Raw genomic sequence first — 57,671 nt, 5'->3', positions numbered from 1 at the left:
AAAACTAACAAACCAAATATATTCATACCAATAAGCGTGGATTTGCTGGACTGGGCTAAGTTCTGGGTGTAGTGAGTTTAAATACAATAACAGTAAAACTATCATCAGTGCCCCAAACCCAACAAAAGTTAACCCGATGCGAATTCTGACAGGTTGTAATTCCCAATCACTAATTTCCTCTAAATTAATTTGTGCTAACTCTGCTAAAGATGCTTCTGCTAGAGATGAGGTAACTTGCAGCTGATTACTAATTTTGGGTGGTAGAATCGGTGCAAGAGTGGCGACAGTGGGACGACGCAATAATGCCTCTGTGTCCCTTAGTAACACCAGAGGCTTACGCGGTTGAGAGAGTTGAGTTTTGATCTGTTCTGTGGTGTGAGGTTCTTGAAAGTCCATACCCAGTCAACCTGAAGACTTAACCTTAGACTAGCGAACTAATTTATTCAGTGCAAATGCCTCACGATGGGGAACATCTGACGAATGGAAGTAGGTCTTGGAGGATGACTTCGTGATAATGTTCCTGGGGATAATGTCCAACGTTGTTGAGTTTGATTAGTTCGCTATTGGGGACAGATTTAGTAAAAGTTTCGGCAATATCAATCGATAACCAAGGGTCTATCATGCCCCACTGAATGAGAATTGGTTTTTGCCATTGGGTAAACCCAGTGGTAATTTCTTGCATAGACTGGGATAGCTTGAGGTTGCGAATGGTGTTGAGTAGACTGCGACCCGATGCAGAGGTTTTTAAGAAGGGTTTGCGGTAAATGTCTAAAGCTTGGTCATCAATGCGGTAACGACTACCACCTTCTAGGGTTCTATCTACTAATAAGGGGTCTTGAGTCATGACTTCCCCTGCTAATGGTAAACCCATTTGTTGGATTTTCCAAGGCAGTTGAGCGGCAGTAGAAATGGGTGTATTTAAAATAGCGATGTTGGCAATTTGTTCAGGATAACGTAAGGCATATTGTAACCCAACGGAACCTAAAAAGCCTTGAACAACTAAGGAAAAACGTTCTATTTTTAAAGCTTGAATAAATGCGGCTAAAGCTTGGATATATGTGTCTGGAGTGTAAGCAAAGTCCCGTTTTTCTGGTTTAGCGGAGTAACCATAGCCAAGCCAATCTGGGGCGATCGCTCTTGTACCTTGGGCTGCTAAACTCGGTAGAATATTGCGCCAGCTATAACTTTGGGATACTATGCCATGGAGGAATACAACAGGCAGCAAGTCACTGTTACCCACTGGTGTTGCTTCACGATAAAACCATTCTAGTCCATCGATGGTGATTGTTTGTTCTGTAATTGACACGCTTTTTTCCTATCTGGGAGAATGCAACAGTAACGCATATATGGGTTGATCACTGGATGGGAGACTAAAAAAATTTCGTCTTCTTCATCCTTGAGGAAGCGATCGCTTCCTCTATATTCCCACGGTTAGCCACATCAGTACATTGCCATCACCAAAACCGTATTTTCCATGAATTCGATTTTTGCTAGGTAGGGAAACCACGTAAATTGGCTTAATTTTTGTGGTTTTGAGTGACTTTGATATAATTACGATTGTTTAAATATTGATCAATTTTTAATACTTTCAGGCAAGAATCAGAAAGCAGTGAAAACACCTTTTCATGGTGCATTTTTTTCAACTAGACTTCACTATTTTTGAGAAACAATTAGCCTCAAAGAGTTGCTGCATCAGGTGACAGGTGACAGGTGACAGGTGACAGGTGACAGAAAGAGAGGAGTAGAGGAGGAGGAAAAAGAAGATGTTCCCCCATTTCCCCCTTGCCTACGGCTACATTTGGAAGTTATCTCATGGGTGTGTTTTATCTAAGTCCCCATCATCAGGATTTTCTGCACAATCTATTCCTGTAAATAAAAAATTTTACTATTTATATAAGTAGATATATTTATGCTTCATCCCGATCCTATCCCTCGTCACCAGTCTGCCGGCTTACCCTTAACTAGAAGCTTGAGTGCATTGGAAACTTGGGGTTTTGGGCTGACAGGTCATATCCTCTGGATAGCCATGATTCCGGCAATTCATGCGGCGTTAGGTGCTCAGGCTATGTTTGTTTGGATACCTGCCGTCATCTTTGGGATGTTGCTCAACTATCAGATGGCAAATTTGGGTAAATATTTTGTTCATGTGGCTGGAGGTACACCCAATTACGCCAGTAAATTACTTAAACCCTACCCCAGTTTAGCCACCTATGCAGCCTTGGGATACTATTTCAGTTGGGTTTCCGTCCTGCCAGTCAATGCGATCGTACTCACAGACCTGATAAAAGTCAACTTAGAAACATTACATATTGCTTGTCCACATATCGCCCTAGAAATTGCCTTCACATTATTACCCTTTGTTTTAGCTTTTAGTGGTACTCGTGCCCTGAGTATCCTACATCTGTTTTTCGTCATTCCCGCATGTGGGCTACTATTAGCCTTTTCTGGACAGGGTTTGAGTTGGTTAGCCTTCTCTAATAGTAGTCCGGGATTTTTCCCTGATCATTGGTCGTCATTAAGTTTTCAAGACTGGGCCAAGTGGTTTCTGTTTGTCACCTATGGGACTTATGCTTGTGAAACAGCGTCTTCCTTCGTCGCTGATAGTCACCGTCCCCAAAAGACCCTCTTGGGGCTAAAAATCGCCGCTTGGTTAATGATTCCCATTTATTTAGGCGGTTCCTGGGTAGTGATGCGTTTAGCTACCAACCCGGAATTCAAAGACAGTGCCTACCTCAACTTGCTAGGTGCTTCTACATCTTTTTGGGGAAAATCAGCCCCTTTGATGATTACCTTTTTGCTAGCTGCTTCTTGCTTACTTGCTTGTGCCACAGTAGTTTCCAATTGTCCCCGCATTCTCTATCAAATGGCCCAGGACAAGTATCTATCCCCTGTGTTTGCAGTAGTTTCTCATCGGGGTGTCTTTGGCCCAGCCTTAACTTTAACCCTATTATTGAGTTTGACCTGCCTGATTTGGGGAAATGTAGCACAGATTGTCGTCATTGGAAACGTTGGCTGGTTTATCTCCATTATGGTTGTGCATTTAGCACTGTGGTTGAGGAGGAATAAACCAGGGGTATGGTTTCCCCGTATTTCTCTGGGTATCTTACTACTGGAGATAGTGGTATTACTGGTGGGTGGACTGGCTTGGGGTAAGCAAGAATTTATTCTCGGCTTATTACTGCCCATCGGTATTATGGGAATTGACAGATTGATGGTTCATCTTAGCTTCCCTGTCTTTCGTCCCCATTGGTGGATTAGTATATATAAATCCAAACCTGTAGTAGTTATCAAAGATTCCGTCATGGTACAGGTAACTACTTTGATTTTTCTGCTGTGTAGTGCAGTTACAGCGGGTTGGATATTTGGGCAACATATTCATAAACCAGGGGCTATGGAAGATGAAAACTTGGCCATAGTCTTACTAATGACAGTAGCATTTGTAGGAGTAGCGATCGCCTGTTGGACAAGTTTACCCCAAGTAGTAGAAATTGCAGAAGCCAGAGAAGCCGCTGAACACCTATTTACCGTTGCATTGGATGGAATTTTAGTAGTTGATGAACAAGGCATCATCCTTCAAGCTAACCCAGCTACCGAATCTTTATTTGCCGTTAACCCATCTATATTACTAGGAAGCCACCTCAAACAATGGCTACCACAATTAGACCCATATCCAGAAAAATGGACAGGACGTAGTGAACACACCCTAATTGATAAACATCATTCCATCACTCTGGAAGTGTCTATTTCTAACCGCATCCATCAAAGCTTTCGAGAATATGTGATTATTCTCCACGACATTACCAAACGCAAACAAGCCGAACAAATATTACGCAATTCTGAAGCCAAGTTACGAGAAGAAGCAGCACTTTTAGCCACTCAATTAGTACAAAGTGAAAAGATGTCTAGCTTAGGGCAATTGGTCGCCGGCGTAGCGCACGAAATTAATAACCCAGTTACCTTTATTTATGGCAACCTCATTCATGCCGAGCAGTATATTGAAGATTTAGTAGAACTAATAAAACTTTATCAACAACACAGTTCTTACACTGTACCAGAAATTCAAGAAAAATCAGAAGCAATTGATACAGATTTTTTACTGACAGACCTGCCTAAATTGTTGAATTCCATTAAAATTGGTGCCGAAAGAATCAGAGAAATTGTCCTATCTCTGCGTAACTTCTCGCGCTTGGATGAATCCGAAATGAAAGCAGTGAATATTCATGACGGTATTAATAGTACACTCATGATTTTAGAACATCGCTTGAAGGCAACATCTGAACGTCCTGCCATCAAATTAATCAAAGAATACGGTAAATTGCCATTAGTAGAATGCTATCCTGGGCAACTTAACCAAGTATTTATGAATATTTTAGCTAATGCCATTGATGCCTTAGAGGAAGCATTTACGAATAATGAAAAAATGACTCATCTGCAAATTTTGATTAAAACTGAAGTTACAGATGCTCAACAAGTCATAATTAGAATTGCGGATAATGGTATGGGTGTACCAGAAAAACTACAAAAGCTCTTATTTGACCCATTTTTTACAACCAAACCTGTAGGCAAGGGTACAGGTTTAGGGCTATCAATTAGCTATAAAATCATCACAGAAAAACATCAAGGCAAGCTGCGGTGTATTTCCTCACCAGGTCAAGGGACAGAATTTGCGATCGCTATTCCTTTACATCAACCATAAACAATAGCCATCACAGTGAAATATTTCAGAGACTTTACTTATTTTTAGCAACGCCATCTCTTTATGCTCATTAAGATTTCACACTATCTACTTCTCGTCTTTAAATAATTTAATCAAATTATTTATAGCAATGGACAGAGCGGTTAGGACATTAACTAAGAATAAAACTTAGACAGCAAAAGGCTTTTAGCACTGTCACCTGTCACCTGTTAACTGTCACCTGCTATATTATTCCACTGCAAAACCTGTAAATTGACGTTTATAAGGAGCATGAAATCCTAAAACAATATCTTCTTTAGGTACACCAGCAGCGATTAATTCATTAGCAATACCTATTTCTGTACCATCTCTTTGTATCCAGATTTTATCATCTTTAATATCAACATGAATAATCACGCCATAGGTTCTAATTTGTTGTTTCCAACCAATGTTTAATACTTGGTAATGATGACGTTGCGTATCAAAAAGTAATTTAATTTCTGTACCATTGGCTATATCATTAATAGAATGATTACTTAAAATATTTTGAATAATTTGCGAGTAATTTATTTTTTCCATAAAACAATCTCCTGGTTTAAGGAATCAAAAATTAAAACCTATTTATCTCTTTTACCTAGATAGTTTCTTGATATTTTTTAATATCAGCTAGTATTTCATCCATTGTTACCTCATCTAACCATTGATGACGTTCTTCTGTATAGTCTCCATTACCATTATCAAATTGACGAATAAATCTGATAGCGTCAACATATCCTAAAGCATCTACGAGAGCTTGAAATCCTTTTCTGTATAGTTCAATTGGGGTCATTTTCTCCTCCTTGTCCAATATTATCAGTAGCTTCTGCTAACCAGAACATTGGGTTAGCAACTATTATATTTATATTATCCTTATAGGTTAATGATTTTGACAATAGACGGCTATCAGTGGTTAGGAAAATATCAGCGTTATTTTCAGCACAAGCCAAATGAAAAGCATCAAATTTTTTAATATTAAAAGTTGTTAATTCTATTGCTCTTCGAGTAATCTCTTCTGTGACTAAAATCTTATCATGAGCCATTGTTAAGACTTTTTGTACTTGCTCTCTCCTGTTTACATCTGGAGTTCGGGCAATTTCTAATTCTAAAGCTGTACTACTGACTAATTGCCATTTCCCAGATAGACAATGATTTATAATTTCTAAAATTGCTTCAGTTTCTAGCCTAATTCGCCATTGGGTTTGATCGTCAAAAGGACGATTAAGGCAACAAACATCTAAATATATTCTATATTGTTTATTCATATTTTTAGAACATTGTGTTACAAATGTTATTAATCATTGTTGTTATTAGATTTCTTTAAGTCAACCCAACCTACAATTTTTTTGCATCATTTTAGCAATTTAATTTCTGTACCATTATCTATATCATTAATAAAATGATTACTGAAAATATCTTGAATAATTTGCGAGTAATTTATTCTTTCCATAGAACAATCTCCTGGTTTAAGGAATCAAAAATTAAAACCTTAATTTGAAATCATGATAACAACACATGGGTAGGGGTTTAGCAATGCTAAACCCCTACAAATTCTACTTCCCTGCGATAGCTACGCTTGCCGAAGGCATCGCAATGACGAAAATGCGTTAATCTTGCGTAATTTCTCTATAAATAGCATAAACCAATAAAGATAACATATATACACCTATCATTAACAGTATATTTGCTAATCTTGCATATTTTTTTACATAATTGCCCATTTAGGTAAAGTAAGTGTTTTTTATATAACATCAAGTTTTAACTTGTTTAACTAAATGATAATTTATGCAAGAAGCATTGAATAAAAAATATATGAGCCTATTACTCAACTCCGCGCTGACGCTAACATATAACAAACTGACTGCATTTTCTAGTGCTAATAATTTTTGGCAGGTTTTAAATACTGCTTTTGGTCAACAATACAACCGCAGCGTCGCGGAAATTCTGCGTTTACAGTGGCAAGGTGGTGATTTTAGTCAACTTCCGCAGATTGAGGTTATTGATAGTAGCATTCTTGGCAGTGCTAACGGTGCTTATGCCAGTAGTACGAATAAGATTTATCTGTCAAATAGCTTTGTTGCAACTGCCACATCAGCAGCTATTAGTGCGGTTTTGTTAGAGGAAATTGGGCATTTTGTTGATGCTCATATCAACTTGACGGATAGTGCAGGGGATGAAGGGGCGATTTTTGCGGAGTTGGTACAGGGTAATAGTCTGGATGCTGCAACCTTAGAGGCTTTGCAAAGAGAGAATGACCACGCCACAATTACTGTAAATGGGGAAATTGTTCAAATAGAACAGCAAGATTTTACTGGAACCGCAGGTAATGAAACTATTACGGGAACTTCTGAGAATGATAACATTTATGGTTTAGAAGGCAATGATACCCTGAATGGCGGTGATGGACAAGATCGCATAGAAGGAGGAGATGGAAACGATCTCTTGTCTGGAGGTGGTGGGGATGATGGCTATTATTTTGATTATTTCGGTCTCTATGGTGGTGATGGTAATGACACCTTAAATGGTGAAGCTGGCAATGACGAACTTTATGGTGGTAATGGTAATGACATCTTAAATGGTGGTTCTGAAGATGATTACCTTGACGGTGGTGCAGGTAGCGATATCATTGACGGTGGTTCAGGCAGTGATACCCTCTATTTAGATTACTCCGCTCAAATCACCCCTATTACTATCGCCTATACCGACACTCAGGTAGTTACATCTGGGGTAGGGGATACCTTCAAAGCGATTGAAGGAGTTAATCTGCTCAGTGGTAGTGGTGCTGACAATCTTAATTTTATTGCCACCAGTGTGAATAGTACCATTCAAGGAGGTATTGGCAATGATTTTATTGCTCTCGGAAGTGGTAATGATTCGCTCTATGGACAAGATGGTAATGATACGCTCAATAGCGGTGGTGGACAAGATCGTATAGAAGGAGGAGATGGAAACGACCTCTTGTCTGGAGGTGGTGGGGATGATGGCTATTATTTTGATTATTTCGGTCTCTATGGTGGTGATGGTAATGACACCTTAAATGGTGAAGCTGGCAATGACGAACTTTATGGTGGTAATGGTAATGACATCTTAAATGGTGGTTCTGAAGATGATTACCTTGACGGTGGTGCAGGTAGCGATATCATTGACGGTGGTTCAGGCAGTGATACCCTCTATTTAGATTACTCCGCTCAAATCACCCCTATTACTATCGCCTATACCGACACTCAGGTAGTTACATCTGGGGTAGGGGATACCTTCAAAGCGATTGAAGGAGTTAATCTGCTCAGTGGTAGTGGTGCTGACAATCTTAATTTTATTGCCACCAGTGTGAATAGTACCATTCAAGGAGGTATTGGCAATGATTTTATTGCTCTCGGAAGTGGTAATGATTCGCTCTATGGACAAGATGGTAATGATACGCTCAATAGCGGTGGTGGACAAGATCGCATAGAAGGAGGAGATGGAAACGACCTCTTGTCTGGAGGTGGTGGGGATGATGGCTATTATTTTGATTATTTCGGTCTCTATGGTGGTGATGGTAATGACACCTTAAATGGTGAAGCTGGTAATGATGAACTTTATGGTGGTAATGGTAATGACCTACTACAAGGAACAAATGGTGGTGTAGGGGAACTAGAATATTTAGAAGGAGGTTTAGGTAGCGATCGCTTTATACTTGGTGATACCACTTGGATTGGTTACGATGACGGAGATAGTACAACCAATGGTGACAGCGACTATGCCGAAATAGCTGACTTTAACCCCACTGAAGGGGATGTAATTCAGCTACAAGGAGGTCTGAGTTATCTATTAAACGTTGTCGATGCAGACACTCAACTATTACTGAATAAACCTGGAACAGAACCCGATGAACTCATTGCCATCATCAGAAATCAAACAGGGTTAAGTTTGACAGGTAGTTACTTTGCCTATAAATCCTTACCCACTAACATCACTTTAACTGTATCTCCCAGCAGCGTCCTAGAAGACGGAACAACCAACCTAATTTACACCTTCACCAGAACAGGCAATATAGCTAATGCCTTAACTGTAAATTACAACATTGGTGGTACTGCTACTTTCAACACAGACTATACCCAAACCAGTGCTACTAGCTTTACAGGCACTACAGGAAGTATTACCTTTGCTGCTGGCAGTAGTACAAAAACTCTCACCATTGACCCCACCGCAGACACCACTCTAGAAAGTAATGAAACTGTTGCTTTAACTTTAGCTGCTGGCAGTGGTTACACTATTGGCACAACCACAGCAGTTACAGGAACTATTACTAATGATGACACTAGAGTAACACTAGCAGTCGCCCCCAGTAGCGTGAATGAAGATGGTACAACTAACCTAGTCTATACCTTCACTCGTACCGGAAGTACAACCAATGCTTTAACAGTCAACTATAGCATTGCTGGCACAGCAGATAGTAGTGACTATACTGGTGCTACACCCGGAACCGGAAAAACCATTACCTTCGCTGCGGGTGCAAGTACAGCTACTTTAACCATTGACCCCACAGCAGACAATACCTTTGAAAGTAATGAAACCGTTGCTTTAACTTTAGCAACCGGTACAGGTTACACCGTTGGTACAACCACAGCAGTCACAGGAACTATTACCAATGATGACCCCCTACCCATTATTAACCTGAGTAGTAATCAAACCATTGTCGAAGGTTTGACCAGTCCCCAAAATGTCAGCTATACAGTAACTCTCTCCAACCCCAGTAGCCAAACTATCACCGTTAATTATGCCACTGCCAACGGTACAGCTACAGCAGGGTCAGACTACACCAGCACTAGCGGCATTCTCACATTTAACCCTGGTGTTACCAGTCAAGTCATTAATATCCCCATTCTCAATGATTCTATTAATGAAGCCAATGAAAGCATCACCCTGACGCTGACTAATCCAACTAATGCCTCCTTGGGTAGTGGGACAACAGCGACTACAACCATTACCGATACCTTAACCACTTCAGTTACCACCACCCTACCCACAAATGTAGAAAATTTGACTCTCACGGGAACATCTGCCATCAACGGTACAGGTAATGCAGGTAATAACGTGATTCGGGGCAACAGCGGCAATAATACCCTGTCAGGTGGTAATGGGAATGATACTTATCTTTTCGTGGCTACAACTCCTTTAGGCACTGATACAATTGTCGAAACTACCACAGGGGGAATCGATACTATCAGTTTTAGTGGTACTACGGTAGCGACAAATATTAATTTGGGAGTTACCACATCACAAACTGTTAATAGTAATCTCAAACTGATCCTGTCTGCCAATAATGTGATTGAAAATGCTACAGGTGGCACAAGTAATGACCGTCTCACAGGTAATGTTCTCAATAACACCCTCAATGGTGGCGATGGCAATGACCAATTACAGGGCTTAGGGGGAAATGATACCCTCAACGGAGGTAATGGTAATGACGTTCTCACAGGTGGCAGCGGTAATGACCTGCTGTGGGGAGGACGTGGTGATGACATTCTCGTTGGAGATACAGGCAATGATCAATATCAGTTTAAAGATACTGGAGTCTTTAGTAGTGTTTTAGGTGTGGACTATATCAGTCAGTTTGAAGTAGGACTAGATAAAATATTGCTGAGTAAAACTACTTTCAGCGCCATTAGTAACAGTGTGGGAACAACTTTAACTGATTTTGCCTTTGTCACTGATGATGCTTTAGTAGATGCCAGCAATGCCCGTGTCGTCTTTAGCCAAAGCACTGGCAGCCTGTTCTATAACCAAAATGGTAATGTTTTAGGTGCAGCCGCAGTATTTGAATTTGCCCGGTTAGGTAATCCTGACATTACTCTTGGTAGTAGCGACTTTACTCTAGTTGCCTAATAACTACATTCTTCTAGGGTAGGCATCTTGCCTGCCCTGAAATCAGACGCATGGTGAGTTATACCGTTTCGCTTTAATAATGATAAAAATGCGTGGGTAAAGGTTTAGCAATGCTAAACCCCTACGCTTAATTTATAAGGATTAGGATTTGTGTGAATTAGTATTAGCTGCTTAATTGATTAGCATTTACAGGATTATAATTTATATCATGTCCATTAAATTACTAACATTATGAATGCCTCACAACTACGTCAAGAAATTAACTATAACTTGGAAAGATTATCTCCAGATAATTTAAAAATAGTTGCCGAATTTTTAGCTTATCTCGCAGATAGAGAAAGCGAATTAGCTACCCAAGAAATACTGGATATTCCTGATTTTATTGCATCTTTTGAAAGAGGTAAACAAGATGTAGCTGAAGGTCGAGTTAAAACTTGGAGAAACATTCGGTCTGATGTATAGTCTTGTCTTATCTGATGAAGCTGAGAAAATTTATGTTTCAGCAACACAAATTTTAGCAAAAAAACTAGCAAGGTGCTTTGAACAGCTAGAACAAAATCCCCGTCTCCATCCTAATATTAAACCCCTGAAAGGTGATTTATCAGGATATTACCGTTATCGTATTGGTGAATATAGGGTAGTTTACGAAGTCGATGATACAAATCATCAGGTTATAGTAATTACTATTGCCCATCGTTCCAAGGTTTATGAATAAACTCTCAATAAATTGCGTGTAAAACCTTTCACCAATTTTTCTGAAGATGCACATAATATCACCCCCCTGTTCCCCTTGCTAAGGGGGGACTACGAAGACGGGGGGTAAATATATACAGAATCACAAAGAAACGATATTAATCATTTAGAAACAATCATTTCCCGAATTGCCGAAGCGGTGGCTGGTGCAAGTAAAACACCATTACGATAATGTCCAGTTGCCAAAAGAACATTGCTATAACCAGATAACTTGCCAATAACAGGTGCTGGTCTGCCTTCTGGACGGGGACGTAAACCTGACCAAGTGCGGAGAATTTTAGCTGAGGCTAAATCAGGGGCAAATGCGATCGCTTGTTGTCTGACTGCTTCCAACAAATCAGGATTGGCAGGAATATGATCTGTATCATCGGGGAATTCCACTGTTGCACCTACCCAGTAATCACCGCTACCTACAGGAACAATATGTACATCATTGCCTGTAATCACTGGTTGAAAATCAGCATTTCCTAATAACCTTCCCAAACTTAAGAATAAAGCCTGTCCCAATACCGGACGGATATTCACCATTTGATGAAACTGTTTCGTGATTTGTTTAGAACCCAAACCAGCAGAAACTATAAACCAGTCAGCAGAAACTTTACCCGCAGAAGTGTTGATACTAGTGCATTGTTGGTCTGTACCCAATCCTTTAGGGGCGTGAGGGTTTTCCATTCCCTCAACAGTCACATCAAATTGAAATTTCACACCATTGCGTTGGGCTGCGTCAACCAAAGCTAAGGTCAAAGCTGTGGGATTAAGTTGACGGTCTTGAGGAGAATAAACAGCACCAATAATTTTAGGGTGATTAATTTGTGGGCAGAATTTTTGTAGTTGTTCCACTTCCCAAACTTCTAAATTCCACCCTTGAGATTGACGAATTTCTCTGAGTTGTTCCCACTCGGAAAGAGGTTCTACGCCACTTTCTAAAGGATGTTCTGAGTCTTCCGATAGCAACATAACAATTCCCTGACGGTTGCAAGGAATTTTTCGCCCTGTTGCTGCTTCCAGTTCAGGAATCAAAGTTTCATAACGACGAATACTATTTTGGCGAATTTGCCAGGCATTGCCCTTGACCTTTTGGCTAATAACACCCATTAAAACGCCGAGTGCTGCCCCTGTAGAAGCTTGTGCTGGTGCTTTTTGGTCAAAAACAGTGATATTCAAGCCCTTAACCAGACTCAACTCATAAGCGATCGCTGCCCCAACCACACCACAACCGATAATCACAATATTCATAGCTGTTTTTGTAGAGTGAGATGTGAAGAGTGAAGAGTTATCCCCATTCCACCCTAGCACTCTCTCACCCTGACATTTTGTGACTCAGGAGGCAGGAGGTAGAAGGTAGGAGGCAGTAGGGGCGGGTTTACAGATATCATCAACTATGAACGAGAATTTTGGTAAACCCGCCCGTACAGAAGTATGCCTACGGCACGCTACGCGAACAGAAATTTAAAAATGCAATAATTCAGCAGTAATTGCATGAATTATTCTGTAACTTCTGAACTCCTGAACTCCTGAACTTCTGAACTTCTGAACTCCTGAACTTCTGAACTTCTGAACTTCTCTCCCCTATTCAGGAATTAACTCTAGGAACTTATCAACATCTGCGAAAGCACTTTTATAGTTACTTAAAGCTAAGTTACTGTTAGCTGTGCTAGCACCTTGGTCAACTTTCACTAAATGAGTTAATAAATCTTTTGTGATTTGACGTGCTTTAGATTGGTCTGGGGGTAGTAGGTTAGGGATGATGTAGGTCATGTTTAACCTAGCTTCAGCCATGGGCCCATGAATGAAGTTACCTACTTTAATCCATTCACCTTCTTGAATGAGATTTTTTAATTCATCTGAGCGATCGCGCACTACTTGAATTTCCGGCACGTATGCTTTAATTTTCGAGACTTGCGCGGTTGTATAAGTTGGCGGTGCAGTTGCAACACTGGGGCTGCCGCAACTAAATAGAAATGTTGCCAATACTACCAGAATCAATGAAAAAATAGAGCGTTGACGCACCATAAACTGAAATAAAATTGCTGTTTGTTTACCTAATCACAGTGTCACTCTAGCATTTTGCTGGATGTTTTCACCTGTTACTAGGGTGCGAAGTTTTAGAAGTGCAGGAGTTCAGGAGTATGCCTACGGCACGCTTCGCGAACAGGAGTTACAGGAGTTACAGAAGAAGACAGGATAATTCATGCGATTACTGCCCAAATTATTGCATTTTTAAACTTCTGCCTCCTGCCTACTGCCTTATGTTCGCGCAGCGTGCCGTAGGCATACTTCTGTACGGGCGGGTTTACCACAATTCTCGTTCATAGTTGATGATATCTGTAAACCCGCCCCTACTGAACTTCTGTTCGCGTTATCTGAGAGATTCGTTAACAAAAAATTTCCACAACTTTGCCGGTGATTTCTTGCCCAAACCAAGGAGTATTACTAGAAAGGCTATGCAGAGATTGACGATTGACTTGCCAATGCTTGTCAGGGTCAAACAGTGTTAACTCGGCCTTATTTCCTGTACTCATCCCCTGGAGATGTTGTTGCAAACATGCTGCGGGATTTTGACTCAATGCCCGCCACAATTCCAATGCCGTCAATTCACCAGTGGCTACCAAATTTGACCATAATAAAGGTAGTGCTAATTCTAAACCGATCGCTCCTGGTGGAGATTCTGCAAAAGCTTGGACTTTTTCTTCGTAGGTGTATGGGGCATGGTCAATGGCGATCGCATCAATCACCCCAGTTCGCACAGCATGACGCAATGCTAACATATCACTATTATTTCCCAAGGGCGGCTCTAGGTGCAAGGCTGTGTGATAACTCTTGATAGATGTGGTATCTAATAAAACGTGCATCCAGGTAGTGCTGGCGGTGACAGGCAATCCTTGGGCTTTGGCTTGGGCAATTAATTCCACACTCCGCGCAGTAGAAACCCGCATAATATGTACGGGTGTGCCAATATTGGCTACTAATTCCAATATAGCTGCCAAGGCCGCGGTTTCTGCACTTACAGGCACAGGTACTAAACCGACTCGCAAAGCTTCTGCACCTTCCCGCATCACCCCATTGGACGCAAGAAAGCGATCGCAAGGCCACAACGCCACAGGTTTACCAAAGGGCTGCAAATATTCCAACACCCGCCGAACTAAACCTAAATTCTCCAAAGGGCGACCATCACTAAAACCTACTACCCCAGAACTCGCTAAATCAGCCACTTCGGCTAATTGTTTACCCGCTAGTTCCAAGCTAATCGCCCCCCATAGATAGAGATGGGGTAATAAATTATCCCGATCTCTTTTTTGCTGCAACTGTGCTACAAGTGCTGGGTTATCAATGGGTGGAGACGTATCTGGTAAAATGCTCACTCTGGTAAAACCACCAGCCGCAGCAGCCTGTAAACAAGAAGTCAAAGTTTCTCTTTCTTCAAATCCAGGTTCACCGCAATGACTATACAAATCCACTAACCCAGGCCCAAGAACTAAACCCCGGCAATCACGAACGACAGTATTTCCATCTAAATCGGAAATCTGCGGTGCTAATCCTTGAATATAACCATCTTGAATCAGCACATCAGAGATTTGGTCTGTTCCCAGAACAGGATCTATTACCCTTACTTGTTGCAGTAGTTCAATTGTCATGAGAATTCGCTATTATTTCTCAGCCTTGTTTTTACTAACAGCTGAACAATGATTCCTTACAATGCCCCAGCAGCAGTTTTATCCAGTACACCACCACTTAAATGGCTAGTGATATTCATCGCCTCCAGCACTGGTAAACCATTTAATCCAGCTGGGTAATCAATTACACTCACAGCCCCATTACCTTGACGGAAATTCCAGAAATTATCAGGGGTTAAACCGAGAAGATAACACAGCAAAGTTTTATTAGTAGCATCATGGGCCACTATTAAACCAGTATGGAATTGATTGGCTAATGCTGTCTCAATAATTGACTGCCAAGCAGCAACACTACGTTCCCAAACATCTTGTAAATTTTCACCTTCTGGCATTTGTACCTCTCCCGGTACTGTCCGCCAACGTTGCAATTCACCAGGAAACTCTTGATCAATTTCTGACTCAAATTTGCCTTCCCACAAACCGTGGCTAATTTCCCGTAACCCAGCGTCTACTTCTAACTTGACATCAGGATGGGGTTTGAGAATAATCTCGGCTGTTTCCTTGGGACGTGCCATTGTGCTACTAACTGCAAAATCAATTGCTACATCCTTGAGAAATTCTCCAGCTTTTGCCGCTTGGCTTCTACCATTGTCATTGAGGGGAACGTCGATTTGTCCTTGAAATCTCCCTTGACGGTTCCATTCTGTTTCCCCATGACGTACTAATAACAGTCTGACTCCTTTGTGACCAGGACGCAGGGAAGGTAAAGTTTCCCCCAGATGTTGGGTCTGATTCATGGACTCTAACTGTACTGGTTCACCCAAACCACCAGCAAAATTTAAGACACTAATGGCACAGTTAGATTGCTGTAGGCAATGGTAGCGACTGGGAACAATACCCAATGCTGTACTAATCAAGGCACGATTAATGCCATTGTGTCCCACAATCAGGATGGTTTCACCTTGGTGGGTAGATAAAATTTCTTGCCAAAACTCTTTAGCTTGGGCATATAAAGATAAAACTGGAAAATGCTCTTTTGTTGTCCCATTTTCGTTGATGGTCATCTTCAACTCGTGGGGACTTTCTTTCCATAAACGGTAATCTTCAGGAAACTTCTCTTTTACTTCACTCGTTAGCATTCCTGCCCATAAAGGCAAGTCAATTTCCCGTAGAGATTCAGCAGGTTGAATTAATGCCGTCGTGTTTGTTAATTGACTCAGGATTAGTTCGGCTGTTGATTTAGCTCTTTGCAGGGGACTGCTATAGATTGCATGAAAAGAAATACTACTGAGGGCTTGACCTACTTTAATAGCGTCCTGCTGACCTTTTTCTGTTAAAGTTGACGCATCAGTGCGCCCTTGAATACGCCGTTCTATATTATAACTACTCTGACCATGACGCACAATGATGACACGGGTCATCTTTTTTGCCCTCCTCTATCTAAAGGACTCATTGTACTGCAAAAGTAGTCAGAATAATTTTCGTAGCCATATTTGGTGTTGGGGTCGAACAACTTACCGTTATGGGTATGTGATTTGAGCAGGAGTGAGTCACTTTTAGGAGATAAAAGGGCAGTTTTGGAGTAAATATGTTGACGTTTCCAGAGGTGGAAATTGAACAAAAATACCATCTAACGCCAAAATCTCAAATTTCCCCAGTCGAGACTACTGATTACTAGTTAAATCTAACTGTACCTGTAAACCATCATTGCCATTGAGATTTTGATTGGCAGGTTGAATGAAAATCGGTGTACTAGATAGAGAGAGGGAATCTTGGAGAGTAGAGGATTGAGAACTGCCAGAATTGGCTGCTGTGTTAGGTCTATTTCCTGGATTTTGTCCCTCAAAAAATGTGGGAAAATCATCTTGAGCAGTGCGATCGCTAATATTGACCAAAGAAGCACCGCTTAAAGTCACGTTTTCTCCTTGTGCTTTCGGTGCTTGTGACTCAGCCGCAACTCTAGTATCTAAGCCGCTAATTATTGCTAAAACTGCTAATGTAGTCCCAATAAATTGAATTTTCATGGTTTGAATCAAAAATAGTTGTTCCTAATGGTTATCGTATATTTTTACTATGTATATAATATATAGCAAACAATTTTTTCTAGAATTATTTTAAAATATTGATTTTGTCAAGATTTCTTGTTATATTGAATATTTAATAAATAACATTAAGAATAATTGAAATTTTAAAAAATATTCATAAAAAAAGAATAACTGGATATGGTAAAGCTGTTGGAATATTACATAAACTCATGGTAAGTCAGAAACATCTTCTTTAACACACCTTTGAATAATGGGATTGATAGATAATTATTAGACACCTGGTGAAATTAATATGCGTTTCCCATAAAACAAGTAGAGACGTTACATGTAACGTCTCTACTTGTCCATCGGATGCCTATTTAATTACTCAGCCTTGACTAGTGACTCGGCTTCTTTGTCCTTACTTTCTGCTGGTGCTTCTTCTTTCTTTTCTTGCTGTGGTTCTGTAGATTGCTGTACTTGTTGTAAGTGAATAGTATTTACCTGATTCACGAACACTTCAATAGCTTGACTAATCTTTTGTTGCTGTTGAATGGGATCAGAAATATCGTAACAACGATAAAAGGGAGTAATACCTAAAATAAACTTTTCCTGTTCAGCTTCTAATAATTCAACTGCTGTGTTAGCAGCAAGCCAATTTTTCTGAAAAGGAAAAGAGGTGACAATACTGGCAACAATAGAGGCAACAGCCGGACAAATGACCGGTAACCATTTTAACCAAGGTTGCCCTGATTCTAATTTATCAACTAGTACCAAAATTGGTGTAATACCAGATAATACGACGGTAGATATTTGTAAAATATAGTAAAGATTTCTTGATAGATTACGAACATTTTTATAGTCGTCTACTAAATCTTGACAATATTGTAAAGCTTTGCTTCTAGCAATAGCTACTGTGTTGTTGTCTGGCGAACTGCTATTGTTTAATAGGGCAGTATAAAGTTCTGCTTTTTTAGAAATTTCCTGTTTTTGTTCATCTTTTCTAGCATTGTTGACTGACTGTCGATTAAGCAGAAATAAGGCGATGGAAACAGTTAAAGCAGCAGCAGCAGCAATAACATATTGCTGGTTACTAGAGTCCAGATAAATTATCACTACAGCACTAGCAGCAATGGCAGCCAATAAATAATCAATGAGTCTAAACAAAAGCAACATGGTATTACCTGGTAAGTACAATTAATCGGTGACCATAAAATTGATAGCAATTAACCCAGATATTACACCACAGTAATATTAATGACAAGCAAGTTTAAACAAGTTAAACATTTCTTCAACTCACTGTTAAGCATTTTGTAAGTATTACACATCCGGTAAAAACTTTGTAGAAACGTTCCATCGGAAGTCTCTACAAGGTTTTCAAGCCACACACATTTAATTACCACCAGATATCTATTGATGATCCCTTTGCTTATCAGCTACCTGGACTGTGAGATGCTACGGAAGATGATAGTGGAAAAATCACCACGAGTCAGGACTTGTGGATGTGTTGGTAGCTATTGGGAGTAATTAGTGATTTTTTCAATAGTGAGAAACTGGAACTGCGAATTTTGAAATTAGCGGATGGATGGCAGTTCCAGCTGTCCAAATTTTAGTATATGTTGGCAGTAAATTGACGTTGTCGCTGCGTGAAAATACTACGAGAGTAGACTTAATACACTCCTAGACGGGAAATTTTCATTCGCCAAAAATCGCATTACGCTGTCTCAGATAACAATGGTAAAGTATAAAAAAATTCTTCTTGCATAAAGTCAACCGCAAACTTAAATACTGCTTGTAATCCTTCTGGTGTCAATGAAATCTTTAATGGGGAAACTTGTTGATTACTTTGTTGATGATGTATTTTATCAAGCTGAATCAGCCTGTACTATTTCACAGGTTGCACAGAAAGCTGTCGCAATTTTAGATGCTGTACCTAGTATTTCACCGTGTCATGACAGAGATTTTAAATGGTCTAGACCTATCTTTACTCTAAACGATAGCACTGTGGTTAAAACTTGCAAAAACGTGATTGGACTTCACCACATATTTTTAGCTGATAATCATGGCAAATTAATTTATGGTGGTTTTGTAATTTGGAGTCATTCAGAGCAACTGCAAGCAGCAATAAGACAGATTAAAAAAGATTTAACATAAGCAGAAACAGTATTCTTACTGCTGCAATTATCAAGGCATATTTAATATATTGATTTGCTGATTGTCAGGGGTTTATTGACTAGTATTTATTGTATGCCTCTGATTATTATTTTGCATATTACAATTACATATTTATATCTATGATTTATGGAAGTCAGAAATTACGAAATAGCGGATACACAAGATATTATTCAACTGTTTTATGACACCGTGCATCGCATTAATATTCAGGATTATAACCAAGAACAGGTGAATGCTTGGGCAACAGGTGACCAAGATAAGCAACAGTGGGTTGAAAGGTTAAGCAATAGCTTTACTTTTGTGGCAGTAGAGCAGGATCTAATTATCGGCTTTAGTAATTTAGAAATAAATGGTCGTATAGATTGCTTCTACTGTCATCATGCTTGGCAACGACGGGGAGTCGGTAAAAGAATTTTAGAAAAAATAGAATTAACAGCTAGGGAATTAAAAATTCACAGATTATTTACGGAAGCCAGTATTACAGCCAAGCCATTTTTTGCTAGTCACAACTTTATTGTTGTCCAACAACAAGAAGTTGAACGTAGAGGACAAAAGTTTAGGAATTTCCTGATGGAAAAACTCATTTAGAAATAGGCGAGAAAGCTGTTTATAAAAACAGAAGAAAGTAATAGTATATTGTTTAATTTTTTATCTCTAATCTTATCCATCCTCAAGTATATGGGTGCAAGAGGGGATAGCGGGACTTAGGAAAAAAAGAGGACAAAAGAGTTTATGATGCAGGAATAGCATAGCTTTCACGTTAATAGGACTTACACACAAACTACGGAAGAATCGAACCACGTATCCCTATAGCGTTCGCGTAGCGTAGCAAAGGCATTTTGCATAAGTCCTGGTAGTGATTTTGCACCCATAAAGCCTTATCGCTCATGCAATATATGCAATGTATCTATCCGTTTCATACATACAGACAAGATTTTCGTAACAAGCTATACGAATTTTCCAGAGAAATCGCCCTAACGTAGCACTATCGAAATTGTCACAACCACTTATCAAACAACTACTGTGAGTGGTTTCTCGGAACTAGGAGACAAAGTTAATTAGAGTGTTCTCTACTAGATAGCCAATGACAGAAACAGTAACTACCACAGCCAATCTCAACAAGTTTGAGAAATTAAAGGCAGAAAAAGATGGTCTCGCTTTGAAAGAGGAGATTGAAAAAATTGCCAAAATTGGTTGGGAAGCAATGGACGAAACTGACCGTGACCATCGCCTAAAATGGTTAGGTGTATTTTTTCGTCCAGTTACTCCCGGTCAATTCATGATGCGGATGCGGATACCGAATGGTATTCTCACCAGCAGTCAGATGTATGTTTTAGGAGAAGTAGTGCAGCGTTACGGTGACGACGGCAGCGCTGACATTACCACTAGACAGAATATACAACTGCGTGGGATCAGAATTGAAGATTTAGTAGATATTTTTAACAAATTTCATGGAGTTGGTTTAACTACTATCCAATCTGGCATGGATAATGTCCGCAATATTACAGGAGATCCTGTAGCGGGGTTAGATGCTCACGAATGGTATGATACGCGAGAATTAGTACAGCAAATTCAAGATTTGTTTACTAATTATGGAGAAGGAAATCCAGAATTTACTAATTTGCCCCGTAAGTTTAATATTGCCATTACTGGGGGTCGGGATAATTCAGTTCATGCGGAAATCAATGATTTAGCTTTTGTTCCTGCTTTTCAGGAAAATCAAGAGAGAAATTCCGTCACCTTTGGGTTTAATGTCCTAGTTGGGGGTTTCTTTTCTGGGAAACGTTGTGAAGCGGCTATTCCTCTCAATGTTTGGGTACATCCTGATGAAGTGGTAGCTGTATGTAAAGCTATTGTGGAAATTTTTCGGGATCATGGTTTCCGGGCCAACCGTCAAAAAGCCCGGTTGATGTGGTTAATTGATGAATGGGGAATTGATAGGTTGCGGAGGGAGGTAGAACAACGTTTAGGTAAAGAGTTGTTACCCGCAGCACCGAAGGATGAAATTGATTGGGAGAAACGTGACCACATTGGTATTTATGAACAAAAGCAACCGGGTTTGTATTATGTAGGTTTGCATATCCCTGTGGGGCGTTTTTGTGCGGAGGATATGTTAGAAATTGCCCGGTTAGCAGAAGTGTATGGTAGTGGGGAAATTCGGCTGACTGTTGAGCAAAATGTGATTATTCCCAATATTGCCGAGTCACGGTTACAGACCTTCCTTCAGGAACCACTACTAGACAAATTTGCAGTTACTCCTGGTTTATTGATGCGATCGCTAGTATCCTGCACCGGCGCACAATTTTGCAACTTTGCCCTGATAGAAACTAAAAACCGGGCCTTGGCTATGACGAAAGACTTGGAAAAAGAGTTAATTTTCGCTTATCCGGTGCGAATACATTGGACTGGCTGTCCCAATTCCTGTGGACAACCCCAGGTGGCTGATATCGGCTTAATGGGTACCAAAATTCGTAAAAATGGGCAAACAGTGGAAGGTGTGGATATTTACATGGGTGGTAAGGTGGGGAAGGATGCCCAGCTAGGAACCTGTGTACAAAAGGGTATTCCCTGTGAAGATTTACAGCCAGTGTTGCGAGAGTTGTTAATTCAACATTTTGGTGCCAGGTTGCGAGAACCGGCAATAGTTTAGCTTCTCTCTCTATCAGCGTTATAGTGCTGAAATGCAGTGAGCAATTATACAATTGCTCTCAGTCTCTCCATGCAAATTTTCAGTTTTTGAGCGAGCAAAATCAATGCTTAAAGGATTATTTTCGTTTCAGGGTCGTTATCGGATTTTACATCAAACCTGGTTTGCCTTTTTTCTCACCTTTGTTTGCTGGTTTAACCTTGCCCCCTTTGCTACAACTATTGGCAAAGAGTTACATTTAGCACCTGAACAAGTTAAAACTTTGGGTATTTGCAATCTAGCTTTGACTATTCCCGCGCGGATTATTATCGGGATGTTGCTGGATAAGTTTGGGCCGAGAATTACTTACTCAATTTTGTTGATATTTGCGGCTGTTCCCTGTTTAGCAACAGCTTTCTCCCACAGCTTCAGTGAATTAGTCATTAGTCGTTTGTTGATGGGAATTGTGGGTGCAGGGTTTGTAGTGGGTATCCGCATGGTTTCCGAATGGTTCCCACCCAAAGAAATTGGCATAGCCCAAGGTATTTATGGGGGTTGGGGTAACTTCGGGGCCTTTGGGGCAGAATTTGCCTTACCCATAATTGCCGTATCAACCAGCTTTTTGGATGGAGGGGCTTCTAACTGGCGACTAGCGATCGCACTCACTGGAATTATAGCGGCAATTTACGGCGTAATTTACTACAACAGCGTCCAAGATACACCCCCAGGCAAAGTTTACAAACAACCCAAGAAAAACGGTGCTTTAGAAGTTACATCAGTAAAAAGCTTCTGGGCAATGATTATCTCTAACTTTGGCTTAATTTTCGCCTTGGGTTTATTAGCTTGGCGGTTGGAACAAAAAAACATTCATTTCCTCACACTTAATCAAATGTATTTAGCTTGGTTAGTGTTAGCAGGATTATTTATTTACCAAACCTATCAAGCCTATCAAGTCAACCGCGAATTGCTCACAGGGAGAAAAATTTACAGTCCAGAACAACGTTATCAATTTGGTCAAGTAGCCTTACTAGAGTTTACCTACGTCACTAATTTTGGTTCAGAATTAGCTGTCGTTTCCATGCTACCTGCATTCTTTGAAAAAACCTTTGGTTTAGAACATGTTGTTGCAGGAATGATAGCGGCCACCTACCCATTTTTAAATTTATTTTCTCGTCCTAGTGGAGGCTTAATATCAGATAAATTTGGTTCCCGTAAATGGACAATGACAATTATTTCTGCGGGTATTGGCGTAGGTTATTTAATGGCACATTTTATTAATAAAAACTGGCCCATTCCTTTAGCCATAGCCGTCACCATGTTTGCCGCTTACTTTGCCCAAGCTGGTTGTGGTGCTACCTACGGCATTGTTCCCTTAATTAAAAAAGAAGCAACAGGACAAATTGCCGGCAATGTTGGCGCTTACGGTAACTTTGGTGGGGTAGTTTATTTAACAATATTCAGCTTAACTGATGCAAGCACATTATTCACAACCATGGGAATAGCCGCATTAATTTGTGCATTTATGTGTGGCTTCTTCCTCAAAGAACCAAAAGGTTCCTTTGCTGGAGATTATGCAGTAGAATCAGACCCTCATAATTATCAGCCAGCACTGGTAGAAGAATAATTAGAAGTTCAGAAGTTCAGGAGTTCAGAAGTATGCCTACGGCACGCTGTGCGAACAGAAGTTTAAAAATGCAAGAATTCCGCAGTAATGGCATTAATTATTCTGTAACTCCTGCAACTTCTGTAACTTCTGTCTTCTTCTTCCCGCGTCTCTGCGTGCAATAAAAAAACCTATTATGAACGAATTTACAAAAACTCTTTGCCCCTATTGTGGTGTAGGTTGTGGTTTAGAAGCTTCTCCACCAGCCCAACATGGAAAAGCCACCAATAGAGATAGTCAAGGCACACCCATTTGGCGAGTGAGAGGAGATAAATCACATCCATCTAGTCAAGGAATGGTATGTGTTAAAGGTGCAACTATTAGCGAATCTTTAGATAAAAATAGACTCCATTATCCCATGGTGCGTAACTCCTTAGATGCAGAGTTTCGCCGGGTGAGTTGGGATGAAGCTTTGCATATTATCACCAACCGCATTCAAACAGTCCGCTTGACCCAAGGTTCACAAGCTATCTGTATGTATGGGTCTGGTCAATTACAAACAGAAGATTATTACCTTGCCCAAAAATTGATGAAAGGTTGTTTGGGTAGTAATAATTTTGATGCTAATTCTCGTCTTTGTATGTCCAGTGCGGTAGCTGGTTATATTCAAAGTTTTGGTGCTGATGGGCCACCTTGTTGTTATGAAGATTTAGAGTTAACAGATTGCGCTTTTTTGATTGGCACAAATACAGCCGAATGTCATCCGATAGTTTTTAATCGCTTGGCAAAATATCATAAAAAAAATCGCCATGTGAAAATGATTGTGGTTGACCCCCGTCGCACTCCCACCGCAGAAGCAGCTGATTTACATTTAGCCATTCGTCCTGGTACAGATATTGATTTATTAAATGGTATCGCCCATTTATTAATGCGTGAAAATTATATTGATACTGGATTTATTGATGATTGTACAAGTAATTTTCCTGCCTATGCAGAAGTAATTCGTCACTATTCCCCGGAAGTTGTCGCCCATCAATGTGGCATTAGTGTGGAAGATTTAGAAACTGCGGCTAAATATTGGGGTAAGTCTAAATCTGTACTTTCTTTGTGGTCGATGGGTGTAAATCAATCGGCGGAAGGTACAGCGAAAGTTAGAACTATTATTAATCTGCATTTGTTGACAGGACAAATCGGTAAACCTGGTGCTGGGCCTTTTTCTCTCACGGGTCAACCTAATGCTATGGGAGGTAGAGAAGCGGGAGGTTTAGCACACTTACTGCCCGGATATAGATTAGTGAAAAATGACCAACATCGGGCAGAGGTAGAAGATTTTTGGCAGTTACCAAGAGGTCAAATTTCTCCTAGTCCTGGTTTAAGTGCTTGGGAAATGATTACTGGTTTAGAAACTGGGAATGTGGGATTATTATGGATAGCAGCAACAAATCCGGCGGTAAGTATGCCAGATTTAGAAAGAACAAAAAAGGCTTTATTAAAATCGCCTTTTACTGTTTATCAAGATGCTTATTACCCCACAGAAACTGCTGCTTATGCCCATGTTTTATTACCTGCGGCCCAGTGGGGTGAAAAAACTGGCATCATGACGAATTCTGAACGCCGGGTAACTTTATGTCAAGCATTTCGCCAACCCCCCAGAGAAGCAAAACCAGACTGGGAAATTTTCGCAGAGGTGGGACGACGTTTAGGGTTTGCTGATAAGTTTGCTTTTCGTAATTCAGCAGAAGTTTACGCTGAGTTTGTGCAACTGACTCGTCATCGTCCTTGTGATATGTCTGGTTTGAGTCATGAGGTGTTGCAAGCACAAGGCCCGACTCAATGGCCCCATCCTGTAGATGATAAATTTCGTGATGCTAAACGCCTTTATACTGACCTGCGCTTCCATACCCCCGATGGCCGGGCAAAATTTGCTGCTTATTACTCACGGGGTTTAGCGGAAGTCCCAGACCCAAATTATCCTTTTGTCTTAACCACTGGAAGACTATACGGTCATTGGCACACTCAAACTCGCACCGGTAGAATTGAGAAAATTCGCCAAATGCACCCCCAACCGTTTTTAGAAATTCATCCCCGTGATGCTGCGGCTTTAGGAATTGAAGATGATGATTGGTTAGAGGTGCGATCGCGCCGTGGTTATGCTAAATTTCCTGCTAAAGTCACCAAAGCTATCTCTCCTGGTACTGTGTTTGTGCCTATGCACTGGGGTAGCCTATGGGCAGATGATGCAGAAGCAAATGCCCTGACTCATTCTGAGTCTTGTCCTGACTCCCTGCAACCAGAGTTAAAAGCCTGTGCTGTTCAGCTAATACCAATTTCTCAAGCCACACCTGTGACCACATCTCAACTCCAGTCTTCTCAACGGTAAATCACAGGAATTCATCATCTATATTCTATAGATACAATTATTATTTCCCATGGATAGGAGGGAATATTCAGAAAAAATGACCCACCGATATGGTAACCTAAAGTGGCATTTTGCCGACATTCCACATCATACTAGGTTTTTTTCATCAGAATCTGTGGTTTTATATTATTAGTTTTGCCTTCGAGATTGCCACAGGGTGTAGCAGATGAAAAAACTAGTCCAATTATTCACAACAGCAACTAGCGATAATAGTTTCATTCATTTAATTGAAATTATTGAAGTCATAGTTGCTAAAATTTTATCATTGCTGATGCTGCTGGTAATTTTTGCATCTATTGGTGATTTAGGAATTTTTATTGTTAAAGAAATACTTACAGCCAGAGAAGGAAGTTTTAGCCAGGCTTTATTTAAAACTTTTGGATTGTTTTTAAATGTCTTAATTGCTCTCGAAATATTAGAAAATATTACAGGCTATCTGAAGAAGCATGTTCTCCAAGTGGAGTTAGTTATTGTTACTTCCTTAATAGCCATTGCCAGAAAAATTATTATTCTTGATTTAAAAGTCACAGAAGGAATAGAAATTATTGGTTTAGGTATTGCCATTCTTGCTCTTTCTATTAGCTATTTAATCATTCGCAGCAGCAGTGATAAAAGAGAGCATTAAGTTATGACTTTGATTCCTCTAGCATTTCTGGTAACTCTTGATTTGGCAAATCACCTGATAAGCCATCAACTGCATCTTTGATAATGCCAGCAATGGGTACGGCTATCAACAAACCTAAAACTCCACCGATATAAGTTCCTACTAATAAAGAAATTATTACCCAAGTGGGGCGAATACCTGTAAATTTACCTAAAAGCCGGGGTGCGATCGCTTGATCAATCAATTGGTCAATAATAACTGCTACAGCAACAATTTTCAAGGCTAACCAAAAGTCATGGGTAGCAATAATTAAAGTAATAGTTATCAAGCTAACAACATCACCAAAGGGAATTAAACTTAAAATGCCAATACCCAGCCCAAATAATAATCCAAATTGCACCCTAAAGATTAAAAACATGCAGGTTTGGGAAATTCCCATTAGTAAAGCTAAACTAACTTGACCGATTAAGTAATTTTGGAAGTTCTGCTGCAAAGAGTTTTTAATCGGTTGTCCAATGTTGGTAGGTAAGCGGTTGAAAATACCGTTAGCAATTCTCTCACCATCTATTAATAAATAAACCGTTAATACTACAGTAATTAATGCCTCAGATAAACTATCAATGGTATCAATTACTAAGCTGAAAAGCTTATCAGAAAGATATTCTAATTCATCAGGTAACCGATTGATAATATTCGTTAAAATTGTGCCAAAATCAAATTGTAACCGTTGACCAAACACCCACTTATTTAAATTCTCCAGCTTGCTTTCACTGGAATTAATCCATTGAGGTAGGAGTTTAGCAATTTGATGAAATTGTTCTAAAACGATTGGCAATAAGGTAATACCTAAACCAATGGTAGTAATTAAGGTTAATATCACCACTAATGCCACTGCATAATTCCGATTTAACCCTTTTTCTTGAATTGCAGTAACAGGATAATTTAAAATGAAAGCTAATAAAATTGCTAGGACAAAGGTAGTCACCAATGGCTGAAAATACTGAAATAGTTTAAATAATAACCAACCATTGAGAAAAATTAATGGAAATAACAGAGTCAAAATCAACCATTTAAGTAATTGATTGAGGGAAAAATTCATCATTTATAATCCTGCGAACCATTCATATCCCTGGTCTTCCCAATAGCCTCTAAATGGTGATAAATGACTAGTTAATGTAATTTGTATTACCCACTTACTTTGCTTATAACCCAATTTAATAGGAGAAGCTAAACGCAAAGGCGCACCGTTTTCTACTGGCAGAGGTTCACCATTTTTCTGATAAGCTAATAAGGTTTGGGGATGTAGGGCGGAAGCTATGTCCCAACTTTCATAATAACCATCAGCTGATTGAAAATAAGCATATTTCACACCTGTTTTTGGCTGGGCCAAGGCAATGAGTTCCCTGAGCCGAATACCACCCCATTGTACAATTGCTGCCCATCCTTCAACACAGACATGACGAATAATCATGGAAGTAAAAGGTAAAGCTTGAATTTCTGCCATACTGAGGCTGAGAGGATGATTTACTTCACCGTCTATAACTAAACGGTATTTATTGATATCTATTAACGGGGTAGACCGAAAGCTGTTAACTATCAATGCTTTTGGTTCAATCTGGTCAATTTTAAATTCAGGAACTGGTTTTTGTGGCTGAAAGATAAGTTTCTCAATTTTTTGGTTGAGAGGTTCCGAGAGTTTACCAACTAAATCTTCAAATGTGGGTGTACCGCATCCACCTAGTAAAAAACTAAGGCTAGAAATACCGGATATTTGGATAAATTTGCGGCGGTTTAATTCGTTATTTTCCATTTAGGTATTTTTTATGTATAGGTTAAATGTAGCCAATATCAAAATCAATCAAAAAATTACCAAAACATTGATGCCGTTAATTCCTCTCCTCCAGCTTTTTTTCCCAATTGCCAATGCAAGATGACAAATATAATGATTAACGGTACAGAAATAAAATGGATAATTCTCAATCCTTGCCAACTGCCAAATATATCAACAATCCAAGGAAATTGAGCAGGTTTATACATACCTATTCCTGTGAAAATCGCCAATAATAATATAGGCACAATAGCTGTATAAAGGAGACGATGCCAAGCATAATTTAGCCGTTGATGATTCTGAGTTTTTTGTAACGCCTTGAAGTCATTTACGCCCACAAATCTATGTCGCCACCGTCGAGTCACCACAATATAAATTCCATACCACAGGAGATTTAAGGAAAACAACCACATAGCAAAAAAATGCCAATGTCTACCACCTGCAAGCCACCCTCCTAAGGTGAAAATCGGGGGAATATGTAAACCTGCACGTCCACCAAATACAGGGTTAGCATTATAAATTTGCAGTCCACTGGTCAGCATTAAAAATACGCTGATGAGGTTACAGGTGTGGAATATCTTTGCCCCTATTGCCTGGGTTGGTAATTTACGTTTTTGAGGATGATTGATGTCATTCATATATATGTATTTATATGACGATGGAGAAAATCAGAATTTATGGCGAGCAATTTAATTAATATAAAACAATTGCATCATCAATACTAGTAAAATCCCTGTTCTAGTAGATGCAATAGCAAAGGGTAGACATCTTGTCTACCCTTTAAGAGTTTTGCCATCAATATCTATTTGTGATGGACTGAGAATCTGCTGTAAATTAATCTGTTTAAGCAATTTCTGAGGTCAGCGAAATTTCTTGTTGAACAGTTTTCAGCAAATTGAGGGTTCTTTCATAAGCCAGTTTTTCCCCTTGTTCCTGAAAATATTTGGATGCTTGGTTTAAATCAGCGATCGCTCCTTGATGATATCCTAAGTTGTAGCGGGCCACTGCACGGTTGACATAAGCCTGTGCATGGGTAGGATTAAGTTTAATCACCTGGGAAAAATCGCCGATAGCCACTAGATTATCATCCATACGCCCACAGACACATCCCCGGTTAAAATAAGCTCTATCATCCTTACTGTTACTCTCTATAGCCCGGCTAAAGTCCTCTTTTGCAGCTTCTAAATTTTGGAGTCCAAAATAAGCCACTCCCCGGTCATTATAAATATCAGCCAGCAGCAAACTGTCCTGTTGATTAATCAGGGTTAATGCGCGATTATAATCGGCAATGGCTTGAGAGTAGTCACCCACCCCTGTTAAAGCCACGCCTCGGTTATAGTAAACTCGGAAATCATGGGGTTTAATAGCGATCGCTTGGTTATAATCAGCAATAGCCTGTGGATAATGTCCCTGTCTGTAATTAGCCACACCTCGATTCAGGTAAGCTTCAAAGTTATCGGGTGTGAGATGGATAGATTCCGTACAATCAGCGATCGCTTGATGATAGTCTTGTAATTGAATATGAGCTATACAACGATGATTATAAGCTAGGGAGTAATTCGTTTGTATGTGCAGTGCTTGAGTGAAATTATCAATAGCTTCCTGGTAATGATTACGCCGCATTTTGTCTGCACCCATACGCAAAAAGTCTTTAGCTGTAATTTCCGTATTTGTGACAGCAAATGCAGGAGTAGATGGTGTGAGAAAATTCAAATGCACAGCAACTATGACAGTCAGAATAAATTGCCAAAAATTCATCATAGCTATCTAATACCGCTGGGGAATTTGGATTTTAGAATTAGACTTTTACCCGTTTAGTTTGGTGCAAATTCAGATATTAATATTATTTACTACTTATCATCCATTAGCTGCGGCGTACTATACACAAACTACATTTATACATTATATTTGGGTTTTACTTCATCTATTTCATTATTAATCGACTGATTTATCTATGTCAAAAGACAAGTTGTCACATTTTTGACTCATGAAAATATGACATTAATATCATCAAATTTAGACAATTTTCTTATTCCCTTGGAGATGCCGATTAGGCATATTCTAGGAATTAGCATATTCACTTCCATCTTTATGGGTAATTATCCATTGACCATCAGCACTAAATTTAGCCATTAAATCATCATCTGGATAAACGACCTCATCACCAGATGTTCTATCCCCAATTTCTAAATAAACTACTACTGACTGAGACTTATTTACTAAATGATGTCCATCTTCTTCACCTGCGGGAAAACCAGCCATCATTCCTAAACTGAGAATTTGCTCACCTGCATTAGTAATTAAAGTTGCTTCTCCTTGAATATAGGTATAGAAGAACAAGTTTTGGTGACTCTGGAATATTGGAGAGAATATCGCACTTACTTTCATATTGCTACCAGTTGGAGAGTATCAGAATCAACTATTTGTCGCATTGTTCATCGCATAGAATCAGAATTGATGCAGTCAGGAATGTTTCGTCTGCCCGGAAAAAAAGCCTTGCTCACAGGCTCTCAAGAGCCGGAAGTTGTAGTTATGGATGTAACTGAAACCCCCATTGAACGTCCAAAAAGAAAACAAAAGGAATTTTACTCAGGAAAGAAAAGCGGGCTGTCATTGTATTGGTTACTTCATCAGCCATCCATTGCCCGTCCCTGACACCACCTGTTCGCTTGCGAAGCGACTTCCAGTTCGTCAACGCTCCGCTAAGATCCTCATTAACAACTGTCTGTAAAAAGCCGCCTAATACGGACAGTTCATCCGAGTAAAATAATGGTTGATTTGGTATTTTCAACTTTTAGAGGTGGAGAAATTTTTCATTAACTGATTACCGATCACCTTTGATTTGGTCGAACCAGGCGATCGCAGCCAAGGAAATACTGATCCTGCTACCACTCCTCACATCGCCAATCCCCACCGCGTGTTGTCGCATAGCCTGAATCAATTGCTGTTTGTCGAAAATGCCTAACTCATCAATCCGCGACTTACCCACCATTTCTTCTAGATAGGGTAAATTCTTGGCTAGTCCCTGCCAATAAACCTCGTTGAAATTTCCCTTGAACCGCCGAGTCCGGATTGGTTCGGGCAGAATCCCGCCCATCGCTACTTGTAGCAGAGGCTTAGGAACGCCAGGAATTTCTCTCTGTTCTCTGGGGAGACTGAGACAGTAGGTAATCAGACGCGGATCAAGGAAAGGTTCGCAAATGCGAATTCCCAGAGGTGCAGCAAGATACCAAGCAGCCCAATTTCCGGCAGATGCTCGCAGTCCTAGCAAATTTAAGGATTGCTCTACCGGATATCTGTTGATTTCACGTATAGTCTCTAGTGCCTTACCCCACATATTGTGCTGCTTGGCAAAATCAGGAAGAATCCAAGGAGGAATGGTAAATGAACCTAACTTTGGCCAGCGTCCATAACCGCCTCGGATGAAAGCTGGGAAACCCTCTCGCAGCAGTGGCGGAATTAAGGACTCAATTCCAAATGGGTATAAAATTGACCAGAGGCTCTGGTTTTTAGCATTAGCCCATTGACGCGCCTCTTGTAGAGCCTTGTGCCAGTGACCTTGACGCATCAAATCTGCCAAGTGCATCCGATTTCCTTCTACAATCAGTTCTGCTCCCCCTCCACTCATAATCGCCGTCACCCCTAACTGAGCAGCTACATCCACCAGCACCTTTTCCATTGCTAAGTGGAATAAACCAGGATAAGGTTCGTCATAGGTAGGGATTTCTTGAGTAAACCACTGGAAGTCTAGAGCTGCATCCCCATCAACATAGTGTGGTTCAATCGGGCCTCCCTGATCTACCACCATCTGAATGTAATCTGTTTCACCTGCCAGACTCCGCATTTGATAAACCAAAGAAAGGGTAATCAGCTTTCTGGGAAAGGTTTCTGCGGCTAGTAAATCGCGGGCAATACACACTATAGAAGAGCTATCCATCCCTCCTGATAAGTGAGAGGCGATTTTCTCCTCCTGAATGCGCTGTTTAACCGCTTGCCGAAAAAGGTAGCTAAACTGTAAACCTGCTTCCTGGGGCGTGATATTTTTTATTGGTTGAATTTGATTCATCCAGTCCCAAGACCAGATTTTTGTTGTCCGATCATTGGGAGTAAATACTAAGAGAGTGCCTGGTAAAATCCGGTAAATTTCCTCAAATGCCGTCTTTTCAGTGGCTAACTCGACAAAAGCATAGGGAAACATTAAGAATGAAGCGAGAAAGTCTTTATTAATGGCAGCTTGGGGAAGTCGTTGCGCTAATAATTGCAAATTAGTGCTAACCCAGGTAGTTTGGTTGTGGCGCGTCCAGTACAAAGGAAAGTTTCCTAGAGGATCTCGCAGAGCGAAAAGACGCGATTCCTTGCGATCAAAAACCACTAGGGCAAATTCACCCTCAAGTTTCTCTAAACCTTGTGCGCCATAATGTTGGAAAATAGCCAATGCCAAAGCTGCATCTGAGGCGAAGTCCTGCGGAAATGCTTGGGGAAAGCGAGTTTTCCAGTCATCCTGGTAATAAATTCGTCCCATCACCACTACTGCCATCTCTGTTGCGAAGTCTTGGGCGATCGTTACTAAGGAAGTTGCTGGGGAAAAGAGATGAAATTCAGCCTTTCCGGTTGCTTCTAGGATGACTTCAAATCCGGTTTTCATAGCAGTCCTCGCTGTCGGTTTTAGGAATATCTGACAACTGGGGTAAAGGGTTGACAATGAGCTAATTCATCCGTCACAACTAAGCCATTACACTCAACCCAGGCGTGGACTTGAAACGGATAGCGATCGATGCCGATAACTAAAGTTGCAGGTAAGCCGTAAAAAGTACGGAGAAGATGATAACCAACCAGTGCGCGTTCTTTACAGACCATTGGTAAGAAAAGTTTACTAGCAGCAGCTTCCCGCACCATTTGATCCACTGTTTGAAAGACATCTGTACTTACTGTGGTGTCAGGTGTTGAAATTGCACGATGCCAGTGCTGCCACAATGAAAGAGTACGACTCCATCCGAGTAGACGAAAACTGAGCCAACTTAAGCTTAACAATAGCTCAACTGTCAGGCGATTTGGGGTTGGTTCATGGTTGAATAAATTACGAAAAATTGCGCTGACTGTTTTTAAAAGCAAAAGTAAGATTTTGTTAAAAATTTTATTGGTTATTCTTAACCAAGAATGTATCAAATTAAATATGTAATTATGCGTTTGTATTTCGGTAACAAATAGCTTTTTTTGCTCTAAATCCTTTAAGAGTTTATTTAAGTCAGAGCGAATATTTTCTTCAGTTACATCATATATTTTGGTTAGTTCGTTAACTGTTTCTTCTACTCCTTTTTCTAGTACAAGTAACAACATTAAGGTAGCAACTTTATCCAGCCCATAAAACTGCCCATGCTTAAAGTCCAAGATTTGGGAGAATCCATCTTGCAGAAATAGAAATACGTCTCGATTAAGGCTGCAATAACTGACGTTTTCACCCATTAATATTTTCCTTTTCTTTGGTTTACTACTGTTTTCAATATTATCTATTTGGTATTTGTAGATTTGTTAGTAAATTATAACGACCATACTTTAACTGAAGTTTATTTAGTTGACTTCATTCTTTAAGAAGATGTTGTAAAAATAAAAATCAGTTAATTTCATTCTTTAAGATGATTTTTCAAAATACAACCTGAATAAAAATTATGTAAGTTGTCGAAATCATAATACGTGTCATGGCAACATAAATAAAAAAGTTTCCGAAGCCCCTACTTTTAAAATCTCCTCTCAATTAAAGTAAGCAAAATATAAGTTTGTTTTTGTGGATGCTATACCTAACATAAAATAGCATTAGTAAAAATAAGAATTGAGATTTATTTTATCGCCAATCCATGAATACTCATGATTCAAGTTAAAATAGAGTATTTACTTTTAATAAAGCAAGGGTAATTTTTATGAAAAACAAAGACAGAAATACAAAAGCAAGTGATGAAAATAATGAATTTGATATTTTTGTTTTATATGAAGAATCAGAGCCAGATATTAGTTCAAAAACAAAGCGAAAAACACCAAATAAATATTGTGAATGGACTAAAAAAATATTTTCTACTTACATAGTACCAGGATTAACCCTAAGTGCTATGTTAGGTACGATAGGGACTGTAGTAAGTAATCACATTTCGCAACAGCGATATTATGATGAGTTAGTAGATAAATATATTGCCTCAATGGAAAAACTCTTGATTGAGGATACTTTTCACTATAAATATTTAAAATCTCTAGATAAAAAAGAAAATACAAATACAGCATTGTCACCTGACGAGTTAAGATATAAACATGAATATAATCAAGTAAAAAGTCTTGCACTTTCTGTAACAGAAAACGCATTACGTTCTCTAAGCAAAGATGACGGTTTTTGTATACCTTTACCAAAACTTGAAAAACCTTTTTGGAATTGTAGGTATATAGGTCAAAATAATCCAGAACGACGACAATTCGTAGTATCTTTTTTGGATCAGGCAGGATTAGGTTTCAAGAGTATATTCGATCCAAAAATACGACGAGGACAACAGTGGGAATCTTTTTTAGAAGAAATCAATCTTGGTGCGTTAGAAAGAAATAGGGGTCTCAACTTAGAAAGGATTATGTTACCAAGAGCTATTCTTAAAAAGGCTAATTTCACAGAGGCTGATTTGAAAAAGGCATTTCTGAGTAGCACCGATCTGACAGATGCTCGTCTGATAGATGCTAACTTGTCTGGTGCATATCTGATAGATGCCAACTTGTCTGGTGCATATCTGATAGATGCCAACTTGTCTGGTGCATATCTGATAGATGCCAAGCTGCCCAATGCTAATTTCACAGACGCTAATCTTACAAACGCTGATCTTACAAACGCTGATCTTACAAACGCTGATCTTACACGCGCTAATCTCACACGCGCTAAAGGAGCAGTTATAAATCAAGCCAAGCTTTGTAACACTATCCTACCTAATGGCAAGATATCTGGTTGTCCGAAGAATGATTTATGAAAATTTTGTAGTTGCGCTTGAATGTTATAGCGCAGCTACAAACTATGACATTATCTTTGATTTAATTTGGTCAATTCCTCAGTTAAAAAATTAACCATTGTAATTGTAAGGACTGTTAGGCCCGTCAAACATACTACCTCTGTAGTAAGCTTGAACTTGTTCGAGAGAACCAAAAGAGTAAATCTCAGGTTGACGATAAGGAAGTCGTTTCTCGGTTTTGATTAGCTGTATTAGCAGCTCTGTTGAAGACTCTAAATTTTGCTTAAACATAGTAACAAACTCGAAAGTCTCTACAACTCGATTGTGGATCATTTGAAATAAAATGGACGATAAATTCAAGAATATTTATTGTCAATTAGAATATCTAAATAAAAGACATTATTTAACCTTGAGTGCCAACGAGCAAACCCAGCCTATTTCAAACTTTTCGGCGTAGCCTGCTGTTAGTAATTCAGTCAGCATCTACTGAGTTACGCACTCTAATATTTTTAACTCTAATTAGTGGTTCTAGCCCAGCAATTTCACTGTTTCTCAACAAAATTATTATTGACCAAATCTCCCATTTATTAGGGAAGTTTACAACAGTAAGCTCCCTCGCTCTTATCCTCCAAGAGCCACTGTTACTTGGTAGCATTGGCGGATTAATATTACTTAATTTATTAACCGAACCAATAAATGGGATTACCAACTTTGTTTTTTCTTCCCTGCGCGATCGCGTGCAAGGTTTCGCTCAAGGAATTGTGCTGAATAAAGTTGCTAATTTTACGGATATCGCCTTATTTGAAACACCCGAATTATTGAACTTGGTGCAACTGGCATAAACAGGAATAGAACGGCTCAAGGAACTATCTTTGCTTGTAATTACAACTTTGCATGGTTTTTTTCTTTTAATTCCCGCTATTTTGCTCTCTGGCTCAATTGCCTGGTGGATACCGTTAATTTTATTTACCTCTGCTACACCAGCGATTTATGTGGAATTGACTTACCGCAAAAAAAGTTGGGAAGTCGAAGAAACTCAGGCGAGTCTTGTCCGCCAAATGAACTTGTATCGGGATGTCTTGGTGGGTGAAGCTTATGCCAAAGAATTACGCTTATTTCAGCTACAACCTTTATTGCTGAATCGGTGGCAAAGTCTTTTCCAGACCATGTTTAAATCGATGCAGCAAATCCGCAAAAAAGGGACGGTGCTGGTAATTTCTTGGTCAATGGTGAATGGATTAGGAACCGCTTTACCCTACATTTATGTTGTTATCGGAGCTTTACGCGGAATTTATACTTTAGGAGATTTAGCACTTTATGCAGGTTTGATTTTACAAGTGCGCCAGAGTTTGTTTTTACTGATTAATAATGGGTCTAACTTGTATGATGTGGTTTTGGGTACTCGTCCGATTTTCCAATTATTAGAACTACAGCCGAAATTGCGGTTATTGTTAGCCTCAAGGGGGGATACTGCTGCTAATCTGTTGTTAACAAATCAACAGGGAATCGAAATCAAGAACTTATCTTTTGCTTATCCAGGTAGCAACAGCAAGATTCTAGACAACATCAACCTCAAAATTCAGCCGCAGCAAATGATTGCCTTAGTTGGGGAAAATGGTGCGGGGAAAACAACTCTAGCTAAGTTACTCTGTCGCCTGTACGATCCAAGTAGTGGCGAGATTCTGTGGAACGGAGAAGATTTACGCGCGATTGACTTGGCACAGCTATACTCACGCGTTGCTGATGAACAATGCGACAAATAGTTGATTCTGATACTCTCCAACTGGTAGCAATATGAAAGTAAGTGCGATATTCTCTCCAATATTCCAGAGTCACCAAAACTTGTTCTTCTATACCTAACAGAGATTTCGCCCCGCTCCGGCTGTGTTTATTAATTGCTTGGAATGATTTGATAGTTTTAACTATTCTCTTAAAAGTCTTTTTTCTGACTCCACAGCGACGTTTAAAGGCTCTTGGATTTAACTTTTGGATGCACTGATAATTCATTTCTTCATCACCTCATATTAGGGCAATGTATAGAATTTAGTTTACTCTTTTTTTGGCGATAGCTCCTACCCAACTCCCATGTATCAACCTTTCCAATTATCCCATTTCATTGGTATTCAAGTAAAAACCCTTATCCTACCATAAAAACGATTCTGCAAGAGGTCTATTATAAATAAACTCATCTTGACGGATATGCCAATGTCTTAAGGCTGAACAACTTCCTGGTGCCAGGGTAACTAAATTAACACCAAAATTTTTCAATCCAGCAGCATTACCCACAGCTTGTTTGACTCTACCTGCAACCAAATGTTTGAATTCCTGGGGATAAACTGTAGTTGTTCTTTCAGGCGCTGTGGCTAAATTAATAATCATTTATCTTATCCTTAAATTACTGTGAACATCGATACATCAACTGAAGACCATTTGTCTTTGTGCTAAACCCCCAACGTTGATAAAATGGAATCATGTTCGGCAAACAATAAAGAGCAATAGTTTCTACATCTTTTAACTGGGGATGGTTAATTGCCGTCTCTAATAATTTAGCACCTAACCCTATATTTCTATAGCTAGGACTAATGATCACATCATATAGCGTTGCTCTATACACAAAGTCTGTCAAAATGCGACTGAATCCAATTAATTGTTCATCCTCATCTAACAAAGCAATAATAATATCTGAATGCTTCAACATTCTGAGGACATCTTCATACTTGCGGTTTTTACTCCAGAATTCATTTTGATATAATTCCACCAATGTCAAAATTTGTTGTTCATTGAGATGGCTCACAACTTGGTAATTCATATTGGCTCAAATCATTTGAGTAAATCAATTTTTATCTGTGGAAAAATCATCAGATGTAACTGATGGATGGGGAATTTACCTCTGATGTATCGGCAAGCAAAGAAATTTTTACTTTTTTAACAAATAAACTCTGATTCAAATTTTATGAGCAATGATTATGATATGTCTAGTCCCGTATCTAAGTAAATTATAGCCACGATAATCATTGGCATCATTTGTTGAATAAATTAATTACATATATTAACATAACCAAATATTATTGCCTCGTGTGATACCCCTTAATTATAGGTAACATCATCTAAAATACCCAAACATATGACGCAATTAACTTTAATTATTGGTAACAAAAATTATTCATCTTGGTCACTGCGTCCTTGGCTATTGATGAAACAATTTAACTTAGAATTTGCAGAAATCTCTATTTCTCTTTACACTCCTGAATCAAGGGAGTTGTTGCAAAAATATTCTCCTTCAGGACAAGTGCCTGTCCTCTTGCATAATAACCTCAAAGTGTGGGATTCCTTAGCCATTTGTGAATATTTAGCGGAAACATTTACAGATATACCATTGTGGACACCAGATAAAGCAGCTAGAGCATTATCACGTTCTATCAGTGCAGAAATGCACTCTGGCTTTCAAGCTTTACGTCAAAATATGCCGATGAATTGCCGCAAAAAATATCCAGGTCGAGGTTTCGCTTTAGGTGTGCAAAAAGACATTGATAGAATTACGACAATTTGGCAAGAATGCCGACAAAAATATGGTGCAGGTGGTAAATTTTTATTTGGTGATTTTACCATTCCTGATGCTATGTTTGCACCAGTCGTGCTGAGATTTTTGACCTATGGCGTGCAGTTAAATGATATTGCTCAGGAATATGCAAACGCTATTTTATCATTACCTACCGTGCAAAATTGGATTACTGCTGCACATAACGAAACTGCTGTTATTTCTAAGTATGAATTTTAATCATTGGGTATTTGATGAAATTCCCAACCAGCCACCAGTGTCACCACCTGCCCAACAGTCTTGTTTACAGGCTAAAGGCAACACTTTAGCAAACATTTCTTTAAACCGAGGTTCAGCACTGATATCGACCTTTTCATAGCCTTTAGGTAGGCATACACCACCCTGATAACGGCCGCGAACTCGAACTTGTCCCATGACATATATTTCGTTCCCTACTGAATATATACTTTCGTTTTTTCTGTGGGAATAAGCAGCAATATAACAACCTGGATAACCAAAAAATTTATTCACCGTTGGTAGAATCTTTTCTTCAAAACCTGGATAGTAAACATTCACTACCACATTATCTTGAACGTAAACTTTAAACTTGGCAGGAAGAATAGCTTTATTAGGGTCGGAATCTTGTCTACCATAAATCCTCAAATTTCTGAGTCTATTCTTTCTTTGTGATTTAATTGTTGTATTGGTTAAAAGAGGAGTTTTAATATCTGCTGATATTGTTTCAGATTCCCTATTCAATGACTTAAAATTGCCAACCTCTTGGTTGAGAGTTAAAAATTTGTGGCTAATTGCGTTATCAAATAAACTTGTGTTAATGATTGAATTTTGCTGACAACCAAAAATCAAGCTACAGGAACCTGCCAAGATGGTTTTTAAATAGTCAGACTTAAATGCCAGATTCAGCATTTTCAAATTTATTCTCCCCTGGTAAAGATAATATTTATATTAACCTGCGCTAATAGTATTTACGAGAAGAAGTATCAACTTTTTATTGATTGATAAAAATCCAGCTTCATTTTTATAGAAATACCTCCAACTCTGTTAATTTTCTCACTACCTGCTATTGGTTGCCAGCCTAATTTTTTATATAAATTAAAGGCTGGGTTATCAGTCCTGATACTGAGACATATTCCCCTATACATGCTTTGAGAAATGGTAATTAAATTCCTTAATAACTCAGTCCCAATACCTTGATTTCTATATTCTGGGAGAATTGCAATAGCTAATTCAGGAGTTTCATCATCAATGTAACCATAGCCTTGATTTTCTCCAGTTAATAAACGTAACCAAGCAGCACCTATTGGTTGATGATTACTAGCTAAGGTACTGATTAAACCAAAATCACCTTGTTGACCCCAATTTTTGACATATTTGGTTAACTCAGGATGATTTTTGGCATCTTCCACAGTTTGACCTTCTGCGTGCAAATGCGCTGCTTCATACAACATTTGCCAGAGAAAAATTTCATCTGTTAATGCAATAGGACGAATGATATACATGATTAATTTACTAGATTTCACTTAATGGAGTAGATAAACCGTCAATACTAATACGATTTTTTTGTTGTTGATATTCTTTTACTCCCTCCTCACCTTTTTTACTGGCCCAATTCACTAAAGTTTGTCTTTGTCCCTGATATTCATATAGAGGCACACCAAAACCACAGGAAGTTTGTATTCTTTCAATATCAGCTACTATAATTTGTCTGGTTCCAGGAATAGGAGGAAAGAGGGGATAAAGAGAATTCCATTCAGGTGATGAAGGTAAGATAGTGTATCCTTGACCATAGAGACGCAAAATAGCAGCAGGTTCTTGAAAGGCACAAAACATAAAAGTGATTCTGCCATTTTCTTGTAAATGGGCTGATGTTTCGTTTCCACTTCCTGTAACATCGAGATAACCAACACGATGGGGTGAGAGAATACGAAAACTTTCTAAACCTTTAGGGGATAAATTTACATGTCCTGTGGAACTTAAGGGTGCTGTACCCACAAAAAATATGTGTTGTTCAGCGATAAATTTTTGTAAGTCTTCGGTGATGGAGTCAAATAATTTAGCCATAGATTTTGTGCATGATATAGTTAGAAGATAGCTATCTATATGCTAGTTCTTAATTTCTTAGGATGGTCAATTTTTAGTTACATAAACATTATATAACTCCAATCTTGATACTCATATTAATTGATAAATGAAGAATTACTATATTTACCATGTCTTCAATATTTCTCCCTCCACCAATACAATTAATTAACAGTGAAATAGCTCTAAAAGCTGGGGTACAGTTATCTGTACTGCGACTTGACCTGATGCACCCTTCGGTGAATGGGAATAAATGGTTCAAGCTTAAATATAATATTCTAGAAGCAAAAGCACAAAAATTATCGACTTTATTAACATTTGGTGGTGCTTTTTCTAATCATATTTATGCTACCGCAGCAGCCGGAAAGTTATTTGATTTCCGCACTATTGGTATGATTCGGGGAGAGGAAACTTTACCTTTAAACCCAACACTGCAATTTGCACTAGAACAAGGGATGCAGCTTGTGTATCTCGACCGTCAAACCTATGGTCAACGTCACACCCAGGAATTACAGGAAGATTTAAAGCAACGTTTTGGAGAAGTGTATATCATTCCTGAAGGTGGTGGCAATTCGCTTGGTGTGCGGGGTTGTCTAGAAATTATTCCTCAAACAGCGAATTTTGATACTGTATGTTTAGCTTGCGGTACGGGTACAACTGCCGCTGGTATTACTTTATCATTACATCCCCACCAAAAAGCGATCGCTTTTCCCGTGCTGAAAGGGGGAGAATTTCTCAACGCAGAGATAGACCGACTATTAAATCATTATCTTCCTTCTGGCTCATTTGCACCTTGGCAATTGGTTTGTGATTACCATTTTGGTGGTTATGCAAAGGTCAACCAAGATTTGCTCAGATTTTGCCAAAATTTCGCACTAGAACACCATATTCCCCTAGATTACGTGTACACAGGGAAAATGTTTTATGGGGTTATGGATTTAATTCAGCGGGGATTTTTTCCCCCAGGGGAAAAGCTGCTATTAATTCACACTGGTGGTTTGCAAGGTAATGTAGGGATGGAGGCACAATTACTTAAAAAAACATTTAAGTTCAGTAACTCCTAAATAATTGGAACTAAGCTAGCTGATAACCATAGTATCAAGTGCTGTAGTGACTCAAATTCTCATTTAATTAGGAGATATAGCTATGGTGACATTATCTAAAAATGCGATCGCACCTGAATATCCCCCAGGCCCTAAAGGACATTGGCTATGGGGTATTTTACCAGACTATGTACGCGATCGCTTGGGTTTTATCAGCTATTGTGCCAAAGAATATGGCGATGTTGTCCTGTGGAAAAGTCCTGCATTTTTAACCTATCTACTTAACAACCCTGAATACATCGAAGAAGTCCTAGTCAAAAAGCACAATAACTTTGGTAGACACAAAACCTTTCACATCTTGCAAAGACTCTGGGGAACTGGTCTACTCACTAGTACAGGGGAATTTTGGCAGCGTCAACGACGACTCATGCAACCCGCTTTCCATCGCGAGAGAATATTTGCCTATGGTGAAGTGATGGTGGACTACACCAAGCGGCTATTAAGCGGTTGGCAAGCAGGAGAAATTCGCGACATTCACGCAGAAATGATGCACCTCACCTTAGAAATTGTTGCCAAAGCCTTATTTGGTGTAGATATGGCATCAGAAGTGGAAAAGGTAGGAACAGCGATGCAGGTTAGCATCGAATACTTTGAATCTCGTAGCACCAACCTAATATTATTCTTTCTTCCTGAATGGCTACCATTACCCGGCAACCTACGCTATCACAAAGTCATAGATGAATTTGACCAACTCATTTATCGCATCATTCAGCAACGCAGGGAAAGCAGTGTAGATACAGGTGACTTACTTTCCATGCTGCTGCAAGTTCAGGATGAAGATGGAACTCGCATGAGTGACAAACAAGTGCGCGATGAAATCATGACCCTATTGATAGCAGGACATGAAACCACCGCTTTAGCCTTATCTTGGGGATGGTATTTATTATCACAGCATCCCGAAGTTGAACAGAAATTACTGGCAGAATTGCAGACCGTCTTAGGTGGAAGAACACCAACCGTAGCTGACCTACCCCAGCTAGTTTACACCGACAGGGTGATCAATGAGATATTGCGATTATACCCACCAGCTTGGGCCATTAGTCGAGAAGCCATCCAACCATGTGAAATTGCTGGGTATCATTTGCGTCCTGGTGATGGTATTGTTGTCAGTCCGTGGGTCATGCACCGCGACCCTCGCTATTTTCCTGAACCAGAAGTTTTCAACCCTGACCGATGGGAAGGAGACTTAGCAAAAAGACTACCCACTTTTGCCTATTTCCCCTTTGGTGGTGGGCCAAGAATTTGTATAGGTCAATCTTTTGCAAAAATGGAAGCGGCCTTATTATTGGCAACCATTGTCCAACAGTTTAAGTTAACTCTAGTGCCAAATCAAGAAATTGTACCTTGGCCAGCATTTACTTTACGTCCTAAATATGGCATCAAAATGTTAGTTAATCAGCGTTAGAATCAAATGATGACAGAATAAACAGGAATGAATTTTAGAGAATAAATTTCATCCTGTTTATTGAGTTTATATCCTGAGAATATGATACCAATTCTCCAAAAGCAACCAACACATTGAGTAAACCCCACCCGCGCGATAGCAAGGGTGGGGTAATCATCTGTTGCCAACATCTTTCGATTTGGTATTAAATGAATTTATACCGCTATTACTTTGGTTTTATTCCTATCAACAATGCCATTTCCAACCACTTCCAATAGCAATCTACATCAGTAAACCCTATTTTCCGCAACCAACTTAATTGTGTTTCCACATCTAATAGTTTATTAGTGGGATTATCATCCTCTGGTTGAATGCCCAGTGCTTTTAAAAACTTCTCATGTAGTGCTTGAGTTGGAGATGCAACATGTTCTAAATTGCAAAAAATCCCACCAGGTGTTAATAAATGAAAAATTTCTGTATATAAAGACAGTTTGCGTTCATGGGTCAAATGATGGATAGCAAAGCTAGAGACAACAGCATCAAAATGACCTAAATCAGGTAAAGAGTCATCTAAGTTGTGTGCTATGACTTTAACTGTCTTATCTCCCTCAAATCGACTCTTAACCGCGTCCAGCATAGTAGGAGAAAAATCAACAGCTATACTTTCTGTATCGGGACGCTCAATTTTTAATAATGCCAATAACCGTCCATCTCCAGTCCCTAAATCGAGAATACGTTTAACATTTTTGGGAACTTGTTCTAATAAAACTGCCTCACCTTCTGTGCGATGAGGGATTTTATCTGCTTGTCCTAAATATTGTAAAGCGTGTTCTGATGATGTCCAGAGATTAATATTATTCATGTTGTTGACGAGGAAAATTTTCTGCTAACCAAGTAAAGATGATAATTCCCAATATATCAGCTACTAAATCAGTTATGTCAGCACTACGATAAGGTACAAAAGATTGAATAATTTCGTCAATTATACAAAATAATAAGACAATCAATGGTGCAAGTGGTAGGGAAATATTTAAAATTTGAATATGTCTTTTCCTTAATGCTTGATGACTGAGGTAAGCAGCAATTCCTAGTAAAAGAAAATGTAAAATTGTGTCGTAATAAGGAAATTGTGCCAGTTCTGTGGGAATGATGCGGAGGTAAGCGGAAAGAGATATAGAAAGTAAAATTCCCAAGTAAACCCAAAACGCAAAAACCCAACGCTGATGAGTGGTCATATTCATGATTACGAATACTATTTTTGGTAACTACAAAGTTATCAGCAAGTATTCCGCAATTTGCCTTGTTTTTGATTGGGAATTTTGAGATAGCTATTAATTATGCGTGTAAATTTGCTTGTTCTTGTAACCAGGGGTCTACTGGTTGTCCATCTTTGCGTTTGAGTTCTATTTCTACTACCATCACTTCTTGGGAACCGGGAGGTGCAGGTTTTTGATGGAAGATAATGTCATAATCTGCTGGGTTATGTTGGCGTTCTTTCAGCCAATCTTGTACTTTAGTGATAGCAAATAAAGATTGTCCTTGTTGGAACATCCGAGTTATTTGCATTTGCAGGGTATAAGGATTAATACGACCCATTTTTTTATACTCCTTTGGTATTTAGATTTATTATAGTCTCACGCAGAGGTGCAGAGGCGCGGAGAGGAAGATTGTAAATTTGATATTACAAATCATATAAATCCTTAAACCATTTAACAAATACTTGTGCTTTAGGATGTTGTGGATTTAGAATTTCCTCCTGAATAGCATTATGTAATTGTCTTCCTGGGGGTTTTTGCCAAGCTAACCAGGAATAAATATAAGCTTTATCAGTATGTTCATCTATAAATTTTGCACCTTTAGTCTTTGCTTCTATCACTACTTCCTGTGCATATTGCCAAAGAGGTTCACTTTCATCTTTAATCATGTAAGCTAAAAATGTTTCTAACATTCCTCTATTTTGATTATCTGGCATCATCCAAATACCGAATTTTTGATTATTCATATTAATAATCATTCCTGTTTCTGGCATTTTTTCAGGAAAATCATCTATACTTTTTTGTATTGTTTCTACCTTTAAACAAGCATTTCTAATACTTTGCCAGCGATCTTCAGGATTCTCATCTGCATCTATTATTAAACCTAAGTGAGTTAATCCGCTTGCTTTCAATCTTGTAGATATCTTTTTATTATCAATAAATCCATCACTACCATAAGCTTCGATATCGACAGGTTCTTTACCTTTTGGCCAAGGAACTCCGTTGGCTTCCATAAGTTCTGGAATTACTCTCTTATCCTGTTCACCTTCAACAATGAGTTTTTTATTGAAAATCACAACTTTAGATTGATCATTATTTGCCATTGCTACCGCACCTCAATATTTTCTTCAGCCGCAATGACAATTTCAGATTCATCAAAGACAATACTATTTTCTTTACCTTTTTCAATTCTGTGAATCCTAATTCCATCATCTGTCACATTCTCTGTTTCTGCAATATCAGCTAAACTCTTCCAGCAATCATTACTATGTGTAGTTGCAAAAACCTGAACATTTAATCTTTTAGCTGTTTCCCAAATCATTCTCCACATACCAGACATTGTAGTAAAATGAAGTCCAGTATCTATTTCATCTACAAATAAATAACCATCTTTAGCTGATACTATAGCTAGTGCAAGTCCTAATATTCGCCACACGCCATCTCCCATACTGCCAATTGGTACACGTTGTTTTTTATCACTAAGACGGACAAAAAAACCAGTATGTGAATCAGCAGTAGAACGTAATCTCACTATCTGAGTAGATTTTTGAACATTTGCTGTAGCAATACGTTCAATTTTTGGCTCAATAATTCTCAGTGATTCTGTTACTAGTTCTTCTTCCGGGGTTAAGACTATTTCGTCAAATAATTCTTTCATTTTTATTGTATTTAACGAAGAAGAATTAACAAGTATAGTATTGGATATTTCATTAGTTTTGGATAGATTAAAACGTTTAGTGTCTCTAAAAAATAGGCAATTATTATCTGATAAAGGTAAGGTCGCCATTTCTTGTTGTGATTCATGTGATTCATCTTTTAGTTGCCAAACAAATTGGCAATTTAAATTATTAATGTCTATCGTTGATAAATTTTCAATAATTTTTCTTTTGCTTTCTTGATCTAATTCATTTAAATCAATATTTAATGTGGGTTTTCCTATTTTCATAGAAAATTTTTCTTCATTATTATTATTATTAAATCCTGAAATAGAAAATTGACTATCTATATCAAATTGATGCTCATAAAATAAATGACAAATATCAAGTTCACGTTCTCCTCTTGGCTCATCACTCCAAAAATACTCACCCCGGTTAATCATTATTTCTCCAAGGGGTTCAAGATTAGTCCGTGAACATAAAAGCTGAATAGCTTCTAATATAGAAGTTTTACCGCTATTATTTTCACCAACCAGTAAGTTAATTCTTCCTAGTTGTTGGAGTTCAAAAAATTGGAAGCAGCGAAAGTTCTCTATTTTTATAGTTTTGAGCATAGTTGTTAAGGGTAAAGATTCATACCAATCAAAATGTTCATGCACTTATCAGCGGAATTTCAATTTCTTCAACCCGCCAAGCAGCATAGGCTAATGCTTCATAAATATCGGCTTCTTCCAGGTAGGGATAAGCCTTGAGAATGTCATTTAAACTATGCCCAGATGCCATTAAACCAATGATAGTACCAACAGTGACACGCATTCCTCGGATGCAGGGTTTACCACCCATTACTTCTGGTTTACGGGTAATTCTTGTAAGTTTTTGCATGGTTATGTAGATTAGGAAATCAGAGACGGGTGCGTTAATATTTTCTATTATCGCTCATTTGCAAGTGCAAGATATACAGCATATTTCGTCCTTATGATTTACAGACTTGAATAATGAAACTCTTGTGGTGCGGGCATCTTGCCCGCTAAATTTGTACTTCATATCTATGGCTTTACCACACTATGGCTAACGCCACACTCCGCGAACGTGAACGGAAACTGCTGTAAGTTATGGGACTTACGGAGACTTATAATAGTAAACAGTCTAGTTATGAATAATGAAGGTTAGAGAAATTCTAAAGGCTTAACTCAAACAAAACTTATACCAGCGTTAGTTATCGCTATTGTTAGATACTGACAATTGTATATTTTTAAGAATATCAATGACTTCTGAGGCAGATTCTTGAAAAGCAGATTTTGCTTGTTCAGGATTTTCGTAAACCCACTTTATTACTTCTTCAAGAATATCTTTTTTCTTTTGTTGTTTATGTTTACCATTCGGCATTTGTATAATATGTTCTATTTGTAGTTCAAAGCGTTCTGGATAATATTTTTCAAACTCATGCTCAGAGAATTGAAGAAAGTTATTAGCATTCCATCCACTAGGGGTATATTTGGTTTTTAGCTGTTCAATAATTTCTTTTTCTTTTGGACCTCCATCTACAATAACCCAAGCTAAGTTTTTATAAGCTGGTTGCAGATGAAGAAAAACAAAAATATTATTAAAATCGTCGAACTTGGTTATAACTTTATCAATACCCTTAGTAGAAAATGTATTAATTCTCCCTTGTAAATCTGGTGCAAACCAAGGTATTAAAAACTCTCTGATTATTCTTTCAGCCGAAGATTCTTCAAGAATTAACCAAGCTGACCATAAATCAAAATCAAAGAAATCATATCCTAATTCCTCCAATACATTACGTCTAGCTTCTGGTGTATTGGGTATTTCTTCAATATGGGATGTTGGTATTCTGTTTTCATCAAAATCCATTGAGACTGAAAAAAGCTTAGAATCAGGAAGTGCGCCCAGATATTTAGCAACTATGTTAGAATGCGTTGTAATGATAAATTGATTATTGGCTGATTTCTCAGCAATTAAATTGAGAAGTTTTTTGAGTGCTTTAGGGTGAATATCATTTTCAGGTTCTTCAATCAAGAAAAGTCTATTTTCTGCCATACATAAATCAACGATTAATCCAACTAAATTGCCGACCCCTTCACCCATTGCGTCTAATGGTATATTTTTATGACTGCTAACTATATAAGCAGCCTTTTTACCGATATCGGAAGCAATAGTTGTAACTTGAAAGCCTATTATATCTTTACAGGCTTGAACATATTGTTCATTCTCTTGTATTTGAGGATTGGATATGCGGTCAATTTTAGCGTATAAATTTGAAAGATTTCCCCTCACTGAATTGGTTGTATTTGAATTTATTGTTTCTTCAAAACCTGCAACTTTTCTTTTAGATAAATATGGATAAATAAAATTTTCAGGTTCTTCATTTGAAAGAAACATTTGATTAAGGATATATCTTGTAGTATTACCATTTCTATTAATTTCACTAAATTGATTTGCTTCAACGCTAACAGAATTGCTTTCTAACTTTAACTTAACTAATATTTGCGATTGAAAATTCTGGTTTATAAATGTAAATACCTCAGGTTTTGCTTCTTTTAACACCAGATGAACATATCCATCTCCTTTAAACATTCGTAAATCTGTACCATTCAAATTAAATCCTTTCTGAAGCCATAAAATTGATTTCAATAAAGTTGATTTCCCAGAATTATTTGCACCTACTATTAGATTAATGCCTTTAGAAAGTTGAATATTTGCATCTCCAAAACTTCTAAAATTGTTTAATGTAACTTCAGAAATCCACATATAAATCTGATGAGGTTGATTATACGCAAAATTACATATTGATTGTAGCATAATATGCTATGATTGCGTAGTTATTCTTTATAAACAACCTTCAAGAGTATTTATGAAATAATAAGTGTATTAAAATGATTAGGGCAGGCAAGATGCCTACCCCACAAACTGCTAACTTAGAGATGATTGCAACTCGGTTTTTGCAGTTTCTAAAGCTTGCGGTAGTTTACTTGCGTCACGTCCTCCAGCTTGCGCGAGGTTGGGTCTTCCCCCACCACCACCACCACAAATTTTGGCTATATTTCCGACGAATTTCCCTGCTTGGACTCCTTTCTTATTCACTTCGGGACTGAATGCTGCAACTATACTCACTTTCCCTGCTTCGGGAACTGAACCTAAAACCACAGCACCGTTACCGATTTTTTGTAGTAGTCTTTCCGCAGCAGCTTTTAATGATTCTGCGTCAACGTCTTCCATTTGGGCGACAATTATTTTATGTTCACCTATGGTTTCGGCAGTCTGCAATAAACTGTCAGATTTGACTATTGCTAGTTGTGATTTTAAGGCTTCGATTTGTTTTTCGTTGTTGCGGAGTTCGGTTTGCAGTGTGGTGATGCGGTCGGGTATTTCTTCCGGTTTGACTTTAAAGCGATCACTCAAATCTTTGGCCACTTTATCACGCACATTCAAGTAATCCAATACCGCAGCACCAGAAACGGCTTCAATTCTTCTCACTCCAGAAGCCACACCTGCTTCGGTAATGATTTTGAACACACCAATTTCTGCTGTATTGCTAACGTGAGTTCCCCCACATAACTCCATCGACACACCAGGGAAATCAATCACGCGCACTTCATCACCGTATTTTTCCCCAAACATGGCCACCGCACCTCTAGCTTTGGCTTCTGCTAAAGGTAAGATTTCTATTTTCGCAGCATGGGCTTCAGAAATCCAAGTATTGACTAGTTCTTCTACTTGTTGAACTTCCTCAGTAGTTAAAGCGCGAGGACAGTTAAAGTCAAAGCGCAATCTATCAAAAGAAACTAAAGAACCAGCTTGAGAAATTCCTTCATCAACAACTTTCTTTAAAGCAGCTTGTAATAAATGAGTTGCTGTATGATTAGCTTGAGCGCGACGACGACAAGCGGTGTCAATTTGGGCGTTTACATTGTCACCTACTCTCAGTGTACCCCGTTCAATACGTCCGAAGTGAACAAAGAAATCAGATTCTTTTTTCACATCTTCAATTCTGACTAAAATTCCATCACCGGAAATATAACCTTTATCGCCGATTTGTCCCCCAGATTCAGCGTAAAATGGTGTTTTATCGAGGACAATTTGCACCTCTGTTCCTGCTTCTGCTTCTTCTTGGGAAACACCAGTAACTAATAAAACTTCCACTTTTGCAGTTGTGGCAGCAGTTGTATAACCGATGAACTCTGTGGAATGGATATGTTCCGCTAATTTATCTAAGGAACCTTGCACAGTTAAATCAATGGTTTCATGTGCAGCTTTGGCACGTTCCACCTGTTTTTGCATTTCTGTATTGAAGCCATCCACGTCAACAGTTAAATTCTGTTCTTCGGCGATTTCTTGGGTTAATTCCAAGGGGAAACCATAAGTATCATATAAGGTAAAAGCACTTTCACCATTAATGATATTTTGATTGTTTTGTTTTACGGTTTCAATAATATCAGCTAACAGTTTTTCGCCTCTATCCAGGGTTTTTAAGAAATTCGCTTCTTCCCGTTGTAATTCTGCTTTAATTGCCGCTTCCCGTTTCCGCAAATTCGGATAAACTGATTCAGAAAGAGAAATTGCCCTTTCCGCAACTTGGTTAATAAATTCCCCAGCAATTCCTATCAATCTACCATGTCTAACTACACGACGAATTAACCGCCGTAAAACGTAACCTCTACCCACATTAGAAGCGCGAATTTCATCAGCAATCATGTGAACTACAGACCGCACATGATCACCAATAACCTTTAAAGAAACTTTGGTATTTTCATCACTTTGATAATAATCAATTCCCGCAATTTTTGCTGCTGTTTCAATAATCGGGAAAATCAAATCTGTTTCATAATTATTCGGCTTCTTTTGTAGGATTTGCGCCATTCTTTCCAAGCCCATACCGGTGTCGATATTCTTGTTTTGCAATGGCGTTAAATTTCCCGACGCATCCCGATTATATTGCATGAAAACCAAGTTATAAAACTCGATAAACCGGGCATCATCCTCTAAATCAATGTTATCGTCACCTTGTTCTGGATGGAAGTCGTAATAAATCTCTGAACAAGGGCCACAGGGGCCGGTAGGGCCAGATACCCAAAAGTTGTCATCTGCACCCATACGCTTGATGCGTTTTTCTGATACACCGATTTTATCTCGCCAAATTGCAAAAGCTTCGTCGTCTTCTTCAAATACGCTGACAACGAGGTTTTCAGGGGAGAAACCAAAAACTTGGGTGGATATTTCCCATCCCCAAGCGATCGCTTGTTCTTTAAAATAATCACCAAAGCTAAAATTACCCAACATTTCAAAAAATGTATGGTGGCGTTTCGTCCGTCCTACATTTTCGATATCATTGGTGCGGATACACTTTTGTGATGTTGTAGCGCGTTTAAACTCCGGGGTGCGTTGTCCTAAGAATATCGGTTTAAATGGTAGCATCCCCGCGATCGTCAGCAGTACCGTAGGGTCTTCTGGTACGAGGGACGCACTGGGAAGTTGTTGATGTCCTCTTTGGGTATAAAAATCGAGGAATAAAGCGCGAATTTCGTTACCGCTGAGAAATTGGGGATTTGAAGACATGAGAATTTACAAAAATAGTTTCCATTACCATTTTCCCACCGCTATAGCAGCAGAGTTTCAATTCTATAGCAGGTGACAGGTAACCAGTGACAGGTGACCGAGGAAGAAGACAGGACTTGCAGAAGTTACAGAATAATTCATACCATTCTGTTTTTTAGGGCAATTTTGGCGTAAATCTAAAGAAATTGTTGAAAATCTCCAAAATATGTACACAAATAAGTATACAAATACAAGTATGTTTCCTTAAACAAGGAGGAGTGTCAGGCAGGTTGCAAATACCATCATCACGGTTTACATAACCATCGTGCTCTGGCTAAAAGCGCATTTATAATTTCACTATTTGTCACCACTTGTTTTAATATATTTACAGATTCATAACATAAGACAAGGTGGTTAAAATATAAGTAAATTTAAAAAAGCCAGACAAAAAAAGACTTTCAAGCCTATCACCGTTTAACTGACGCTCACAGACAAGTCTGCTACCGCTGATATATCATAATTACGGTCTAACCTGACCGGAAAAGACACCTATAGGAACTGTAGTAAATAAAAGTGCGATCGCCTGACCAGCTGCAATGGAATTGTACCAGTATAACTTTATGAATATGCCAACCTCACCCTTGAACAATCAAGAGTAACCTTTATTAAAAAAATCATATCTGGTGATGGTGCCAAAAACCTTTAGATGTCTGAGTTTTATTAAAAAACGGCAAAAACAATTAATGCACATTTGGATACTGTAAATACTCAATTAATCCTGCTTTAAAAAATTTCCAAAACTATCCGGAAACTTAAATTGTGTAAAGAATAGTGAATTAACATTGGGGTAATTTTCTTTATATGAAGAATAAACTTATTCCGTAAAATCACTGTTTCAAACTACTTGACTAAAAGTTGAAAGTAGTACAATATTTGAAATTTTATAAATTCGCATAAACACTAAGGAGATAAAGACATTTTTTGATTAAAAAAATATTAAATTTACCAGTTGAATTTTCTTTCTGAAAAACAATATATTCTTATTTCGCCATCAAGAAAATCAACACATGCAAACCCATCAAATCGTGAATTTGGAAATAGGTAAAATGCAAAGCCATGAATATTTCTCTTCTGGTCTTTGGAAGTAATCATTTTTTTCATACCCTTCCAGGTCAGATACGTGACACTCACAAGTTTTATACCACTGTAACCGTCAGTGTCCATCAGGCCAAATCACATATCCAAAGCCAACCACCTGATTTATTATTAATACAAGCTAGCCTGTTTGGTAGCCTAGAACTATGCCATTGGCTCAAAGAACAGGTAACAATGTCATGGATATACTGCATTGTCTTCGAGGATCGTCCTGAATTTTTAAGCCAGAAAAGCGCCCATAATTGGGAATGGGAAATAGCTATGAATACCTCAGCCTTGGAACAAGGTGCTGATGCTTATATCTGGCATCTACCTACACAATTAAATACAGATGATTTACCAAGCTTAACAGCATATCACCAATTAATTCTCGCCCAATTGGCTGTGGGTACTCGCAAAACTCAAAAATACCGAGATTTATTGCAGAAAAACGATTTGTTATCAGCGATCGCTTTAGCCGATTCTCTGACAGAATTAAATAATCGTCGAGCTTTGCAATGGGATTTACCTAGACAAATTAGCAAGTCTCGCACATTGGGAATGCCCTTAAGTCTAATAATTTTGGACGTAGACTATTTCAAGAAAGTTAATGATACCTATGGTCATCTAGTAGGCGATCGCTTGCTACAGTTATTATGTAAACGCCTACGCTACAATCTCCGTGCCCAAGACACACCATTTCGTTATGGTGGTGAAGAATTCGTAATTATCCTAGCTAATACAAGTAATGAAGAAGCACAATCAGTGGCCGGTCGTCTCAATCAAGTAGTTAGTGACCATCCATTTACCATTAGCCATAAAGTCTCTGTTAGTATTACCATTAGCTTAGGCGTAGCCTCCCTAGAACCAGAAGATAGTGAAGATGGTTCCACCTTATTAGACCGGGCTGATCAATGTCTTTTAGCAGCAAAAGCCTCTGGACGCAACAAAGTCATTTCCTGGGAACACTTATCCCCAACCTTGCGAGCAGTATCAAGTTAATATTGGGTTACTTTATGCCCCCATACCCGAATAACGCTTCAAACCTGCACGCCAAAGACAACGATTGACCACAATAAAGATAATTAACCAACTGAAGATACCAACAAAGCCCTTAACTATATCTACAGGCATACCCACCAAAACACTAGCAGGAAAATTGATTAAATAAGGAAAAGGAGTTAAAAAAACTATCTCTCTTATCGCTGGTGGAAACACCTCTAAAGGTGCAATCATCCCTGATAAAAATAAGAAAAACAAAAACCAGAAATTTTCAATAGCAGTTGCCCTTTCAGTCCAGAAAGCAAACATCGCGAAAGTATATTGAATTGCAAATCTTAAGAAAAAAACCAACACTATTGCAATTAAAAATAAACACAAATTAGCGAAACTTGGTAGCCAAAAAGCTTGGGGATATAAAATAAAAAACAACCCAAATAATAAAAATACAAAAGGCAGTCTAGCAAAACGTTCTGCTAAATGTGAAAATAAATGATGCCAAACTGGATCTATGGGTTGTAATAATCGTGGAGAAAGTTTTCCTTCCACCACTTCCTTTTCAAATTCAAAAATTACCCAAACAACGGTGATTTGTCTAGTCAAAAAAACAGCAAAGAAATAACGGGCAAAATCTACCGCAGTTAAACCAAAATTTCCACCTTGCGCTGCCTGTATCCAAACCCCCATAAGGATAATTGGCAAAGAACCAGACAACACCCAGAGAATCAGTTCTGACCGATACTCTAGCATATAAGCGTAATAGACAGAAAATAAAGTAATAGCCTGTCTCAGCATGAGTTTGATAGACATATTTTTGGAGAGGTAACAGGTGACAGGTGACAGGTGACAGGTGACAGTTAAGAAATACAGGGATTTTTTTAATAACTATATGGAAGTAATTTTGCTTGGTACTTAGCAGGTAATGTTAAGGTAATTGATGTAGGGTGTGTTGTCGCATAGCGCAACGCACCATCAATAATTGTAGGTGTATTAGCCTTTGGCATAACACACCCTACCGAATCAATGATATGAATAATTAGCCGTTGGACTTCAAACTTTTTCTGGCATCAAGCGAGTGACTTCTGACGGTAAATGCTTATCCATCCAATTACCTAAATCGGTCATCACTTCCTGGTAATTAATATCTATTTGCAAATCGTGGTATGCACCAGCATACTCTATTCTCAACTTATCTGGATAAGCAACTTTTCGATAGAAAATTTCACTACCCTCAGGTAAAGCAACTCTATCATCACCACCATGCAAAATTAATAACGGCACTTGCCATTCTGGTGCGTGAGCATGAACCCAATTTAGTGTAGCAAAGAATTCTGTAGACAACCGAGCCGTCGCTAAAGTATGGCGGAGAGGGTCTTTTATGGGAGTGGAATGATTTTGATCCCGTGTACCAGCAGCACTATCAATTCCTGTATTGAGAGTAAAGCGCGGGAGAGTGCGAGATAGTAATTTACCTAACAAAATGCGGAGAGGTGGTACACCAACTTCACCTATACTAGGTGCAAAAGGAATGACACCTTGCAAACAGCTAGCAGCTTCAGGATAGCGGAGAGTGTAGTCTATAACTATTAACCCACCCATACTGTGACCAAAGAGAAAAATCGGCGTTCCTGGTTCCTGTTGTTGAATGAATTGCAAAAAGCTTCCCAGGTCATCACGATACTCCGACCAGTTGTGAATATAAGCTCTTTGACCAGGAGAACGGCCATGACCACGTAAATCAAAACCATAAACAGCATATTGTTTAGAGAGGACATGCTCAACTACGTTCTTATAAAGTCCGCAATGTCCTCCTAGTCCATGTACTAAAGCTAATATAGCCCGTGTTTTTCCTTTAGGATGCCAACTTTGATAATACAAATTTAGCCCCTCAACACCTTTAAATGTTCCTTCCCTGTGGTTCATCATAGGGTTAACTTTGTGCTTAAGATTCCCGGTATAGAATTAGTCTATAAAATTACATTGTAAGAAACATTGCTACCTTTTACACCCAAGATACAGAGAAGTTTAGTTTCCTTTACAGCTTGTAAAGTGCCGTTTCCCTGGAAGATGATGAAGAGAATAATGGCGACAAACGTAGAGACGTTCCGGCGGAACGTCTCTACCCATACAAGAATATGTATAATGGCAAGATTCTGATAATAAGGGCAGATATACAAGATTTTGTAGGGGCGGGTTTATCAATATCTTGCATTGCCCAACTAGGGTAATTGTAAACCCGCCCCTACGGTGAAGGGCAAGGGAAAAAAAGAAAAAAGAGCAAAGGACAAAAGGGTAAGAGTATAAAGGGCTACGAAGTCCTCCCAACCCCACAGGCAACACGAAAACCAATAATGTCGTAGAGTTCGTCACTGTCATGGCTGAGGCGAAACGCAGAACGGCAGCGTTTAGGAAAGTTGAACCAGGAACCGCCCCGAAACAGTCGGCGTGGATCACTATTAATCAAAGCAGTACCATTATTAGCCGCGTCTACATAATTTTCCTGCCAGCAGTCTTCACACCACTCCCACACATTACCGTGCATGTCATATAAACCAAAGTTATTTGGAGGAAAGTTTCCTACCACCGTGGTTTGTCTATACTTCCTATCATAATTAGCTACATTAGTGGTGATTGTGTCACCGAAATAATAGGGAGTTGTAGTTCCTGCCCTACAGGCATATTCCCATTCAGCTTCGCTGGGTAAGCGATATTTTTTACCAGTATTTCTACTTAATCTAGCACAGAATTCCTGTGCATCTAACCACGATACTTGTTCAACTGGAAGATTTGCACCTTTAAAGTATGAAGGTTTGGGTTTTAAATCAATCGTCACTTTTGGTAAACCTGCGACCTGTTCCCATTGTGCTTGGGTAACAGGGTATTTCCCGATGTAAAAAGATGGAACAGTCACTTGATGTTGTGGTTTTTCGCTATCTAGTCCTTCCCCCTCTGGTGAACCCATAAGAAATGTGCCTTCAGGAATCGCTATCATTTCTAACATGACACCTCTTCCCAAGTCTTCTGTAAAGGATATATGTGCAGATGATACTGATTGTTGTGGGGAAATAAATTGAATATTGAGAGTAGGAGGAGAATTTGTTGGTAATTTGGGTGAAATAACTGTCGGTGGAATGGTCTGAGTCTGCAATGCTGCTAAAACTTCCGTTGCTGACTGAAAACGATTAACTGGAAAGTCTTGCAGCATTTTATCTAAAACCGTTTCTAAGTCTTGACTCACAGAAATACGCTGTTTCCATGTCCACTGCATGGTCGTCAAATCAAACAGCGCATCACTGCCATTAGGTTGTGGCAAACATCCCGTCAACAGTCGAATGCCAGTGACAGCTAAACTGTACAGGTCGCTGCTAGGATAAACCATCCCGCGCAATTGTTCTAATGGTGCATATCCAGGAGTTCCCGCAATTGTGCCGACTTTGGTCAATATACTCCCACTTACTTCTTTAGAAATGCCAAAATCTATTAAAAATAAAGCACCTGTAGAACTTCTAATAATATTTTCTGGTTTAATATCTCGATGAATAACATTATTACTATGAATAAATTGCAAAACTGGTAATAAATCAAATAATATTTTCTTGACTGCGGTTTCACTCAATTTCCCGTGTTTTTGCAATTCAGTCAACAGCAGAAATGTTGAATGTTAAGAAAAATCAGATAAAAATAGCCCAAAATATGGTAATTTTGGGCGAATAATTAAAATATATTAGTTAAGTTGTGATTATAAATTCCTTT

At 38.9% G+C, this 57,671-nt stretch carries 52 protein-coding genes and 3 pseudogenes (1 of these 55 running past the window's edge); 19 read left to right on the top strand and 36 right to left on the bottom strand.

Annotated features, from left to right (window positions below; translation table 11 throughout):
* Together H6G73_RS14710 and H6G73_RS14705 are read right to left on the bottom strand one after the other, a co-directional pair.
* Positions 1-396, bottom strand: partial view of a hypothetical protein gene (locus H6G73_RS14710; protein ID WP_190605698.1) — the 5' portion only. The gene continues 60 nt to the left of window position 1, outside the view; only the first 396 of its 456 coding nucleotides appear in the window; the start codon lies at positions 394-396; its stop codon lies off the left edge, out of view.
* Positions 397-457: 61 nt separating this feature from the next.
* Positions 458-1,306 (bottom strand): alpha/beta fold hydrolase, encoded by an 849-nt coding sequence (locus H6G73_RS14705; RefSeq protein WP_190605696.1) that lies wholly within the window; start codon positions 1,304-1,306, stop codon positions 458-460.
* 603 nt (positions 1,307-1,909) lie between these two features.
* Between H6G73_RS14705 and H6G73_RS14700 the strand changes: the two genes are divergently transcribed.
* Entirely contained in the window at positions 1,910-4,696 is a 2,787-nt protein-coding gene (locus H6G73_RS14700; RefSeq protein ID WP_190605694.1) for an ATP-binding protein, read from the top strand.
* Positions 4,697-4,924: 228 nt separating this feature from the next.
* Here H6G73_RS14700 and H6G73_RS14695 read toward each other — a convergent pair whose 3' ends face one another.
* The 3 genes from H6G73_RS14695 to H6G73_RS14685 are packed head-to-tail and all read right to left on the bottom strand — an operon-like array spanning position 4,925 to position 5,976.
* The gene (locus H6G73_RS14695) at positions 4,925-5,254 is read right to left on the bottom strand and encodes a XisI protein (protein ID WP_190605692.1); all 330 of its coding nucleotides are present in this window, start codon (positions 5,252-5,254) and stop codon (positions 4,925-4,927) included.
* Positions 5,255-5,309: 55 nt separating this feature from the next.
* On the bottom strand, positions 5,310-5,504 hold the full coding sequence (locus H6G73_RS14690) for a hypothetical protein (protein ID WP_190605690.1): 195 nt from the start codon (positions 5,502-5,504) through the stop codon (positions 5,310-5,312).
* Positions 5,491-5,976: a type II toxin-antitoxin system VapC family toxin gene (locus H6G73_RS14685; RefSeq protein ID WP_190605688.1), complete on the bottom strand. Its 486-nt coding sequence runs from the start codon at positions 5,974-5,976 to the stop codon at positions 5,491-5,493. The genes H6G73_RS14690 and H6G73_RS14685 overlap by 14 nt, the downstream gene beginning before the upstream one ends.
* A gap of 520 nt (positions 5,977-6,496) precedes the next feature.
* Here H6G73_RS14685 and H6G73_RS14680 point away from each other — a divergent pair.
* The 3 genes from H6G73_RS14680 (at position 6,497) to H6G73_RS14670 (ending at position 11,294) form a co-directional block, all read left to right on the top strand.
* Positions 6,497-10,579: a beta strand repeat-containing protein gene (locus H6G73_RS14680; protein WP_242034206.1), complete on the top strand. Its 4,083-nt coding sequence runs from the start codon at positions 6,497-6,499 to the stop codon at positions 10,577-10,579.
* 231 nt (positions 10,580-10,810) lie between these two features.
* Complete coding sequence (locus H6G73_RS14675; protein ID WP_190605686.1) at positions 10,811-11,041, top strand: hypothetical protein; 231 nt, start codon at positions 10,811-10,813, stop codon at positions 11,039-11,041.
* Positions 11,034-11,294 (top strand): type II toxin-antitoxin system RelE family toxin, encoded by a 261-nt coding sequence (locus tag H6G73_RS14670; RefSeq protein ID WP_190605684.1) that lies wholly within the window; start codon positions 11,034-11,036, stop codon positions 11,292-11,294. The genes H6G73_RS14675 and H6G73_RS14670 overlap by 8 nt, the downstream gene beginning before the upstream one ends.
* Before the next feature lie 140 nt (positions 11,295-11,434).
* Here the strand turns inward: H6G73_RS14670 and H6G73_RS14665 are convergent, their stop codons facing one another.
* The 6 genes from H6G73_RS14665 to H6G73_RS14640 all read right to left on the bottom strand — a co-directional run bounded on the left by H6G73_RS14665 (position 11,435) and on the right by H6G73_RS14640 (position 18,146).
* Entirely contained in the window at positions 11,435-12,568 is a 1,134-nt protein-coding gene (locus H6G73_RS14665; RefSeq protein ID WP_190605683.1) for an NAD(P)/FAD-dependent oxidoreductase, read from the bottom strand.
* A 333-nt stretch (positions 12,569-12,901) separates the two neighbouring features.
* Positions 12,902-13,345, bottom strand: a complete 444-nt coding sequence (gene psbQ, locus H6G73_RS14660; protein ID WP_190605681.1) for a photosystem II protein PsbQ — start codon at positions 13,343-13,345, stop codon at positions 12,902-12,904.
* Positions 13,346-13,707: 362 nt separating this feature from the next.
* Positions 13,708-14,967: a dihydroorotase gene (locus H6G73_RS14655; RefSeq protein WP_190605679.1), complete on the bottom strand. Its 1,260-nt coding sequence runs from the start codon at positions 14,965-14,967 to the stop codon at positions 13,708-13,710.
* 56 nt (positions 14,968-15,023) lie between these two features.
* Positions 15,024-16,367 (bottom strand): histidine phosphatase family protein, encoded by a 1,344-nt coding sequence (locus H6G73_RS14650; RefSeq protein ID WP_190605677.1) that lies wholly within the window; start codon positions 16,365-16,367, stop codon positions 15,024-15,026.
* A gap of 243 nt (positions 16,368-16,610) precedes the next feature.
* Positions 16,611-16,970: a hypothetical protein gene (locus tag H6G73_RS14645; RefSeq protein WP_190605675.1), complete on the bottom strand. Its 360-nt coding sequence runs from the start codon at positions 16,968-16,970 to the stop codon at positions 16,611-16,613.
* A gap of 384 nt (positions 16,971-17,354) precedes the next feature.
* On the bottom strand, positions 17,355-18,146 hold the full coding sequence (locus H6G73_RS14640; RefSeq protein WP_190605673.1) for a DUF4231 domain-containing protein: 792 nt from the start codon (positions 18,144-18,146) through the stop codon (positions 17,355-17,357).
* A 636-nt stretch (positions 18,147-18,782) separates the two neighbouring features.
* Between H6G73_RS14640 and H6G73_RS14635 the strand changes: the two genes are divergently transcribed.
* From H6G73_RS14635 to H6G73_RS14610, 7 genes are all read left to right on the top strand, one after another.
* Entirely contained in the window at positions 18,783-19,124 is a 342-nt protein-coding gene (locus tag H6G73_RS14635) for a hypothetical protein (protein WP_190605670.1), read from the top strand.
* A 147-nt stretch (positions 19,125-19,271) separates the two neighbouring features.
* Positions 19,272-19,733 (top strand): GNAT family N-acetyltransferase, encoded by a 462-nt coding sequence (locus H6G73_RS14630; RefSeq protein WP_190605668.1) that lies wholly within the window; start codon positions 19,272-19,274, stop codon positions 19,731-19,733.
* A 496-nt stretch (positions 19,734-20,229) separates the two neighbouring features.
* Positions 20,230-21,795, top strand: coding sequence for a ferredoxin--nitrite reductase (locus H6G73_RS14625; RefSeq protein ID WP_190605666.1), 1,566 nt, complete (start codon positions 20,230-20,232; stop codon positions 21,793-21,795).
* A 103-nt stretch (positions 21,796-21,898) separates the two neighbouring features.
* Complete coding sequence (locus tag H6G73_RS14620) at positions 21,899-23,395, top strand: NarK family nitrate/nitrite MFS transporter (protein ID WP_190605664.1); 1,497 nt, start codon at positions 21,899-21,901, stop codon at positions 23,393-23,395.
* Between the two features lie 32 nt (positions 23,396-23,427).
* Positions 23,428-23,559, top strand: a complete 132-nt coding sequence (locus H6G73_RS24875; protein WP_256443778.1) for a hypothetical protein — start codon at positions 23,428-23,430, stop codon at positions 23,557-23,559.
* Between the two features lie 11 nt (positions 23,560-23,570).
* Complete coding sequence (locus H6G73_RS14615) at positions 23,571-25,754, top strand: molybdopterin oxidoreductase family protein (protein ID WP_190605662.1); 2,184 nt, start codon at positions 23,571-23,573, stop codon at positions 25,752-25,754.
* A 205-nt stretch (positions 25,755-25,959) separates the two neighbouring features.
* Entirely contained in the window at positions 25,960-26,418 is a 459-nt protein-coding gene (locus tag H6G73_RS14610) for a phosphate-starvation-inducible PsiE family protein (protein WP_190605660.1), read from the top strand.
* 1 nt (position 26,419) lies between these two features.
* Here H6G73_RS14610 and H6G73_RS14605 read toward each other — a convergent pair whose 3' ends face one another.
* From H6G73_RS14605 to H6G73_RS14585, 5 genes are all read right to left on the bottom strand, one after another.
* Positions 26,420-27,496: an AI-2E family transporter gene (locus tag H6G73_RS14605; RefSeq protein WP_190605779.1), complete on the bottom strand. Its 1,077-nt coding sequence runs from the start codon at positions 27,494-27,496 to the stop codon at positions 26,420-26,422.
* Between the two features lie 3 nt (positions 27,497-27,499).
* Positions 27,500-28,207: a molybdopterin-dependent oxidoreductase gene (locus H6G73_RS14600; RefSeq protein ID WP_190605658.1), complete on the bottom strand. Its 708-nt coding sequence runs from the start codon at positions 28,205-28,207 to the stop codon at positions 27,500-27,502.
* 56 nt (positions 28,208-28,263) lie between these two features.
* Positions 28,264-28,863 carry a cytochrome b/b6 domain-containing protein gene (locus H6G73_RS14595; protein WP_190605656.1) on the bottom strand — a complete coding sequence of 200 codons (600 nt, stop codon included), beginning with the start codon at positions 28,861-28,863 and terminating at the stop codon, positions 28,264-28,266.
* A gap of 205 nt (positions 28,864-29,068) precedes the next feature.
* Entirely contained in the window at positions 29,069-29,986 is a 918-nt protein-coding gene (locus H6G73_RS14590; protein WP_313948103.1) for a tetratricopeptide repeat protein, read from the bottom strand.
* Between the two features lie 300 nt (positions 29,987-30,286).
* Positions 30,287-30,565: a hypothetical protein gene (locus tag H6G73_RS14585; protein WP_190605654.1), complete on the bottom strand. Its 279-nt coding sequence runs from the start codon at positions 30,563-30,565 to the stop codon at positions 30,287-30,289.
* Here H6G73_RS14585 and H6G73_RS14580 point away from each other — a divergent pair.
* Positions 30,548-30,826, top strand: a pseudogene (locus tag H6G73_RS14580) (helix-turn-helix domain-containing protein); the annotation flags it as partial. The gene H6G73_RS14585 and the pseudogene H6G73_RS14580 sit on opposite strands and share 18 nt — an antisense overlap.
* A 223-nt stretch (positions 30,827-31,049) precedes the next feature.
* On the opposite strand, the gene H6G73_RS14575 reads toward H6G73_RS14580, so the two are convergent.
* Together H6G73_RS14575 and H6G73_RS14570 are read right to left on the bottom strand one after the other, a co-directional pair.
* Positions 31,050-32,870 (bottom strand): asparagine synthase-related protein, encoded by a 1,821-nt coding sequence (locus H6G73_RS14575; RefSeq protein WP_190605652.1) that lies wholly within the window; start codon positions 32,868-32,870, stop codon positions 31,050-31,052.
* 20 nt (positions 32,871-32,890) lie between these two features.
* Positions 32,891-33,688, bottom strand: a complete 798-nt coding sequence (locus tag H6G73_RS14570) for a lasso peptide biosynthesis B2 protein (RefSeq protein WP_190605650.1) — start codon at positions 33,686-33,688, stop codon at positions 32,891-32,893.
* 452 nt (positions 33,689-34,140) lie between these two features.
* Here H6G73_RS14570 and H6G73_RS14565 point away from each other — a divergent pair, with 452 nt between their 5' ends.
* The 3 genes from H6G73_RS14565 to H6G73_RS24870 all read left to right on the top strand — a co-directional run bounded on the left by H6G73_RS14565 (position 34,141) and on the right by H6G73_RS24870 (position 36,959).
* On the top strand, positions 34,141-35,217 hold the full coding sequence (locus H6G73_RS14565; RefSeq protein WP_190605649.1) for a pentapeptide repeat-containing protein: 1,077 nt from the start codon (positions 34,141-34,143) through the stop codon (positions 35,215-35,217).
* A gap of 392 nt (positions 35,218-35,609) precedes the next feature.
* Positions 35,610-36,038: a hypothetical protein gene (locus tag H6G73_RS24200; protein WP_199317740.1), complete on the top strand. Its 429-nt coding sequence runs from the start codon at positions 35,610-35,612 to the stop codon at positions 36,036-36,038.
* 216 nt (positions 36,039-36,254) lie between these two features.
* A complete protein-coding gene (locus H6G73_RS24870; RefSeq protein WP_313948142.1) occupies positions 36,255-36,959 on the top strand; it encodes an ABC transporter ATP-binding protein/permease in 705 nt (234 codons plus the stop codon).
* Here H6G73_RS24870 and H6G73_RS14550 read toward each other — a convergent pair.
* The 3 genes and pseudogenes from H6G73_RS14550 to H6G73_RS14540 form a co-directional block, all read right to left on the bottom strand.
* Positions 36,937-37,203, bottom strand: a pseudogene (locus H6G73_RS14550) (helix-turn-helix domain-containing protein); the annotation flags it as partial. The gene H6G73_RS24870 and the pseudogene H6G73_RS14550 overlap by 23 nt on opposite strands.
* A 168-nt stretch (positions 37,204-37,371) precedes the next feature.
* Positions 37,372-37,575 (bottom strand): annotated as a pseudogene (locus tag H6G73_RS14545) (cupin); the annotation flags it as partial.
* Between the two features lie 16 nt (positions 37,576-37,591).
* On the bottom strand, positions 37,592-38,005 hold the full coding sequence (locus H6G73_RS14540) for a GNAT family N-acetyltransferase (RefSeq protein ID WP_190605645.1): 414 nt from the start codon (positions 38,003-38,005) through the stop codon (positions 37,592-37,594).
* Between the two features lie 315 nt (positions 38,006-38,320).
* Between H6G73_RS14540 and H6G73_RS14535 the strand changes: the two genes are divergently transcribed.
* Positions 38,321-38,974: a glutathione S-transferase family protein gene (locus H6G73_RS14535; protein ID WP_190605644.1), complete on the top strand. Its 654-nt coding sequence runs from the start codon at positions 38,321-38,323 to the stop codon at positions 38,972-38,974.
* On the opposite strand, the gene H6G73_RS24475 is transcribed toward H6G73_RS14535, so the two are convergent.
* The 3 genes from H6G73_RS24475 to H6G73_RS14520 form a co-directional block, all read right to left on the bottom strand.
* Positions 38,975-39,661, bottom strand: coding sequence for a hypothetical protein (locus H6G73_RS24475; protein ID WP_242034205.1), 687 nt, complete (start codon positions 39,659-39,661; stop codon positions 38,975-38,977).
* 74 nt (positions 39,662-39,735) lie between these two features.
* Complete coding sequence (locus H6G73_RS14525) at positions 39,736-40,254, bottom strand: GNAT family N-acetyltransferase (protein ID WP_190605642.1); 519 nt, start codon at positions 40,252-40,254, stop codon at positions 39,736-39,738.
* Positions 40,255-40,264: 10 nt separating this feature from the next.
* Positions 40,265-40,816 carry a pyridoxamine 5'-phosphate oxidase family protein gene (locus tag H6G73_RS14520; protein WP_190605640.1) on the bottom strand — a complete coding sequence of 184 codons (552 nt, stop codon included), beginning with the start codon at positions 40,814-40,816 and terminating at the stop codon, positions 40,265-40,267.
* 149 nt (positions 40,817-40,965) lie between these two features.
* Between H6G73_RS14520 and H6G73_RS14515 the strand changes: the two genes are divergently transcribed.
* Positions 40,966-41,898 carry a 1-aminocyclopropane-1-carboxylate deaminase/D-cysteine desulfhydrase gene (locus H6G73_RS14515; protein WP_190605638.1) on the top strand — a complete coding sequence of 311 codons (933 nt, stop codon included), beginning with the start codon at positions 40,966-40,968 and terminating at the stop codon, positions 41,896-41,898.
* A gap of 82 nt (positions 41,899-41,980) precedes the next feature.
* Positions 41,981-43,342, top strand: a complete 1,362-nt coding sequence (locus H6G73_RS14510; protein WP_190605636.1) for a cytochrome P450 — start codon at positions 41,981-41,983, stop codon at positions 43,340-43,342.
* 205 nt (positions 43,343-43,547) lie between these two features.
* Here the strand turns inward: H6G73_RS14510 and H6G73_RS14505 are convergent, their stop codons facing one another.
* From H6G73_RS14505 to alaS, 8 genes are all read right to left on the bottom strand, one after another.
* The gene (locus H6G73_RS14505) at positions 43,548-44,183 is read right to left on the bottom strand and encodes a class I SAM-dependent methyltransferase (protein ID WP_190605634.1); all 636 of its coding nucleotides are present in this window, start codon (positions 44,181-44,183) and stop codon (positions 43,548-43,550) included.
* Entirely contained in the window at positions 44,176-44,556 is a 381-nt protein-coding gene (locus tag H6G73_RS14500) for a VanZ family protein (RefSeq protein WP_190605771.1), read from the bottom strand. The genes H6G73_RS14505 and H6G73_RS14500 overlap by 8 nt, the downstream gene beginning before the upstream one ends.
* A 100-nt stretch (positions 44,557-44,656) precedes the next feature.
* Positions 44,657-44,917 carry a hypothetical protein gene (locus tag H6G73_RS14495; RefSeq protein ID WP_190605632.1) on the bottom strand — a complete coding sequence of 87 codons (261 nt, stop codon included), beginning with the start codon at positions 44,915-44,917 and terminating at the stop codon, positions 44,657-44,659.
* An 85-nt stretch (positions 44,918-45,002) separates the two neighbouring features.
* Positions 45,003-45,680: a DUF3226 domain-containing protein gene (locus H6G73_RS14490; RefSeq protein WP_190605630.1), complete on the bottom strand. Its 678-nt coding sequence runs from the start codon at positions 45,678-45,680 to the stop codon at positions 45,003-45,005.
* Between the two features lie 2 nt (positions 45,681-45,682).
* Positions 45,683-46,846: an AAA family ATPase gene (locus H6G73_RS14485; protein WP_190605628.1), complete on the bottom strand. Its 1,164-nt coding sequence runs from the start codon at positions 46,844-46,846 to the stop codon at positions 45,683-45,685.
* Positions 46,847-46,883: 37 nt separating this feature from the next.
* Positions 46,884-47,114 (bottom strand): DUF433 domain-containing protein, encoded by a 231-nt coding sequence (locus H6G73_RS14480; RefSeq protein ID WP_190605626.1) that lies wholly within the window; start codon positions 47,112-47,114, stop codon positions 46,884-46,886.
* A gap of 330 nt (positions 47,115-47,444) precedes the next feature.
* On the bottom strand, positions 47,445-49,001 hold the full coding sequence (locus tag H6G73_RS14475) for an ATP-dependent nuclease (protein ID WP_190605624.1): 1,557 nt from the start codon (positions 48,999-49,001) through the stop codon (positions 47,445-47,447).
* Between the two features lie 162 nt (positions 49,002-49,163).
* Complete coding sequence (alaS, locus tag H6G73_RS14470) at positions 49,164-51,806, bottom strand: alanine--tRNA ligase (protein WP_190605622.1); 2,643 nt, start codon at positions 51,804-51,806, stop codon at positions 49,164-49,166.
* 1,095 nt (positions 51,807-52,901) lie between these two features.
* On the opposite strand from alaS, the gene H6G73_RS14465 reads away from it, so the two are divergent.
* Positions 52,902-53,921 carry a GGDEF domain-containing protein gene (locus tag H6G73_RS14465; protein ID WP_190605620.1) on the top strand — a complete coding sequence of 340 codons (1,020 nt, stop codon included), beginning with the start codon at positions 52,902-52,904 and terminating at the stop codon, positions 53,919-53,921.
* A 12-nt stretch (positions 53,922-53,933) separates the two neighbouring features.
* Here the strand turns inward: H6G73_RS14465 and H6G73_RS14460 are convergent, their stop codons facing one another.
* The 4 genes from H6G73_RS14460 to H6G73_RS14450 form a co-directional block, all read right to left on the bottom strand.
* Complete coding sequence (locus H6G73_RS14460; RefSeq protein WP_199317739.1) at positions 53,934-54,728, bottom strand: ABC transporter permease; 795 nt, start codon at positions 54,726-54,728, stop codon at positions 53,934-53,936.
* A gap of 68 nt (positions 54,729-54,796) precedes the next feature.
* Positions 54,797-54,922 (bottom strand): hypothetical protein, encoded by a 126-nt coding sequence (locus H6G73_RS24865; RefSeq protein WP_256443779.1) that lies wholly within the window; start codon positions 54,920-54,922, stop codon positions 54,797-54,799.
* A 46-nt stretch (positions 54,923-54,968) separates the two neighbouring features.
* Complete coding sequence (locus H6G73_RS14455; protein ID WP_190605617.1) at positions 54,969-55,844, bottom strand: alpha/beta hydrolase; 876 nt, start codon at positions 55,842-55,844, stop codon at positions 54,969-54,971.
* Between the two features lie 382 nt (positions 55,845-56,226).
* The gene (locus H6G73_RS14450; protein ID WP_242034204.1) at positions 56,227-57,561 is read right to left on the bottom strand and encodes a bifunctional serine/threonine-protein kinase/formylglycine-generating enzyme family protein; all 1,335 of its coding nucleotides are present in this window, start codon (positions 57,559-57,561) and stop codon (positions 56,227-56,229) included.
* Positions 57,562-57,671 lie beyond the last annotated feature (110 nt).

It is taken from the genome of Richelia sinica FACHB-800 (assembly GCF_014698825.1).
GTDB lineage: Bacteria > Cyanobacteriota > Cyanobacteriia > Cyanobacteriales > Nostocaceae > FACHB-800.
The sequence above is the reverse complement of the archived record's forward strand: the minus strand, read 5'-3'. Positions and strand labels throughout refer to the sequence as shown.

Bases quoted from the DNA above. Each gene is read 5' to 3' on its own strand.
- H6G73_RS24475 (WP_242034205.1), bottom strand. From the start codon at position 39,661: ATGCTGAATCTGGCATTTAAGTCTGACTATTTAAAAACCATCTTGGCA.
- H6G73_RS24870 (WP_313948142.1), top strand. From the start codon at position 36,255: ATGAACTTGTATCGGGATGTCTTGGTGGGTGAAGCTTATGCCAAAGAA.
- H6G73_RS14570 (WP_190605650.1), bottom strand. From the start codon at position 33,688: ATGGGTGAAAACGTCAGTTATTGCAGCCTTAATCGAGACGTATTTCTA.
- H6G73_RS14700 (WP_190605694.1), top strand. From the start codon at position 1,910: ATGCTTCATCCCGATCCTATCCCTCGTCACCAGTCTGCCGGCTTACCC.
- H6G73_RS14480 (WP_190605626.1), bottom strand. From the start codon at position 47,114: ATGCAAAAACTTACAAGAATTACCCGTAAACCAGAAGTAATGGGTGGT.
- H6G73_RS14515 (WP_190605638.1), top strand. From the start codon at position 40,966: ATGTCTTCAATATTTCTCCCTCCACCAATACAATTAATTAACAGTGAA.
- H6G73_RS14670 (WP_190605684.1), top strand. From the start codon at position 11,034: ATGTATAGTCTTGTCTTATCTGATGAAGCTGAGAAAATTTATGTTTCA.
- H6G73_RS14650 (WP_190605677.1), bottom strand. From the start codon at position 16,367: ATGACCCGTGTCATCATTGTGCGTCATGGTCAGAGTAGTTATAATATA.
- H6G73_RS14600 (WP_190605658.1), bottom strand. From the start codon at position 28,207: ATGGAAAATAACGAATTAAACCGCCGCAAATTTATCCAAATATCCGGT.
- H6G73_RS14525 (WP_190605642.1), bottom strand. From the start codon at position 40,254: ATGTATATCATTCGTCCTATTGCATTAACAGATGAAATTTTTCTCTGG.
- H6G73_RS14475 (WP_190605624.1), bottom strand. From the start codon at position 49,001: ATGTGGATTTCTGAAGTTACATTAAACAATTTTAGAAGTTTTGGAGAT.
- H6G73_RS14510 (WP_190605636.1), top strand. From the start codon at position 41,981: ATGGTGACATTATCTAAAAATGCGATCGCACCTGAATATCCCCCAGGC.
- H6G73_RS14680 (WP_242034206.1), top strand. From the start codon at position 6,497: ATGCAAGAAGCATTGAATAAAAAATATATGAGCCTATTACTCAACTCC.
- H6G73_RS14675 (WP_190605686.1), top strand. From the start codon at position 10,811: ATGAATGCCTCACAACTACGTCAAGAAATTAACTATAACTTGGAAAGA.
- H6G73_RS14690 (WP_190605690.1), bottom strand. From the start codon at position 5,504: ATGACCCCAATTGAACTATACAGAAAAGGATTTCAAGCTCTCGTAGAT.
- H6G73_RS14685 (WP_190605688.1), bottom strand. From the start codon at position 5,976: ATGAATAAACAATATAGAATATATTTAGATGTTTGTTGCCTTAATCGT.
- H6G73_RS14645 (WP_190605675.1), bottom strand. From the start codon at position 16,970: ATGAAAATTCAATTTATTGGGACTACATTAGCAGTTTTAGCAATAATT.
- H6G73_RS14535 (WP_190605644.1), top strand. From the start codon at position 38,321: ATGACGCAATTAACTTTAATTATTGGTAACAAAAATTATTCATCTTGG.
- H6G73_RS14605 (WP_190605779.1), bottom strand. From the start codon at position 27,496: ATGAATTTTTCCCTCAATCAATTACTTAAATGGTTGATTTTGACTCTG.
- H6G73_RS14490 (WP_190605630.1), bottom strand. From the start codon at position 45,680: ATGGCAAATAATGATCAATCTAAAGTTGTGATTTTCAATAAAAAACTC.
- H6G73_RS14495 (WP_190605632.1), bottom strand. From the start codon at position 44,917: ATGGGTCGTATTAATCCTTATACCCTGCAAATGCAAATAACTCGGATG.
- H6G73_RS14565 (WP_190605649.1), top strand. From the start codon at position 34,141: ATGAAAAACAAAGACAGAAATACAAAAGCAAGTGATGAAAATAATGAA.
- H6G73_RS14500 (WP_190605771.1), bottom strand. From the start codon at position 44,556: ATGACCACTCATCAGCGTTGGGTTTTTGCGTTTTGGGTTTACTTGGGA.
- H6G73_RS14630 (WP_190605668.1), top strand. From the start codon at position 19,272: ATGGAAGTCAGAAATTACGAAATAGCGGATACACAAGATATTATTCAA.
- H6G73_RS14655 (WP_190605679.1), bottom strand. From the start codon at position 14,967: ATGACAATTGAACTACTGCAACAAGTAAGGGTAATAGATCCTGTTCTG.
- H6G73_RS14520 (WP_190605640.1), bottom strand. From the start codon at position 40,816: ATGGCTAAATTATTTGACTCCATCACCGAAGACTTACAAAAATTTATC.
- H6G73_RS14610 (WP_190605660.1), top strand. From the start codon at position 25,960: ATGAAAAAACTAGTCCAATTATTCACAACAGCAACTAGCGATAATAGT.
- H6G73_RS14695 (WP_190605692.1), bottom strand. From the start codon at position 5,254: ATGGAAAAAATAAATTACTCGCAAATTATTCAAAATATTTTAAGTAAT.
- H6G73_RS14640 (WP_190605673.1), bottom strand. From the start codon at position 18,146: ATGTTGCTTTTGTTTAGACTCATTGATTATTTATTGGCTGCCATTGCT.
- H6G73_RS14540 (WP_190605645.1), bottom strand. From the start codon at position 38,005: ATGAATTACCAAGTTGTGAGCCATCTCAATGAACAACAAATTTTGACA.
- H6G73_RS14455 (WP_190605617.1), bottom strand. From the start codon at position 55,844: ATGATGAACCACAGGGAAGGAACATTTAAAGGTGTTGAGGGGCTAAAT.
- H6G73_RS14485 (WP_190605628.1), bottom strand. From the start codon at position 46,846: ATGCTCAAAACTATAAAAATAGAGAACTTTCGCTGCTTCCAATTTTTT.
- H6G73_RS14460 (WP_199317739.1), bottom strand. From the start codon at position 54,728: ATGTCTATCAAACTCATGCTGAGACAGGCTATTACTTTATTTTCTGTC.
- H6G73_RS14625 (WP_190605666.1), top strand. From the start codon at position 20,230: ATGACAGAAACAGTAACTACCACAGCCAATCTCAACAAGTTTGAGAAA.
- H6G73_RS14590 (WP_313948103.1), bottom strand. From the start codon at position 29,986: ATGATGAATTTTTGGCAATTTATTCTGACTGTCATAGTTGCTGTGCAT.
- H6G73_RS14505 (WP_190605634.1), bottom strand. From the start codon at position 44,183: ATGAATAATATTAATCTCTGGACATCATCAGAACACGCTTTACAATAT.
- H6G73_RS14665 (WP_190605683.1), bottom strand. From the start codon at position 12,568: ATGAATATTGTGATTATCGGTTGTGGTGTGGTTGGGGCAGCGATCGCT.
- alaS (WP_190605622.1), bottom strand. From the start codon at position 51,806: ATGTCTTCAAATCCCCAATTTCTCAGCGGTAACGAAATTCGCGCTTTA.
- H6G73_RS14620 (WP_190605664.1), top strand. From the start codon at position 21,899: ATGCTTAAAGGATTATTTTCGTTTCAGGGTCGTTATCGGATTTTACAT.
- psbQ (WP_190605681.1), bottom strand. From the start codon at position 13,345: ATGGTGCGTCAACGCTCTATTTTTTCATTGATTCTGGTAGTATTGGCA.
- H6G73_RS24865 (WP_256443779.1), bottom strand. From the start codon at position 54,922: ATGCCAAAGGCTAATACACCTACAATTATTGATGGTGCGTTGCGCTAT.
- H6G73_RS14575 (WP_190605652.1), bottom strand. From the start codon at position 32,870: ATGAAAACCGGATTTGAAGTCATCCTAGAAGCAACCGGAAAGGCTGAA.
- H6G73_RS14465 (WP_190605620.1), top strand. From the start codon at position 52,902: ATGAATATTTCTCTTCTGGTCTTTGGAAGTAATCATTTTTTTCATACC.
- H6G73_RS14595 (WP_190605656.1), bottom strand. From the start codon at position 28,863: ATGAATGACATCAATCATCCTCAAAAACGTAAATTACCAACCCAGGCA.
- H6G73_RS14635 (WP_190605670.1), top strand. From the start codon at position 18,783: ATGAAATCTTTAATGGGGAAACTTGTTGATTACTTTGTTGATGATGTA.
- H6G73_RS14615 (WP_190605662.1), top strand. From the start codon at position 23,571: ATGAACGAATTTACAAAAACTCTTTGCCCCTATTGTGGTGTAGGTTGT.
- H6G73_RS24875 (WP_256443778.1), top strand. From the start codon at position 23,428: ATGCCTACGGCACGCTGTGCGAACAGAAGTTTAAAAATGCAAGAATTC.